Consider the following 57,671-nt stretch of genomic DNA (forward strand, 5'->3'; position numbering starts at 1 on the left):
TTTTTTAAACACCACATAGTTCTTATTGTGCAGTATTGTTTTTCTTCTCATGAATCCTTTGTCCATTTCATATATTGAAGTATGACCAATCAGGAGCCGAGGGTGCAAATTCTATTGGGGGGAACTGGGATGAGAGAAGAGGAACAGAAACAATTACAATATGCCATTGCAGAAATAACTGAAATTGCAAAAGGATTTGGACTGGATTTTTACCCAATGCGATATGAAGTCTGTCCTGCAGATATTATCTATACATTTGGTGCATATGGGATGCCGACTCGATTTTCCCATTGGAGTTTTGGAAAGCAGTACCACAAAATGAAGCTTCATTATGATCTTGGCTTAAGTAAAATTTACGAGCTTGTCATCAATTCGAACCCTTGCTATGCATTTCTGCTGGATTCCAACTCACTCATACAAAATAAATTGATTGTGGCACACGTGCTTGCTCACTGTGACTTTTTTAAAAATAATGTCAGATTTCAAAATACCAAGAGAGATATGGTTGAAAGCATGGCAGCAACCGCAGACAGAATCAGGCAGTATGAAATCGAATATGGAAAAAAAGAAGTGGAAACCTTCCTTGATGCTGTGCTGGCCATCGATGAGCACATCGATCCGTCCCTGATGCGTCCCAAGCTTTCATGGAGTATGGATGACGTTGAATGGGAGGAGGAAGAAATTTCAGCAGCAACTCCTTATGATGATCTATGGTCACTTGATGAAGGACCGAGGAAAGATAAGAAAGAGCGAAGAAAGGTCAAAAAAAAATTTCCGCCGCAGCCGGAAAAAGATATCCTGCTTTTCATTGAACAATTCAGCCGCGAGCTTGCGGACTGGCAGCGTGATATCCTGACAATGATGAGGGAAGAAATGCTCTACTTCTGGCCTCAGCTTGAAACGAAGATTATGAATGAAGGCTGGGCTTCCTACTGGCATCAAAGGATCATCAGGGAAATGGATTTGACGAGCGGTGAATCCATTGAATTTGCCAAGTTAAACGCTGGGGTCGTACAGCCTTCAAAAACAAGCATCAACCCTTATTATCTTGGCCTGAAAATATTTGAGGACATTGAAGAACGTTATGACAATCCGTCAGATGAGATGATTAAGCGAGGGGAAAAGCCAGGTTCAGGCAGGGAGAAAATGTTTGAGGTCAGGGAGATCGAGTCGGATATATCCTTCCTTCGCAATTACCTGACAAAGGATTTGGTGACCAGAGAGGATATGTACTTGTTCCAAAAACAAGGCAAGGATTATAAGATTGTTGACAAAGAATGGAAAGAGGTAAGGGATCAACTGGTAAGCATGCGTGTCAACGGAGGATTTCCATTCATCACTGTTAATGACGGCGACTATATGAAGAATGGGGAGCTGTACCTTAAGCACTGGTATGAGGGAATCGAGCTGGACATAAAATATTTGGAAAAGGTTCTTCCATATGTCCATCAGCTTTGGGGCCGTCCTGTCCATATTGAAACACAAGTGGAAAACCGGCAGGTCCTGTTTACTTATGAGGGACGAAGTGTGCAGCGGAAATATTTATAGAGTCAGGACATAAGCACTGCACCCGTCCGGGTGCAGTGCATTCCTGTTTTTCTGGAACTATGTGAACAAGCCAACAGGATTATAACAGGACCATATGGAATACATATAGTAGCTTGCCGGTCTACGGATGCGTATTAATTGAAAATGGGGTGAAACCTTGTACAAGAGAATTCTTCTGGCAGCAGATGGTTCTGAGCATTCAAAACGGGCTGCAGAGAATGCCGTAATTATCGCTCGGTGTTCTGAAGGTTCAGTCATTACAGTTGTTTATGTGGCAGATTCAAGTCGAGCAAAGGCAGATGTCCTTGAGAATTGGAATTCAACGGAAGTCAATGATTTCAGAAAAGCAAGGTTGAAAGATATAGAAGTACTTGCGAAGGAAGCAGGCGTCCGGTATGAAATCATGATCCTTCATGGAGAACCCGGCCCTGCTATTGTAGAGTTTGCAAATAAACATTCCTTTGATATTGCGGTGGTCGGCAGCAGGGGACTCAATGGTCTTCAGGAGTTTGTATTAGGAAGTGTCAGCCATAAAGTTGCGAAAAGGGCAAATTGCCCTGTGCTGATTGTGAAATGATTTTCATTCCTCCTCATATTGAGGAGGTTTTTTCTTCGAGTGCATCCTTTCATTAAGGAATAAAATGGGACAATCCCCTGCTCCGTTAACGCATTAACACAGCTGAGGACTGTCCCCCGTTGTGTTAAAGGGGGACAGCAGCCCTTTTTTCAATCGAAGTTTTGACAGATCCTTTCTTCTCTCATATACTAATATTCAAATGAACGTTTGAATGTAATGGGTAGGAGGACGGTCTGTGAAACAGCAGGATGTGTGCGAGGTCAATTGCCAAGAAGATGAGAAGGCTGCACTGATTCAAGAGGAACTTTCTTCAACAAATACAAATGGTGCTGCCAAAATATTTAAAGCGTTATCGGATGATACTAGAATGAAGATTGCTTATGCTCTCAGTCTTGAAGAGGAACTGTGCGTGTGCGATGTGGCCCATATTGTCGGAGCCACCACAGCGACAGCTTCCCATCACTTAAGGCTGCTTCGTAATATGGGGCTTGCGAAATATCGGAAGGAAGGGAAATTGGTGTATTACTCCCTGGATGATGAACATGTCAGAAGCCTGATCAAAATCGCAATCGCTCATCATAAGGAGGTGGAACAACGTGGCTGAAGAATTGCAGCAGTCTGCATCCAAAACGACATACCGTGTTCAGGGCTTTTCCTGAGCAGGCTGTGCCCAAAAGTTCGAAAAGAACGTGAAGCACCTGGATGGTGTTTCGGAAGCGAATGTAAATTTTGGAGCATCAAAACTCACAGTCTTTGGAGATGCAACAATACAAGAGCTTGAAAAAGCAGGAGCCTTTGAAGGGCTTAGGATCATACCGGAAAATCAAAAATTCACTGAAGAAGGACAGCCGTTCTTAAAGAAATATGCCAACGTACTGTTGTCCGCCATCCTCCTTGCTGTTGGATGGTCAGTTGGACAATTCTACGGAGAGGGAAGCATCCTTTTCATTCTCGCCTATATTGCCTCTATCCTGGCCGGGGGCTACAGGCTCTTCATCACCGGTTTGAAGAATCTGGCAAGGCTGGAGTTCGATATGAGGACACTGATGACAATCGCGATCATCGGAGCTGCTTTTATAGGAGAATGGGGAGAAGGAGCGACCGTAGTCATCCTTTTTGCGATAAGTGAGGTCTTGGAAGCTTATTCCATGGACAAAGCCAGGCAGTCGATCCGTTCGCTCATGGACATAGCTCCAAAGGAGGCGCTGATCAGGCGGAACGGCAGGGAATTGGTTGTGGATATTGAAGAAATCCAAGTAGGCGACACCATGATTGTTAAACCAGGCCAAAAATTAGCCATGGATGGAGTTGTTGAAAAAGGGGTATCGGCAGTCAACCAGGCTGCCATAACGGGAGAATCCATACCAGTTACCAAACAAAGGGATGATGAAGTTTTTGCAGGGACTTTGAATGAAGAAGGATTGCTGGAAGTGAAAGTCACCAAATTGGCAGAAGACACTACCATTGCAAAGATCATCCACCTGGTAGAGGAAGCTCAGGCAGAAAGGGCTCCTTCGCAGGCATTTGTGGACCGTTTTGCTAAATATTATACTCCTGCTGTCATTTTTGTGGCCATCCTCGTTGCCGTTGTGCCGCCGTTACTCTTCGCTGCCGACTGGAGCACATGGGTTTATCAGGGATTAGCGGTACTTGTTGTCGGTTGTCCATGTGCACTTGTTATTTCCACACCTGTTTCCATAGTCACGGCTATTGGCAATGCAGCAAGGAACGGTGTTTTGATCAAGGGCGGCATATATTTGGAAGAGGCAGGAGCTTTGAAGGCCATCGCCTTTGACAAAACCGGCACCCTTACTAAAGGAGTGCCCGAAGTCACAGATTTTATTTCGTTAACAGAGGATAGAGAGCTAAATCTCAGGCTGATTGCAGCCCTTGAAAATAGCTCCCAGCATCCATTGGCCTCTGCTATCATAAAAAAAGCAGAATCTCAAACCATTGATTACAAATCACTGGGGATTTCGGGATTTACTTCTGTGACAGGAAAAGGGATCAAAGGCATTATTAATAACACTGTCTATTATGCTGGAAGCCCTCCTTACCTGGAAGAAGTAATGGGGAAACCTCTGCAGGATGACTTGAGGTACAGGATATTGGAACTTCAAAAAGAAGGTAAAACCGTCATTGCACTAGGGACGGATACACGAATTCTGTCCTTGACAGCAGTTGCAGATGAAATAAGGGAGAGCAGTGCTGGTGTCATTGAAAAGCTTCATAAACTGGGGATCGAGAAAACCATCATGTTGACCGGCGATAACCAGGGAACAGCAGAAGCGATTGCCAAGCGTACAAACGTAACAGATATCGCATCAGAACTACTGCCTCAGGATAAATTGTCCTTTATTAAGACGCTTCGAAAGCGTTATGAAAAGGTTGCGATGGTAGGAGATGGAGTGAATGACGCACCTGCTCTGGCTGCATCATCGGTAGGGATAGCGATGGGAGGGGCAGGAACAGATACAGCATTGGAAACAGCTGATATCGCTCTGATGGGGGATGATTTGAGGAAACTTCCTTTCACAATAAAGTTAAGTAGGAAGGCCCTGATGATCATAAAGCAGAATATAGTTTTTTCATTAGGAATCAAGCTTCTAGCCCTCCTTCTGGTGATCCCCGGCTGGCTCACACTTTGGATTGCGATTTTTGCAGATATGGGTGCTACATTGATAGTCACCTTGAACGGCCTGCGTCTGCTCAGGGTAAAAGATAAATAAGGCTGTTATTGTATAAAAATCAGCCTGAATAAAAGAAGAAGCCGGCAGCGGCTTCTTCTTTCTTATCCTATGATGACTCTCTCTTTTGGATAATTATATAACGTTTCTTTTTGCTTAATCCCTAATATGACAAGGGTGGTAAGCAGCCCAATCCTTCCGATGAACATCAAGGCCATTATGATGATTTTTCCATAAACACTTAAATCAGGTGTGATCCCCATGGAAAGACCGACAGTTCCGAAAGCTGAACATACTTCAAAAAGAATCTCAATCATCGAGAATGACTCGGTGATCGAAAGAAATATCACCGAGCCGGCACACATGAAACTGGCTAATAACGTAACTGCAAGTGATTTAATCACATCAGAATTGTCGAGCTCTCTTCTGAAAACCTTGATTGTGGAACGTCCCCTGGCAAAGTTGATCAGAAATAATACGTTAATGGCGAAAGTGGTGGTCCTGATTCCGCCGCCTACAGAACTGGGGGATGCCCCGATGAACATCAACATACAGATGATAATAAGGGCAGGCTCTGAAAACTGGCTCACGTCCATTGTAGCCAATCCCCCGCTCCTGGTAGTGGTGGACTGGAAAAAGGCATAGAAAAATGACTTATGCCATGACATCCCATCAAAGAAGCGATTGAACTCAATAACGAGAATCAGGAGCGTTCCCGCCAGCAGCAGCCCGAAGAACGTCACGCTTGTTAACTTCGAATAGAGGGAAAAATGAAACCTGCCGCGCTGATTATTATGCAGCAGGAAATCCTTTAACTCAATCAAGACAGGAAATCCTATTGCGCCCAAGGTAATTAAGATGATGTTCACAATTTGAACAAAGTAATCATCCGCATATGGGATGAGTGACTGCCCTGTAATGTCAAATCCGCCGTTTGTGGTCGCACTGACACTTGCAAAGATGCCATGCAAGTAGGCATCCTGCCAAGTTGGGTAGTATTTCAGGAAGTATGTACCTAATATGAGGGCACCAACCAATTCAATCAAAAGAATGATATACATAATCTGTTTCATCAAGTTGACCAGACCTGAAAGATTGGATTGATTTTGGTCCGTCATGATGAGGCGCCGTTCTTTCAACCCGATTTTCTTTCCTAATACTAACCAAAGAAACGTCCCGAGTGTCATAATGCCGATACCGCCGATCTGCAGGATGAAAATCAAAATTAAAATCCCTGCAGTGCTGAAGGAATCAGCGAGTTGAATGACCGTCAATCCTGTAACACTGATCGCACTGACCGCAGTAAACATGATATCGAGAAAACTCAAATCAACACCAGGTTTGGCTGTAATTGGGAGACTTAATAAGAGTATAGAAAATCCAACTGCCGCAACATAGAAAGAAACGATAATCTGGGCAGGAGATAACTGGTCGATTCCTTTTTTGAAGCTGGACATAAAATAATCCCCTTTATGGATAATAGCTACTAAAACTATACCACACGGTGTACTTAGGTAACATGCAAAAAATGTTTTTCAAACTTGCAAATGGTAAGTAATTCCTACTCATGACCAGCATACTTATGGTACAATCTTAAAAGATGAAAGTCTCGTTATGTATTGAAAGGAGCATTGAAAATGGCAAATGTTTTCAACAACTCAACGATAGTTGCTATTATTATTGCTTTTTCCGCGTATTTTATCATCAGGGGAATTGCGATCTTCTTTGGAAAAGCCGGTAAAGGATATATGGAGCAAAGAAACTTGACGACAGAAAAACTTTTCTTCCATTTAATTGGAGGTTACTATATTTTAACCGGTATCCTGGGACTCTTTGTTCCAAAACTGGACTGGAAAACTGAAGATATCTACAACTCAATTGGAATTTATGCTCTGGTTTCTGTTTTCTTCTGGCTTGCAATCGACTTTTTAATGAAGCGGAACAGTAATATGGAGCAAGAATTAGCAGAAAAATGAAGGCCCTCACGAGGGTCTTTTTTATTTAGGTCTCATACTTGATTTCTTCTTAAAATCAGTACTTTAGACCCCTTTTGGTGCTTCTCGCCAAACTTTTCGAAATCCTGCCCGATATAAAGAAGAGTCCATCTAGCTATAACGATTTAAACATTGGCAGACATTCATATAGTCATTACTCTTCATGCGGAAGTAAAGACGATAAATCCAAAACTTCTTGTCAAATAAGGAAAATAAACTATTTTCTTGATAGGACTTTTGCTATAGAATTAGAAATGTCGAATGTTGGCAGATGAAGATTTTATAGTAGAAGAAGACAATTTCAGCAAGTGAGGGCAGCCATGTTAAAAAATATAAAAGATTCAACATTGATTCATGAAGAAAAACGGACATTAAAGTGGTTTTTAGTGCTGTTTTTTGCTATATCTATTTTGTATGAAGTATTCTATTACTTTATAATTCCCGGATTTGTCCAAGATAAGCAAGTAGGCATGCCTTCTAGTTTTGGGTATACCCTCTACATTCTTATATTTTTGCTGACAGGCCTCAGTTATTATATTTATAGTAAAAGAGATATTACTAAAATTAAATACATTGTAGTACTGGGATATATTGCTCTTATGTGTATAAATGAAATTATTGTTCATATTAAAAATCCCAGTTTAACTGGTGGAGGAAATATAGTAGAAATCTTCTTGATTGTATTTTCCCCAATCTTTGTAAGTGAATCGTTTTTTCTCGTTGTGAGCGGCAGCATTATTTTGAAATATGCCTTGGTTGGAATCATTATCCAAGATATTATTGTCCTGTTGATACCCTCACTAATGGTCATATTAATTGCATCTATAGCTTACCTTTTGCTGAAGCGTATTTTAGGCTACGTCGAGGGCATTAAAGGTTCATATAATAAACAGCTTGAAGGAATAGTAAAGGGAATTATCGCCACGCTGGAGCTTAAAGATCCTTATACAAGAGGGCATAGCGAACGTGTTGCTTATTATGCGCTATCGCTGGCAAAGGAACTTGATATCTATTCTGAAGATGAACTAGAAGCATTTTACTATGCTTGCTTATTACATGATATTGGGAAAATTCACATACCGGACAGGATTTTAATGAAACCGGATAAACTTACCAAGGAAGAGTTTGAAATCATTAAAACCCATCCTGCTGTTGGCGCAGAGGCTGTTGAAAAGGTAGAAGTACTCAGTGACAGCTTAAATGTCATTCTTTCTCATCATGAAAGATGGGATGGCAATGGGTATCCTCATGGTTTAAAAGGAAAAGACATCCCTCTTGCAGCAAGGATAACAGCAATTGCTGATGCGTTTGATGCAATGACTTCCACTCGTTCCTACAGGGAAGCCTTATCGACAGAAACCGCTTATCAACGAATTCTTGAAGGTCAAGGAACGCAGTTTGATCCGGATCTTATTCATAAATTTAAAGTTGTTTTTCCTGAATGGATTGAATTAAAGAAAAAATCAAACCGTTCAACATCTTATGAACCTGCCCCGCCTCAAGAAGAATATTTCCAATAGGGAGAAGGTGAAAAAATGAAAATCAAAAAGCTTAGCAAAATCAAAACGACTTGCTGGTGGTGTGAGTGGCTAAGGATATAAAATTTGGGATGCTAGCTGCTGCTTGCATCCCTTTTTTATAAGACTCTTTTCGTAAACTTTGTTGCTACTGCTACTCAATATAATTTTCATATAACATCCTCGTAAATCGTCGCAAAAACCCCGGTGAGCAGGAAAGAAAAGAGCTGCTCTTTTTTATCGAGAGTAAAACCTTCGAACAAGGGGGAAATCCGGCACCTGGGATTTTTCCGAAAGCAACAATTTATGAGACAACAGCCTTTTATAAAGAAAGGAAGAGAAAAGCATGTGGAATAATGATAGCAGGGTAGTATTTGTTGCTCATGAATTACACTTCGATAAAAAGAAAAGTATCTTTGAGGACAAAGTTTCGGGGGATTTTTATGAGATGCCTCCCCCAGCAATTGATGCCATAATAAATCTAACTAAAAGAAGGACAGTTAGTGAGACGGAAGAACTTCTGAATGAAAAGTATCCCGAAGAAGAAATAGATATGGGCGAATTTATGGAACAATTAATCGAGATGAAATTGTTAAGTCAAATCGATGACCAGGTTCTTCATGTTGTATCTGATAATAAGCCTAAAAAAGGGTTCCTATGGATAGAAAAAGCTTTTGCTGAAAAGTTTTTTGGCAGAGTGAGCAGGGGAATTTATTTAATTTCTTTTATCAGTGCAATTGTATTAATGATGACAAGCCCTTCCCTAATTCCACATTATCAGGATTTCTTTTTGTCTGAAATCATTCTGGTAAACGTATTGCTGTTTTCTTTTCTGAGTTTTGTCCTTGTAATGGTTCATGAGGGAGGTCATGTACTGGCTGCCCGTTCTCTGGGGATCCCAGTCAAAATAAGTTTTGGCCACAGACTATTTTTTCCGGTACTGGAATCTGATGTGAGTGAAGTGTGGAGGCTGCCAGCGAGAGATAGAAACAGGGTTTATCTTGCAGGGGTTAATTTTGATATTGTTATTTTATTTCTGAGCCTCTTGGTTCAAAGGTTTATATTGATTGAACCAGAAGGGTTGCTATATGGCGTTACTGCAATGATCAATTTCAATATTGTTTTGAGGTTAATCTATCAATGTTGTTTTTATATGAAAACTGATTTGTATTTTGTAGTGGAGAATTTAACCGGATGTTACAACCTTATGGAAGAAGCTAAAGAGTTTTTGAAAATGAAAGTAATAAGGAAAATCGAAAATGAATATGGAAAGGTCATTAAAGCTTACAGCCTTTTCTATATAATAGGTACTTTAATCTCTCTCGGTCTTTTTTTATTTTTCTACTTACCTCAATTATTTTACGCAATTGAGCAATCCATTCCAAATCTTCGAAATCCCATTAGTTCTATACATTTCTGGGACGGATCTATCTTCCTTTTGCAGCTTATGGTTATTGTTTCCCTGCTGTTTTATTCATGGATGAAAGGCTTGAACCAATTTTTAATAAAATCAAAAAAATAAACCCATTTTCGATTCTCACAAGAAAATACAACAATATTCTACAAAGTTTTACAAAATGAGTGTTTTTCAATTATTATTAAGTGAATAGTCCTATTTAAAAAGTTGATAAGATTTAAAAAGGAGCTGCAAATGGCTAATCTAAAACTTAATAATATCCAATTGAAAAAAGAAGAGATAAAAACCCTTAAATTATTTCTGTCATTATTTTATTTTTTATTGATAGCTTATGATGTATTTTATTATTATGTATTCAGGTATTATGAAGGTACAGAAATGGGGCTGCCTGATGGAGGGCTTGGATTCTGGTTTCATGTTTTCCTGATATTATTTCTCCCTGCATCAATCTATATAGCTAAAAAAGGAAAGGTTTATATTATTAAATATATTTACTTAATTGGCTATATTTTTTTAGATATTGTTAATAATCTCTTGATTTATCTAGGCAGCGATTTAGTATTTAATTCAGGAAACGCAGTAGAGATCTTCTTTATTTTGTTTTCCCCAATATTTATTAATAAACGATTCTTCTGGTTTTCTTTAACAGGCATGATTCTTAAATATGTTTTATTGGGAATTATTTTAAGTGCAGTTCAAGTACTCATACCTATTGTTCTTTATGTGGTCCTTTCGGCGGTAGCTTACATTTTCCTAAGTCGATTCAACTCAAATCTTGAAACTCGCCTTAGAATGAACGACGAGCTCCGCCATACAGAAAAATTGGCGGCAGTCGGAAGGTTCGCCACATCTATCAGCCATGAAGTAAGGAATCCTTTAGCTTCCCTGAAGGGATTTACACAGCTGCAGCATGAGAAGCATCCCGAGGATAGTGAATACTATACGATCATGATCAATGAAATAGAAAGGATTTCTTCTTTGCTGGACGATCTTTTAGTCATCGGAAAGCCTAAAGGAATGAATTTTGAAAGCCTGGACATCCAGGAAATAATAGAGTATGTGGCCAAAGTGATGGAAAATGATGCAAGGAACCTTAATGTTTCCATCAATTTGAAAATAGAAGATACTCTTTCCCTGATTGAATGCGATGGAAAGCATTTAAAGCAAGTGCTGATCAATTTGGTCAAAAATGGGATGGAGGCCATGCCTGAGGGTGGAGAAATTACCATTAAGGCAGAAATGGAAGGCAGTGACAGGATATTGCTTTCTGTAAGGGATGAGGGCTTGGGAATAGCTGAAAAAGACTTGGAAATGCTCGGAACTGCCTTCCATACGACCAAGTCAGATGGTACCGGACTTGGTTTGATGGTCAGCTTCAAGATCATTGAAGAACACCATGGAGCAATTCACTATGAGAGTGTTGAAGGGGATGGCACGACGGTTTCCATTCAGCTTCCGGTCACACAGCCTAATTTGTAGTTGGAGTGCTCCGGACTTAGGTTAGAAATCTTGAAAAGCGGGTATACTCTTTTCGGAGGGATAAACCGTGCAGCAAAGAAATAAAACAGTAACCGAAGATTTCTATATTAAACAGTTATTAAGAATAGGAATTTATAAAATTTCCGATAAACAGCTATATGAATTGAGTAAGGATGAACTTCAAAACGAGTACCTTGTCCATTATGTGGATAATTCACTGCCAAAAGTCTTCAAAACAACTGATATAAATGAAGAAAGGTATGTTTAGCAAAAAAAGAATCCTGGTTAGCGCAGGATTCTTTTTTTGTGATATATTATGGCACATCATGGCCCATGGAGCTTTGGAGTATTTCAAACCATTGGTCATGATCCAGTTTAATTTCAAGAGAATCAACAGCTGTGCGGATTCTTTCTATTTTTCCTGAACCGACAATGGGCATGATACGGGACGGGTGAGCCAATAACCAGGCATAGATGATCTGATCAATGCCGTCTGCATTCATTTCTTCACGGATTTTCTCTAATGTATGACGAAGGTGCACAGCTTTTTCATCCTCGCTGGAGAAGATTTTACCTCCTGCCAAAGGGGACCAGGCCATAGGCGGGATCCTGTTTTGAAGGGCGTGATTCAAAGTTCCGTCTTCAATGTTCTCCAGTTCATATGGTGACAGTTCTATTTGATTTGTGACCAGCGGGAGGTCCATATAGGATTGCAGCATGCTGAATTGGTGGTCCTTAAAGTTGGAAACACCAAAATGACGAACTTTGCCTTCCTTATAAAGCTGGTTGAAAGCTTCGGCTGTCTGCTCTGGATTCATGAAAGGGTCCGGACGGTGAATGAGCAGTACATCCACATAGTCTGTTTTCAAGTTTGATAGAGAGTGTTCGACCGATTTGATGATATGTTCTTTGCTTGTATTATAATGATGGGTTTTGTGTTCCGGGCGGTATTTGGAAGGCAGTACTATCCCGCATTTAGTGACGATCTCCATCTTTTCCCTCAAAGAGGGTTTCAGTGCCAATGCGTCGCCAAATAAAGCCTCGCACGTATAACTTCCATAGATGTCCGCATGATCAAAGGTAGTAATGCCGTTGTCCAGGACATCTTCTATTAAGTTCAACGTTTCCTCATTTGACTGGTTCCAGTCGCTCAATCGCCACAGGCCGTGAACCAACCTTGAGAATGTAAGGTCCTCTGCAAGCTGAATTCTTTCCATATGTATCCTCCTCATCGTTTCTCTTTCAACAATTATAGCCTGTATTTGCTTAACTTCAAAATGAGAGGCCTTCAAGTGAATTTTCTTGAAATACGAGGTTGTTTATGTCAAAGTAAAGAATGGAAATCAATTAAATAAGCGAGAATAGTGGGGGGACCAGTGAAGCTGGTTGAGATTGTATCCTTTTAGATACCGACCCTTGGAACCTGATCTGGATGAGACCAGCGTAGGGAACATATTCTAAACGGAAATTCTGTTTTCAATATGCGTCCCGGATTCACGCCGGGGCGCATTTATTTTGTGGTTAGGAAATGACAGAGTCAGGACGTATGCTCGCTGCTGTAATACGTACGTCCGGTTCCTTGCCATTTGGGAGGCCGGTTGCAGACTGATCGATCAGGAAGGTGAAGGCTGTCTCCCGGACGGCTTATATCGACTGGCTGAGGACGGGTGTTTGTTCTGATGGCGGAGTACAGCAAGGCTCATATGAACAGGTTCTAATATATACTCGCAGACTAATTGACAATCAGGGAGGAACCTAGGATGAAAAAATCACTTTTAGCATTATTTTCTGCTGTATTAATTACCGGCTGCAGCGGACAGAACAACAATGCCGGCCAGGACGAAGATGGCAAGGGAAATGAAACAAAGGAATTGAAAGAGGTTTCAGTTGTATTGGATTGGACTCCTAATACCAATCATACTGGTTTATATGCAGCCAAAGAAAAAGGCTATTTTGAGGAAGAAGGCCTTGATGTGGAAATTATCATGCCGGGGGAAGCAGGAGCTGATTCCATCGTTGCTGCCGGCAGGGCCGAATTCGGAGTCGGCTATCAGGAAGGAGTCACACAGGCGAGGGTCCAGGACGTTCCACTCGTTTCCATCGCAGCTGTCATTCAACATAATACTTCCGGATTTGCTTCGCCGGCAGGCAAGGATATCGAGTCCCCAAAGGATTTTGAAGGTAAGACATACGGAGGATGGGGGTCGCCAGTTGAAGAAGCTGTCATGGCATCGATCATGAAACAGGAAAATGCCGATGTATCAAAAGTGGACTTCGTCAATATGGGTGACAGTGATTTCTTCACCGCTGTCCAAAGAGATATCGATTTTGCCTGGATCTATTATGGTTGGACAGGCATAGAGGCAGAACTTAGAGACCAGGATATCGATATGATTTACCTTACTGATTATTCGGAGAAACTTGATTACTACACTCCTGTCTTAACTACAAACGAAGACATGATTGCTGATAACCCTGAAACTGTAGAGGCATTTGTGGCCGCTGCCTCCAAAGGTTACAATTTCACCATTGATAATCCAGAAGAAGCGGCACAGATCCTGATTGATGCAGCCCCTGATCTGGATCCTGAGCTGGTCAAGAAAAGCCAGGAATGGCTGGCTTCCAAGTATACCGATGATGCACCGAGATGGGGAGAGCAGAAACTTGAAGTCTGGAAAAACTATGCAGACTGGATGTTTGAAAACGAACTCTTAGAAGACGAATTGAATGCCGAGGAAGCGTTCACCAACGAATTTTTACCAGAATAACAATAGGGGGGACTCAGTATGGATAACAGTTTAGTCAGTATTCAAATATTGCCAAAGACCAAAAACGGAGAGGATGTCATTCCCTACGTTGATGCTGCGATTTCAGTGATTCAGGAGTCAGGGGTGAAGTATGAAGTACACCCTTTGGAAACAACAATGGAGGGTAACTTATCGCATTTGATGAAAGTGATTGAAGATATGAATAAGAAAATGATTGAAATGGGAAGCAGGAACGTCATTTCCCAAGTGAAAATCCTGTATCAGCCGAGCGGAATTTCGATGGATCAATTAACGGAGAAATATAAATGAGGAGTAGATTCCTTGCAAGGGGATGGCGGCCTGCCGTGGTCATCATCCTTTTGTTCATTATATGGGAGGCAGCCGTAAAGGTGGCTGATATTCCAGCATGGCTGCTGCCGGCCCCTTCCCGTATCGCCGGTGAAGCAGCTGCCGTGTGGCCCGCCTTTCAAGGTCACTTGGCTTCTACTGTTTCATTGACGCTGCTTGGTTTCCTGATTGGCTGCAGTATCGGTCTGCTGGTGGCAGTGGGACTGCATCTTATCCCGGTCTTGAGGGAGTCCGTGTATCCGCTTTTGATTCTGTCCCAAAATATCCCCATTATCGTCCTGGCCCCGCTTTTAGTGGTATGGTTCGGTTTTGGCTTGATGCCTAAGATGATTGTGATTACGCTGGTTTGTTTTTTTCCTGTTGCTGTGGCCGCATTGGACGGATTCAGGCAGACGGGAGATGAACTTAAGCACTATATGCAGATGGCGGGGGCGAGCAAGATGCAAATTTTTAGGAAGCTGGAATGGCCGCATTCCCTTCCATCCATTTTTTCCGGTGTGAAAATATCGGCGACATATAGTGTTATGGGTGCAGTCATTTCCGAATGGCTTGGAGCAAAGCAGGGCATCGGGGTATTCATGACATTGGCTTCCTCTTCCTTCCGGACAGACAGGGTGTTTGTGGCGATTTTTGCAATTATGTTATTAAGCTTGATCTTTTTTGCCCTGATCATCGGGCTGGAGAAGTTCCTCATTAAGTGGAGGCCGAAAGGAGATGAGAACAGTGGATAAATTGAAAATAGAGAATCTGAGCAAGTCCTTTGAAGATCAGCTCATCCTGGATAATCTCACTCTTTCAGTCGGGGATGGGGAATTCTTATCGGTCCTTGGTCCTTCGGGGAGCGGAAAGAGTACGTTGTTTCATTTAATCGGCGGCCTCTATGCCCCTGAAAAGGGAAGCATCCGAATAGATGGTGAAGACATCACCGGTCAGAGAGGCTATATAAGCTACATGCCCCAAGCCCCGTCACTTCTGCCTTGGCGGTCCGTCGAAGACAATGTTCTCCTCGGCCAGGAAATATCGGGGAAAAAAGACAGGGCCGGAGCACGCAAGATGATACAACGGGCAGGTCTGGCCGGGTATGAAAAAGCCTTTCCCCACGAATTGTCAGGCGGAATGAAACAGAGGGTGGCGTTTATTCGGGCATTACTTAGTCCGCAGCCGATCATTTGCCTTGATGAACCTTTTTCGGCTTTGGATGAATTCACCCGGCTTGAGATGCAGAAATGGCTTTTGTCCATTTGGGAGGAAAATAAAAAGAGTATCATTTTTGTTACACATAATATTGAAGAGGCTTTATTTCTCTCAGATAGATTGATTGTATTATCTCAAAGGCCGGCTGAAATCAAAAGTGAGTTCAAAGTTCCGTTTTCAAGGCCAAGGGATGAACAATTGGTTCTCAGCGAGGAATTCCTTCAATGTAAAAAAACGATCTATCAGGAGCTTGCTGACCATGAAAAATAGGGAAGAACGGCCCGTCATTGATTCTCATATCCATTTTGATCTTTATCCTCCTGATGAACAAGTGCAAATCCTGGCGGATCTCCAATACTATGAGGTCCAAGCATTGATATCGGTGTCCTTCCATTTAGAATCCTGTTTCAAAAATCTGCGGCTGTCCCAAATGGATGGCAGGATCAGGCCGGCATACGGATACCATCCTGAACAGCCTCTTCCTGCCGATGAAGAAATTAACGGAATCCTGTCATTCCTGAAAGAACACAGGCAGTCCATGGCAGCTGTGGGAGAGGTAGGATTGCCTTATTATTTGAAACAGGGAAATCCTGATATGGATCTTGCTCCTTATCAAGAGTTGCTGCATCTGTTTGTGCAGGAAGCAAAATCACTGGATAAGCCGATCATTCTTCATGCAATATATGAAGATGCTGATACAGCCATTTCAATATTAGAGCGGACTTCTGTTCATAAGGCGCATTTTCATTGGTTCAAGGGTTCCACTAAAACCTTGAAAAGGATGAAGGACAACGGCTATTTTATTTCCTTTACCCCTGACCTTTTATATGATGAAGAAATTATGAAAGCGGCAGTGGAATATCCTCTTGAAAAGATCCTTGTCGAAACAGATGGTCCATGGAAGTTTCAAGGTCCTTTTGAAGGGAAAATCACCCATCCTTCAATGATACACCAGACAATGAAAAAGCTGGCGGAACTCAAGAAGGAACCTCTGGAGGACGTATATGAAATCATCCTTTATAATACGAAAACCCTATACAACATCTAATCCTTTTCCTGACAGGAAAGGGTTTTTTTGAATTCACCAAAAAAACCCACCTATAATAATTCCTCTCTTTAGGAAAAATGATTACATACTGTCTTTAGGAAAGGGTGTAAAAAATGGAACTGAATAATGAATTGACTCCATACAGCGCCGGGGATGTTGTGTATGTGATTTACCGCAATCCCCATACGCAGAGTGTAGCGAATGTCCAGGAAGCTGCAGTAGTACACAACCCGGAGGATCCCTCACAGCTTGCCTTATTTTTATATGAAACCTACTATCCCTTGAATGACGAAATAGCTGTATACCAGACAGCCGATCAGGCTGAACAGGCATACATGAGTTATTTTGGCGGAATATAGGCGGTGGAAGAATGATCAAACCATTTGTCCCTCAACTAGTCTACATTGAACCGGGAGCACTTGAATATCCGCTTGGGAAACAATTGAAAGAAAAGTTCGAGAAGATGGATATTGAAATCCGGGAGACGACCTCCCATAATCAAGTACGCAACCTTCCCGGGGATAATCATTTTCAGAAATACCGCGTCGCCAAATCCACATTGGTCGTAGGTGTAAGAAAAACACTTAAGTTTGATACTTCCAAGCCGTCTGCTGAGTATGCAATCCCATTTGCAACAGGGTGCATGGGCCACTGCCATTACTGTTATCTTCAGACGACGATGGGGAGCAAGCCCTACATAAGGACCTATGTGAATGTCGATGAGATCCTTGATGCGGCGGATAACTACATGAAGGAAAGGGCTCCTGAATTCACAAGATTCGAGGCCGCCTGTACCTCGGATATAGTAGGTGTGGATCATCTGACCCATACATTGAAAAGGGCAATTGAGCATTTTGGTGAATCTGAGTACGGAAAGCTTCGATTTGTCACGAAGTTTCACCATGTGGATCACCTTCTTGATGCAAAGCACAATGGAAAGACGCGTTTCCGCTTTAGTGTAAATGCGGATTATGTCATTAAGAATTTTGAGCCAGGGACGTCTCCATTGGAGAAAAGGATTGAAGCTGCTGGAAAAGTAGCGAGGGCAGGGTATCCACTTGGCTTCATTGTTGCTCCGATTTACTTGCACGAAGGCTGGGAAGAAGGGTATTATCACATGTTTGAGCGGTTGGATGCTGAACTCCCTGATTATGCAAAGAAGGATTTGACGTTTGAATTCATTCAGCACCGCTTTACCAAGCCGGCGAAACGTGTAATAGAAAAAAATTACCCGATGACGAAGCTGGAACTGGATGAGAACCAAAGAAGATATAAATGGGGGAAATACGGGATCGGGAAATATATTTATCAAAAAGATGAAGAGCAGGGGATCAAAGACCATTTATATCAGTACATGGAAAAATTCTTCCCAAATGCAAAACTGGAATACTTCACTTAAGAATAAAGCAGATAAACAGCAAAAAAAACCACCTGAGTCATTACACTGACCAGGTGGTTATTTATGTGATCGTATCTAATACGTCCTGCAGACTTTTTACTTTTATAGCGAGCGAATCACACAATTCCTGATAGATGACCCATTGTTCAATAGGCGTCTTCGCTCTCTTTTCGGGATTGGGCAGATTCCAATGAACGACTTTTTTCTGGCAATGATGAGGAATCTCGAATTCCAGGTCTTCTTCAAAATCATGGATGGCAATAATAACAGAAGCATTGTCAAGTTTATGAAACTCTGCTTTTTTCTTTTTCTTCTTTGAAATATCGATGCAAAGTTCTTTCATGGCTTCCACACTGAAGATGTTGGTTCTGGCATCAACCCATCCGCCGCTGTCGAACTTCCATCCGGAGATTCCGGTTTTCTGTGCCCAACCTTCTGCCATTAGGCTTCTTTGATGACTTGGTGACAAGAAATATAACTCGTTTTGTGTCATTCTCATGAAGTCCTTTCTTATTAAGTTGGTTATTATTCATTACCCCGCTTCGGACCTTAATACTCATAAAATTTAATAAATATAGTTGCTGTGTGCTACTATTGGGACATAGAAAAAAATGGATGGAGCGATAGTGGTGAGCTGGAAATTACTAGAGGGAAAAAACTATAGTACTTTAGAATGGGATGCCATTGATCAACATGCAGGAGAGAAGGACATGGAGGCATTAAGAGAAATCTATCTTGGCATCCCCTCATCTCATAAGGTAACCGTTGTCATGCCAGCAGGGTACGGCCATTCAGGATCTGTGGAAGAGCTGGGGTTAACCAAGATAAAAGAGAGGGATGTCTTCCAAAAGGATATAAGAGGAATAACAGCATTTCCTGATAATTCCCTTGATATTATTGCTGAGCCTTCTATTGAAGAGGGATTGGAATGCATGAGCCGGGTGCTTGGCGGGTTGAACGAAGCAAAAAGACTCCGCGAATCACTGATGTCAGAGGTTGATGTAAATAAGTTCCGTATTTATCTGGTGAGAGAATAAAGGAAGGATGCAGGCTTCTTTATCCCTCACATCGAGGCATATACAGCCTCGGAAGGGAGGATTTTTTATATAGGCCTTTCACCTTCATTCAGAGGACAGGGTCTGGCAGCAGCGGTCCATCAGTATGCTGCAGCTTCGCTGAGACTTGAGCTTAATGCGGATATTTATATTGGAGTCACCGACAAGGACAACTTGCCGATGAAAAGGGTTTTTGTGAAAAACGGCTGCAGGAAGGTCCAGACGTTGGAGATATACTCCTCCAATAAATGAAAGTTTTCTGCTGGCTGCTTCCCATGAGCGCAGACCTACTATTATTCATGTAAGGTAATGACAAATGAGGTGTACTCATCAGTTGAAAGACATACTAACTTTCCATCATGTTTTTCCACAATTTCTTTACAGATAAAGAGTCCAAGGCCAGTGCCATGCTTCTTCGAAGTGACGAAAGGTTCAAAGATACTGTTCAGAATGTCATCAGGGATTTTTTCCCCATTGTTGCTGATGCTCAAGGTGAAGACGTCTTCCTGCAGTGTTGATTCAATCCAGATTCTTGGTTTGTCTGAACTCATACTGAGAACATCTATTGCATTGAAAATGATATTGATGATGACCTGACGGAACTCTTCTTTCCATCCTTGTATTTCCACATCCTTATCAAGCTGCTTATCAATCGTCACATTGACTTCCAGAATTCTTGGATACAAGAAAGTCAGTGCTTCCTCAATCAATTCATTCATGGAAAAAACGGTCTTCTCCATACTTACAGCTGATTTCTTGGATAAAAGCAGAAACTGTGAAATCCTGAAATTCAGCTGATCAAGTTCTGAAGAAATGATATCCAAATAGGATAAATCAGGGTTTTCCGCTTTTAAAAGCTGAATGAATCCATTAATTGATGTCAGAGGATTCCTGAATTCGTGGACAAAACTTGAGGTCATTTTACCAAGAAGGGAGAGTCTGTCTTCGTGATGTGAGTCAATATACTCTTCTTTTTCCTTGATGATTTGATCTTTCATGTGGGTGTAATGTAAAACTGTATAGTATGTAAATTTATCAAAGAAATAATTGATTTGATTGACGAAGAGCTGGAGTTCACCCCATTCACATTCCAGTCCATCCAGGTGCTTGAGGGCTTCTGAGCGGCCAAGGTTTAAATTATATACAAATTCACCTATATTGGTTTCCGATTCAAACCGCTGTTTGGCAACGCGGTATGCTTCAGTTTGGATAAAGTGATCGAGCTCGGGACTGGAAAAATGCAGACCCTGGATGAACATGTCAAATACTTGGTTTCCATTCTCGATAATGAGATTTCTTGAGAATTTTAAGTCAGCAGGCGATAGTTGATTGATCCAGCCTTTTATGATCTCTTCCTTATTGCTGTTGAAGAAATTAATAACTTTTTGCTTGACAGTAGACATCGTTTCACCTCTAATAACTATATTTATTTTTAGCAGGGGCTTGACATCTTATCTTTGAAGAAGGGTTTTACAAAGGCTCTTTTCGTAATCTTTGTTGCTATTCACTATAAATTTCAAATGAATTCCCGGTAAATTTCTGTAAAAAAAACAGGTGAGCAGGAAAGATAAGAGCGGCTATTCTTTTTCGATAGTAAAACCTTTGAATACAAGGGAAAAATTCTGCACCTTGGATTTTTCCGAAAGTAACAATATATGCGAAAACAGCCTTTACAAATACCTCTACTCTTAATATATCTTTAATAAAGGACTTTTTATAGGGGGAATTGGAAAAAACACCAAATTAAGTTGGAAATTAACTATAAAATACTAGAGCCCTTGGTAGATAAACCAGATTAACATATTAGTAAAAGGGCTATTAGTAAAGATATAGCCAAGATTAGTTCTTGCGTGAAATCACGTTTCTACTTTTTATTATATGAATAAAGTAAAATTGACGAAAAAATTAAACTAGGTGTAAAATTACACTATTAACATAAACGGAAGGTGTGTGCCATGACCAAAGAGGAAATGATTCTGCTGGTGTCAGAGAAACTAAAGGTGACCCGCGCAGAAGCTGGCTATACTCAAGACAGAATGGCATCAGTCATTGGGGTTTCAAAAAAGACACTAGTACAAATTGAAAAAGGCCGCATGGAGGCAGGATGGACAACCGTAGTGGCAGTATGCGCACTTTTTCGAAGCAGTGAAACACTGATGAACTCATTCGGAGGTGATCCTCTTGAAGTAATTGAAGTTGTTGCCAGAGAAGATATCGATTACCGTAAAGAGAAAACCCTCGGCGGCAAGGTATGGTGGAAGGAAGTCAACAAGGATGGGGGATATATCCTGCAGCAAAATATAATCAGCCACCATTTCCGCATCCTTGATGAAGACTATTACCGCATTTACAGCACTTTTGATGAAAAACATGCGAAGAAACGCATGAATGAATTGCTTGCTCAACAGGATATGGGACGATAAAGAGGCTGCCATAGGGATGAACAGCCGCTGTTAAAGCATTCAGCTTTGCCTGCCGGTGGTTTTTATCCTTAAGTGACAGCCTCTTTGCATGTATGTTTATTTAACGATCAATATACTGCTTGAACAATTGTGGGAGATCTTTTCACTGACGCTTCCCAGGAACCATTTCTTGATGCCTGTTTTGCTGCTGTTGCCGGCGACAATTATGTCGATATCATTATCACTGGCATAGCTGCAAATACTGTCAGCTTCAGATCCTGACAGCAATTCATAGTTTGCATGAATGCCTCTTGATTCAAGGTCCTCCCGGACGGACTGGAATTGGTCTGAGTTTGTACCCTTCCTGATTGGATGGCGTTCCTCGATTTTATTATCGTAACTGTGAGGAAGGTTCTGTGCCTCGAGTGAGCTTAATCCGGTATTCGTTACATCAAGTGAACGTGTGAACTGCTCCTGTCCATGCTCGTCAGTATACTCGCTGTCTTTGGTTACATGTACGACCGTTAACCGTGCCTCCCGGTTATGGGCAAGTAATTCCACGGTTTTTTCAAGGGCCTTTTTGCTTCCATCACTGTTATCATAAGCCAGTAAGATATTATTGAACATTTAATTCACCTCTGAATTTTTTTGTATTTGATAGTGACTGCGATATCTGATTTCTAAGTTGAAGGGATTGGTTTTAAAAAAGGAATGACGGGCAGTGCAATGCTGTCCATCATTCCTTGTGGAGATTAGATTATTGCGAGAATCGCTCCGATTACAACGATAGCCCCGATGATCATTAGAATTGTACGAATCATGAAAACTCACCTCTGCTTTAGTTTAATAAAATCATAATTTCAATATTTTAATTAGGTATTTAATAAAGTAGTACCCCGTCAAAAAATTCTCTAAACATTGTAAATCCCTGTAAAATCAACATCCTTTAGCCCTTTAAAGCGGTCGGGGACTGTCCCCGACCGCTTTAAAGGGCTAAAGTTCCTCATGGAAAGAGGAGGATTAATACAAATTCAGGCGAATATTCTTTAGGGTGTGCGTGAAGGAGGAATATGTATGAAATTGATTTTGGTTGAAGGGATTCCCGGGTCCGGGAAAACCTCTGCATGCGAGTCTATATTGAGAAAGCTGAAAAGTAAGGACTTGGATTCCAGGATATTTATGGAGGGAGACCCTGATCATCCTGCTGACTACGAATCTACAGCATTCATTCACAGCGGAAAACTGCAAGTCCTGGAGAAGGATTTTCCAGAATTGAATGACCTAAGATATCCAGAGCGATATAACGGCACTGTGGAAGGTGTGCTGATTCCATATGGAAAACTGCTTCAAGAAGGGAAGATCACCGAAAGCTGTGCTGCTGAACTCTCAAAATATGATGTTTATGAAATGCCTGTAGGATTATATAAAGAACTGATAGTAACCAAATTGAAAGCATTCGTGAAGGAGTCGGAATCTTCAGAGACAATCGTCATCACGGACTGCTGCTTTCTTCAGAACCCCCTGACAATGCTGATGGCAAAATATAATGAGCCGACTGAATCCATTATCGAGTTTGTTAAGAGCATTGAAGAAATCCTCCTGCAAATGGATCCGGTGTTGATCTACCTTGCTACCTTATCTGTCAGGGAAACCATTGAAGATGTAAGAAAAGCACGCCCTGCAGAATGGTTTCAGCACGTGGCCAGTTACTATACAGAACAGGAATATGGTAAATATCATGAGTTGCCGCAAGGACTGGAAGGAGTGATCCATCTACTTGAGGAACGGATGAAAATTGAAAAACATATCATCTCGCTCCTCGCTATGCCCTCACATATAATCCAGGTTTCAGCCGGGAACAGGGACAGGGCAGGAAAAACATTGGCTGAAATCATTGAAATAACGTTCAGAGGTAAAGGTGCGAAGCAGGAGGTGGATTGACAGAGGGACAAGACGGTCCTAAAGACAATCCGCCTTCAGACGGAGGCAGAAACCATCACAAGACTCTGACCATAATCCCGCCATTTTCTTACAATTAGGATAGATTAAATAATTGGATGGGAGTAATAAACAATGAAAAAATTCAAGGAGATTTTCCGGAATCCCACATTCACAAAATTGTTCTTTGCTAATTTCACCTCTCATTTGGGGAGTGTCATCGGACTTACTGCTTTCATGTTCTACCTGTTGGATCGTTTTTCAGAGCAGCCGGTTTATGCAACAATAACGGAAATGATGTACTCTATTCCAACATTAGCCGTATTCTTCCTTGTCGGGGTGCTGGCCGACCGGATGGACAGGAAGAATATTGCTTATTACTGTGACACCATCAGTGCATTTTTGTCAGTTATTCTCTTGGGAGCCATTGTCCTTGGCTGGATGCCTTTCATCTTCTTTGTCCTATTCTTGAGAAGTGCGGTACAGAAATTCTTTTTTCCTGCAGAACAAGGGATATTGCAGGGAGTTTTAGATAAAGAAGATTATTCCACAGCTGCAGGGTTGAACCAAATGGTAATGAGCTTGTTTATGCTCTTTGGAAACGGACTTGCGATCCTTATTTACTGGCTTGCAGGTATTTATGGAGCAGTCCTTGTCGATACAATCACATTTATCATCAGCGCGGTTTTGATCAAAAAGTGTCATGTGCCCGTTGAAGCAAGACTGCCGAATGGTCCGCATAAATTAAAAGATCTGAGCTTTTCTTTCATCATGAAGGACTTCAAACTGGGAATGCTGTACATTTTTAAACATAAGCTGTTGATGAGCCTTATTGGCGGATTCTTTGTCTTCGGTGTGGTAAACGGAGGATTTTCGGTCATGCCGATCTTTATTTTAAAATACAAACTGGCCCCTCAAACATATGAGGAATACTCCATCCTTCTGGGTGTAGCATTCGGTGCTGGGGTTCTCATAGGCAGTGTCATAGCATCAATGCTTACCCAGAAATTCAAGTTCCATCAGTTGATTGTAGCAGGGTTGATGATATCAGGAAGTTTCATTATATTATCTTCCTTTGCAACAACAACCTGGATGTTCCTGGGAGTGATTTTCTTTGCGGCACTGGGGCTTCCGCTGGTTAATATAGCCATCGGCGGTTGGATGCCTAGTATCATAGAACCGAAAATGATGGGGCGTGTCCAAGGCTGGATCAGCCCGCTCATGATGTTGTCTCAATCTTTAACATTGGGATTCATCGCGTTAAGCTTTCCGGCTATTCTCAGCATTGAAATGCTTTATTGGATTGTAGGAGGATGTCTGCTGTTTGTAGGGATTTTCTACACGTTCATCCTGCCGAAGTTCATGAAAGATACTGAGGGAATCGAGGCGGCTGCAGTTTCCTGATAGAAAGAGGATTTCTTTTGCGGAAGTCCTCTTTTTAATTGGCTCTTTTCGTAAACTTTGTTGCTATTCAATATAAATTTCAACTAATATCCTGGTATATCGTCGTAAATACCCCGGTGAGCAGAAAAGAGCTGCTCGTTCTTTTTCAAGAGTAAAACCTTTGAATACAGGGGGAAAATCCGGCACCTGGGATTTTTCCGAAAGCAACAATATATGCGAAAACAGCCTTTTAGTTTCATACATCGAACTTCAGCGAGGCAGGATACTAAGGAAGAAGCCGTGGTTGGCTAAGCTGATGATAATTTCTTACATAAAGAATGAACGAAATGGCTGTTAAATCGTCATATAGTTGAATCGGCTAAAGGTTGACCAAAAAGTGAGGAATTTAGCAATGGAAGAAAAAGAGTTGATAAATAAAGCAAAAAAAGGAGATCACAAAGCTTTTGCGGTTCTCTTTAAAGAGAATTATCCATTCCTTGTAAAATACCTGATCAAAGTTACAATGAATCAGGATTTGGCGGAAGAACTCGCTCAGGACACCATGGCGAGATGTGTGGAAAAGATTCATCTATATAACGGAAAATCAAAATTTTCTTCTTGGCTCATCACGATTGCAACAAACCGCTTGATCGATCTGAAAAGGAAGCGGAAGAGAGAACGGGACTGGCAGCAGGAAGAAGTCAACCTGCGAAAAATGAAGTGGGAAATGCAGTCGAGGAATGAGGAATGGAATGACCTTTTGGAAGCATTGTCCAAGCTTAAGGAAGAGGTAAGGCTGCCGATCGTATTGAAACACTATTACGGATTCTCCCATGAGGAGATAGCAGCAATGGCAAGCCTCCCGGAGGGGACAGTGAAATCACGCATACATCATGGAATAAAAACATTGAGAAAGGAGTTGAAAATCGATGAAACAAGAAAAGCATGAACCGCAAACTGAGTGGGAGGACCTTCACACCCTTTTCGATAAAAGCTTTGAAACCATAGATAAGGATATAGAAGAACAAACCCCTTCACTTGAATGGTTTGAACAATTCACAATGAACCAGCAAGAGGCATTAAAACAGAAATATCGAAAAGAACTCGCTGTTTTTTTGATTATTGCAGTCCTTGTTATCAGTGCTATTCTTTTTGCGTTGAACCAGAGCATCCTAATATTTGCTGTAATTCAGATCACTGCATTTGCCGCAGCTGTTGGGTATGGGGGAGTTTCCTATTTGAAGCGGGTGAGAAGAACATGACCGAAGATGAAATTTTGATGCTTCTCCTATTAGCACCTATACTGCTGACGCAAAGTCTGTTCTTGTTTACAGATGCCAGAAAACGTGGCCACAAGTATTGGTTCTGGGGAATCTGGGGGTTGATCCAAAGTCCGTTACCGATCATTTTCTACTTTATATTTGCCAGAAAAATCTTTAGAAAGAAGGAGGAACCAAGATGAGGATTGTAACAACGGGGACAGTACCAGAAAAAAATCAGGAGTTGAAAGATTTGTCAGGGGAAGTACGGTCCAGGCGAAGCATATCGGCAAGGATATCATCTAGGGGTTAAACAAATGCAGATGGGAAAATCATTGGCTGATGTAACAGGCAGCAGGCCATCGACCGGATGTGTAGGGGTGCTGAACAAAAAGGAGTGATGCGGTTGTGAAAGTTCGCTTTGAAACATCGGAAGTGATGCTGATGCTTCTGAAATAATTGCATATGGTGCTGCTGTAGTAGAGGCATAACAGGAAATTTATTGAATATATATAATAGCCCAGCCAAAATGACAGTTGAAAGAATACCATGAATAATCGGAAAATGACATTGACACTGTCTGCTCCCCATGGTAATGTTATTTTGAATTAAAAAGTTAATGAAAAAGGAGGGTTTCGTGATGAAGGAAATTGTTAAAGCCATTAGAATTCGTTATTCAACTTTAAAACAATATAATCACGTAACCTGTCTGGAGCTGCATCCAGCCTTTTAATGCCCTTTTTATCACTAAATGTGATACCTAAGGCACCGGTTACGTATGTAATCGGTGCCTTTTTATGTCCAAAGACATAACTGCCTGGCGCGGTGTGTCTTTTTTTTTTAGGCTCGTTTCGTAAACTTTGTTGCTATTCAAAATAAATTTCAAATAATATCCTGGTAGATCGCCGTAAAACCCCGGTGAGCAGGAAAGAAAAGAGCTGCTCGTTCTTTTTCGAGAGTTAAACCTTTGTATACAGGGGAAAAATGCGGTACTTGGGATTTTTCGGAAAGCAACATTACATGCGAAAAAAGCCTTTTTTATTTCTATATATGGAATAATATTTCAAGGTGTTAACAGGAATAACCTGTTCACATATACCAATATTTCAAGGAGGAATGAAAAATGCAGAAAGTGAGAGTTGAAATGCTTATGCCTATTGTGGAGAAAGAAGGCGGATAGCAAGCGGATAGTAAAGAAGGAGTGATGAATGATGTTTAGCGTTTTAGCGAAATTAAGCTGGTTTTTTAAAGAAAATTGGAAGAGGTATGTCGTTGCCATCGGCCTGTTGACATTTGTCGGCATCCTTGATGTCCTGCCGCCGAAACTGGTCGGCATGGCTATCGATGATATACAAATCGGCAGGATGACAATGAATAATTTAAGTCAATATATCATTTGGCTTTTGGTCATACTGGCTGTTTCATATGGACTGACATATATTTGGATGTACCAGCTGTTTGGCGGAGCCTTCCTTGTGGAAAGAAAACTTCGCTCAAGATTTATGGGGCATTTGCTGAAAATGACTCCCACATTTTTTGAAAAGAATAGAACAGGGGACTTGATGGCAAGGGCGACGAATGATTTGAAAGCCATCTCTGTTACGGCAGGATTCGGAATCCTCACATTGATCGATTCCAGTGTCTTTATGCTGACCATCCTCTTTACAATGGCCTTTTTCGTGAGTTGGAAATTGACTCTTGCTGCTGTATTGCCTTTGCCTTTCATGGCTTGGCTGATGAAGATATATGGAGCCAGAATTCACAAACGGTTCATGGAAGCTCAGGATGCTTTTGGTGATTTAAATGATAAGGTGCTTGAATCAATTGCTGGTGTCCGTGTAATCAGGGCGTATGTCCAGGAAAGAGCAGATGAGGGGAAGTTCTCAAGGATGACAGAGGATGTCTACAACAAGAACATCGAAGTGGCCAAGATCGATTCTCTATTTGAACCGACCATCAAGGTGCTTGTTGGGCTGAGTTACTTGATTGGACTAGGATACGGAGCCTATCTTGTGTTTCATCAAAGAATCACTCTCGGTGAGCTTGTCTCCTTCAATGTATACCTGGGAATGTTAATTTGGCCCATGTTCGCCATAGGAGAGCTTATCAATGTGATGCAAAGAGGAAATGCATCTCTCGACCGGGTGCAGGAAACATTGGATTATAAAGAAGATGTCCCTAATCCGCTCAATCCTGAGTTCGTCCGGAGCCCTGACACCATCCGTTTCGATGATGTGACCTTCAGATACCCTTCCTCAAAAGTGGAAAATCTGAGCCGTATCAATTTGAAGCTGCAAAAAGGAGAAACACTGGGGATTGTCGGAAAAACCGGCAGCGGAAAAACGACAATGATCAAACAGCTTCTCAGGGAATACCCTCTTGGGGAAGGAACACTATCTGTAAATGATATCCCCATTGAAGCTCAGAACCTTCAGGAGGTGCGGGGATGGATCGGTTATGTTCCTCAGGACCACGTGTTATTCTCAAGAACTGTCAGGGAGAACATCCTTTTTGGAAAGCCTGATGCTGATGAAGCAGATTTACAGAAATCGATTGACTTGGCCGATTTTCAAAAGGATTTGGAAATGCTGCCTGACGGACTCTCAACCCTGGTTGGTGAAAAGGGGGTTGCCTTGTCGGGAGGACAGAAGCAGCGTATTTCCATCGCCCGTGCATTGATTAAGAATCCTGACGTTCTCATCCTTGATGACTCCTTGTCAGCTGTAGATGCAAAAACGGAAGCGAAAATCATAGAAAATATCCGCAGGGAGAGAAGCGGGAAAACAACCATCATTACAACCCACCGGTTATCGGCTGTAGAGCATGCAGACTGGATTATCGTCATCGATAATGGTGCAGTTACCGAAGAAGGGGTACATGAATCTTTATTGAAAAATGAGGGCTGGTACAGGAAACAGTATGACCGCCAGCAGATTGAGGAATCCTCGCTTGAGGAGGTAAATATATGACTGTAGGAAAACGATTATTGAATTACGCACTCTTGTACAAAAAGACCATCGTGGCAGCCCTGCTGATGCTCACCGTATCAGTGGCAGCCGATTTGGCAGGACCGTTCATTGCCAAGAAGATGATTGATGATCATATTCTGGGTATAGAAGCCGCCTGGTATCAAACTGCTGAAGGGAAAGATGCTGTCCAATACAAAGGGGACTGGTATAAGAGGGAAAAGTACTTCTCTGAAGGAGAGGCAAAAGGCGAAGAGGCTCGTATCCTTTCAATAGGCAGGGAATTTTATTTTATTGATGAACCTGTCAAGGAAACGGGTGAACGCAGAATTGATAATGGACAAATGGTCATCACGAACGGAGACGCAGTTTCATCTTATGAAGCTGAAAAGATTTCGGCTTCGGAATTGATCAGCTTTTACAATCCTGAAATCCCGCGCATCATTAGACTGCTTGCCCTGTACTTCGGCTTGCTGGTTGCCGCCTCGTTCTTTCAGTACGGCCAGGGGTTCTATTTAAAGAAAGCCGCAAACCGTGTCATCCAAAAAATGCGGTCTGATGTATTTGGGCAAATCCAAAGGCTCCCTATCAGATACTTTGATAACCTGCCTGCAGGAAAAGTGGTGGCGAGGATCACTAATGATACAGAGGCTATAAGGGAGCTTTATGTAACGGTGCTGTCCACCTTCTTTACAAGTGCGATTTATATCACAGGAATTTATATTGCGTTATTCATCCTTGATGTGAAGTTGGCCGCCATCTGTCTTTTGCTTGTTCCGATCATTGCGATTTGGACGGTATTATATAGAAGATATGCATCCAAGTACAACCATGTCATCCGAACCAAAGTCAGCGACATCAATGCCATGATCAATGAATCCATTCAAGGGATGAATATCATACAGGCATTCCGCCGTGAGCAGAAATCACAGGATGAATTTGAAGAACTCAACGAAACACACTTTAGATATCAAAACAAAATGCTCAGTTTGAATTCTCTGACGTCCCATAACCTTGTCGGTGTTCTGAGGAATATAACCTTTGTGGCATTCATCTGGTACTTTGGCGGAAGTGCAGTTGGTACTGATGCAGTGGTTTCACTGGGGGTCCTATATGCATTCGTCGATTATATCAATCGCCTTTTCCAGCCGGTGACCGGGATTGTCAACCAGCTTGCAAACCTGGAACAGGCACTTGTAGCAGGAGAGAGGGTCTTTGAACTGCTGGACGAAGAAGGTACTTCTGTAGAAGATGAAAGGATGCAGCGTTATAAAGGCGACGTTTCTTTCAACAATGTCTTCTTTGGTTATAAGGAAAATGAGTGTGTGCTGAAGGATATCTCCTTCTCAGCCAAACAGGGAGAAACTGTTGCATTGGTGGGCCATACAGGTTCCGGGAAAAGCTCGATCATGAATCTGCTCTTTCGCTTCTATGATTGCAAGGAGGGGGAAATCCTTATAGATGGAAAGAACATCAAGGACATCCCTTATCAAACGATCCGGGAACATATGGGTATCGTCCTTCAGGATCCATATTTGTTTACTGGGACGATCGCTTCGAATGTCAGCCTCGATGACCCCAGGATTCCACGGGGAAAGGTCGAGGCAGCATTGAATGCTGTAGGAGCCAGGAAGGTGTTCCATAACCTTGAAAATGGATATGATGAGCCGGTTATAGAAAAGGGAAGTACATTATCATCCGGTCAGCGGCAGTTGATTTCATTTGCGAGAGCATTGGCTTTCGATCCCGCAATCCTAATTCTTGATGAAGCGACATCCAGCATTGATACGGAAACCGAAGCTATGATCCAGGAAGCGATGGAGGTCTTGAAAAAGGGCAGGACTACATTCATCATCGCACACCGTCTGTCGACCATTAAAAACGCCGACCAGATCATTGTGCTTGATAAAGGGAAGATCGCTGAACAGGGCTCGCACGATGAACTTATGGAGCAGAAAGGCCGTTACTATCAAATGTATGAATTGCAGCAGGGCAAGCAGATTGGGCAGGCCGGGTAAAGTGTCTGTACTTTGAACAGCAATCATACTTGAGGGTGCAGAAAGCGGGATTCGTTTTAAAAAAGTGTAATAGATACAGGATTTTTCCGGAGTGAAGGAGTTATGTATGAAAAGAAGCTTCATTTATACCTGAAGCAGTGATACCCCAAAATCATGCATAAATCAATCACTTCAGCATAATAGAGATGATTTCCCTGTCAAAAGAGAGTGTGTCCAAGGGGCATGCTCTCTTTTTTCGTGCTTTAGGGATGTGCCGTTATAGCATTACGTGCAGGGAGCGGCCAGAAATGCATCTGGTAAACAGCGCCAAAAATACACGAAAGGAGTTCTTGAAAAATAGCGGGGTTCAACCATTTTCTCCAAAATAATTAGCCCCTATGTAGCACCGTGATTTCGGTATCCTGTCATAAAAACGGGACAAAAGGGGTATTTTGTCGATTTTGAACCCATTCCGGTTGGTATCAAGGTATAATCTATTTTGTACTATAGAATGTAAAGTAAGGGAGGACACCATGATGGGATGGGTATTAGCCATTTTGTTTGGTTCAGCCGCAGTGCTGCTCATTTTATCGTTTATTAAAACGACGCAATCCAAATCACAACTTGAACAGCAAATTGAACACTCTTCAATTTCATTGATGAATGAAGTTCACGAACTGCAAAAACAAATCCGGAATATTGAATTGGATGCTGAAATCACAGCGAAACAGTCAGGCTCCATGGAACAGAATTCGCAGGAACGACTGATGCTCCGGGAGGTCCTTGATATGCATAAACGGGGATACTCTGCAGACAGCATTGCTTCCAAAACCGGCCATATGGCACATGAAATAGAAAAAATGCTTGCTCCATATAAGGCGAAGAAGATGGAAAGGAGCATGGCGGTACAATGATGAAGAATTCATTGCGCAGTTTTGCCTCCGGTCTGCTGATTGCAACAACTTTGATAGGGGCTGTCTATTTATTCGGTCCATCAAAAGCTGAAAGCTCGGATCATCGGGAGAAGAAACCTGACACAAAACAAATTAGTGAAAAAGAAATGATTGACCAGCTTGCTTCAAAGGGTTATGTCATACATACTGAAGATGAATGGAACAAGAAAACAGCCGCTGCTGCTGATAAAGAAAAAGCCGACGAAGAATCCGAACAGAAACAAGAAGGAACGAGCGGTGAAAAAATCGTATACAGAGCCATCCTGTCTGTTTCAGATGGGATGACAAGTATCGATGTGGGGAATGCCTTGGAGAATGCAAAAATCCTGGAAAATGGTATTGACTTTTATAAAGAGGTTGAAAAGCGCGGTCTGGAGAATGACTTAAGACCCGGCACCTTTGAAATCGAAAGCGGAATGTCGATGGACAAAATCATTTCCATCATTTTTGAATAAGGCTCTTTTCGTAAACTTTGTTGCTACTCGATATAAATTTCAAATAACAATAAATACAGCCTTGAATAAAAAGCTAAAGCTCCTTTGGATCAGCAAAGGAGCTTTTTGTATTTCGCTCTTCCCGCAAACTTGGCTGTTATTAATAGATCTTTTCATCAGGCTCTTTTTGTAAACTTTTAATAACATGGTGAGCAGGATAGAAAAGAGCTGCTCGTTCTTTTTCAGGAGTAAAACCTTTGAATGCAAGGGGAAAATCCGGTACTTGTGATTATTCCGAAAGTTAATATAAAAACACAGCCTTGTACTAAGCCATACTGATTTCAGACCTCAGTAGGAAATCCCAATCCTGCAGTAATAGCTTTCATTATCAGAAATCAAGCTGTATGCGAAATCAGCGGTGTCGGATACTGAAATGCTTATTCCTCCCTCCGGAAGAACTTCTTTCTCAGTCCGGAATACCCCGGTCCTTTTCCCTTCAGGGAGATAAGTAGGACAAACAATGGTCCAATTCATTTTAGAATTTTTTAACATTAGGTAAGTTCTTAGATGATCTTCGGCTGCTGTTGAGGATTTTCTTTTTGATTCACTTGTCTGGAACCTGTAAAGGGATGGGTTTACCCTGGATTGAAGGATACCTGCTGTCCCAATTGTAATGATCCGGTCAATTCTGTGTTTTCTCATCGTTTGCAGGATGAGTGGCGCGCTTTTTGAAAGTACATCATTCTTATCGGTACCCAAAGCACTGATAACTGCGTCACAATTATGGAAGCAGAGTTCAATATCTTCTTCATTCAATACATCCCCCTCAATTATTGAAAGGTTTGGATGGTCATCATTGATGGCAGAAACATTTCTGCTCAAGGCTCTTACATAGTGCCCATCCTTGAGTGCATTGTCCAATATAAGCTGTCCCGTCCTGCCGGATGCACCTAATAATGCAATATTCATGTATGAACTCTCCTTTTCTCGTTCTGAAATCATTATAACAATTTTAATGAATTCAGTACTTATTGAGAAAACTAAGAAGAGCAAACATTATTGTTGACAGAATGGGTATAACAATCTATGATAGCTAACGTTGATAAAATAATTCCGATAAGAATAGTGAGGTTTTAAAATGAAAAAGATAACAATTAGCATTTTGTTCTTTTTAAGTGCAGTGTTCCTGCTAGCAGCTTGCGGTAACAATGCCGATAATGAAGAGTCAGCAGGAAACGGATCGGATAAGGGAGAACAATCTTTATACGACCAAGTCCAGGATAACGGGGAACTGCTGGTCGGTACGGAAGGGACTTACCCTCCATTCACATTCCATGATGAATCAGGTGAACTTACAGGTTTCGATGTTGAGATTGCAAGGGAAGTGGCAAGCCGCCTTGGCGTAGAGGCCGTATTCAAAGAAACTCAGTGGGACGCCATGTTCGAAGGGCTGAATTCCAACCGCTTTGATATGATTGCCAACCAGGTCGGCATCAGGGAAGACCGCCAGGAAAAATATGATTTTTCAATTCCTTACATTGAATCTTCTGCTGTATTGGTTGCAAGTAATGATAATGAAGAAGTCGCTTCCTTCGAAGATATTAAGGGACTGACTTCTGCTCAATCATTGACGAGCAATTACAAGGACATTGCAGAAGGTTATGGTGCCGAGATTCAAGGAGTAGAAGGGCTTGCACAGGCTATTCAATTGCTTGAGCAAGGACGGGTGGATGTAACAGTCAACGATAAGCTGTCGATTCTGGATTATCTGCAAAAGCAAAAGAACGCAAACGTTGAAATCGTTGCTGAAGAAGAGAATGCTTCCCAAAGCGGGTTGATGTTCCGAAAAGGAAATGAAGAATTAGTCGAAGAAGTAAACAAAGCGTTAGAGGAAATGATGGAAGACGGTACGTACGCCGAAATCTCTGAAAAATGGTTTGGCGAAGATGTATCTCCTAGGTAGCATTTTCCAAGATCCCGAACGCATGCTGGATATCCTGCAAAGCTCCCTGCTTCCTATGGTGAAGGGAGCTTTGTACTATTCTATTCCTCTAACGTTGATATCCTTCATATGCGGAATGGTCTTGGCAATATTGACAGCACTGGCCAGATTGTCAGGAAGTAAAATCCTCAGGGGGATTGCCCGTGTGTATGTATCGGCAATCAGGGGAACGCCATTACTTGTGCAATTATTCATTATCTTTTTCGGACTGGGGAATCTGGGTATCGAAGCATTGAAATTCGATCCGTTCCCTTCAGCAGTCCTAGCCTTTTCATTAAATGTGGGTGCCTATGCATCCGAGATTGTACGGGCAGCCATTCAATCGATTCCCAAAGGGCAGTGGGAAGCTGGTTACTCAATAGGGATGACGTATGGACAGAACCTGAAGCGTGTCATCCTTCCGCAGGCAGCAAGAGTTTCCGTCCCGCCGTTATCAAATTCTTTTATCAGCTTAGTCAAGGATACATCATTGGCTTCCTTGATCCTGGTGACCGAATTATTCAGGAAAGCCCAGGAAATAGCGGCTACAACATATGAATTTCTACTTTTATATATAGAAGCCGCAATCCTGTACTGGATCATGTGTTTCATACTGACGCTTATTCAGGACAGGCTCGAAACAAGGCTTGACCGGTATATTGCCAAGTAAAGAAAGGAGGGAGCATGGTGATCAGCATCAAAGGATTGAAAAAACGATTTGGAGAGCTTGAAGTCCTGAAAGGCTTCGATGTCGAAGTTGGCAAGGGTCAGGTAATCGTACTGATTGGACCCTCAGGATCGGGGAAAACAACTTTCCTCCGCTGTCTTAATCTCTTGGAAGTACCTGATGAGGGAAAGCTGAATATTAGCGGCACAAAAATGGATTTCAACAAAAAACTGACAAAAAAAGAACTTCTTGAGATGCGTAGAAAGACGGGGATGGTCTTTCAAAACTATAACCTGTTTCCGCACCGCACCGCTCTTGAAAATGTCATGGAAGGACCGGTGATCGTCCAGGGAAAATCTAAAGAAGAAGTGAGAAAGAGGGCCGTTTCCCTTTTGGAAAAGGTCGGTTTGGGTGACAAAATAGACTATTATCCCTACCAGCTTTCTGGTGGCCAGCAGCAGCGCGTAGGCATCGCACGTGCCTTGGCGATAGACCCTGAGGTCATGCTGTTTGATGAACCGACTTCGGCCTTGGATCCGGAATTGATCGGTGAAGTATTGAAGGTGATGAAGGATCTGGCAGAGGAAGGCATGACGATGGTGGTTGTCACGCATGAAATGAAGTTTGCCAAGGAAGTGGCTGATGAAGTCATCTTCATGGACGGCGGCTATATCGTCGAACGCGGGAATCCTGCAGAAATCTTTGAAAACCCAAAGCAAGAAAGAACCCGCCAGTTCCTGAATTTAATACAATAAGACAAACAGCTCAGCCATTTTGGTTGAGCTTTTTTGTTTGTGCTCTTTTCGTTAACTTTGCTGCTAACCTGGTAAATCGCCTAAATCCCTCTGTAAGCAGGAAAGAAAAGGGCTATTCTTTCTTTTTTAAGAGTAAAACCTTGGAGTACAGTGGGGAAATACTGCACTAGGGATTTTTTCTAATGAACTATATATACGAAAAACAGCCTATTTAATAGAGCATATCCATCGAAACGGCCTAAAGGACTTTGCGTTTCGATACCGGTGGAAGGGGTGTGTCAGTATTTTATCCGGCGGCCGGTTAAATCAGTCAGCTGTTAAGCAAAATGGCTGAAATGTATCAGTATCCTCTCGTCTATACAGCGCTCATGGCGGAGGATGCATCCTCTTCATGGTATTTACATACGCTTTAAATAGGACTCTTTTTGTAAAGGTTGCTGCTATTAATATAAATTTTAGTATCCTTTTAAAACAGCCGTAAAAACCCCAGTGAGCAGGAAAGAGAAGAACTGCCCTTTCTTTTTCAATAATAAAACCTTGAAATGGCACAGGGGATTCCCAAAAGCAACAATATATCCAACAACAACCTGAACTAAATAACAATAATCCTACATTATTTTGCCATTGATGTTATTTATTGATTATAAGTGGAAAAATAATAGAGAGAAAAGCAAAGGAGGAGATGGAATGGAGTATAGAACAGAGCGTGACACGATTGGTGAGATCCAGGTGCCTGCTGATAATTTCTGGGGAGCCCAGACACAGCGGAGCAAGGAAAATTTCAAGATAAGCCATGAAAGGATGCCGCTTGAGGTTACATACGGGTTTGCACAGTTAAAGAAGGCAGCAGCCATAGTCAACCATGAGCTTGGAAAACTGTCCGATGTAAAAAAAGATGCGATTGTAAAAGCATGTGACGAAATCATTTCCGGGATGCTGGATGAACACTTTCCACTGGTTGTATGGCAGACGGGAAGCGGTACCCAGTCCAATATGAATGTCAATGAGGTAGTTGCATTCAGGGCAAATCAGATGATCCTGGAGAGCGATGAAAGGGTCCATCCCAATGATGATGTGAATATGTCACAAAGTTCAAATGATACCTTTCCGACTGCCATGCATGTTGCGGCTTACAAGGAACTTCATGAAAGGCTGAAGCCTGCCATAGAACAATTTCATAAAACGTTAAAGGCAAAAGAAACAGAATTCATGGAAGTCATCAAAATTGGTCGGACACACCTTCAGGATGCGACTCCCTTGACACTCGGACAGGAAATCAGCGGGTGGAGGACGATGGTGGAGAGGTCGCAGCAGATGATTGAGGAAAGCAGCAAGCATCTGTTGAATCTGGCCATCGGCGGTACTGCAGTGGGCACAGGAATCAATGCCGATCCGAAATTCGGCGATATGGTGGCTGCCCAGTTAAAAGAACAAACAGGCTTTCCTTTCGTGTCGTCCGATAATAAATTTCACGCATTGACGTCACACGATGAGGTGGTTCATGTACATGGTGCATTAAAGGCATTGGCTGCCGATGTCATGAAGATTGCCAATGATGTGCGCTGGCTTGCAAGCGGCCCAAGAAGCGGCATCGGGGAAATTTCCATACCAGCAAATGAACCGGGCAGTTCAATCATGCCTGGGAAAGTGAACCCGACCCAAAGCGAAGCACTGACAATGGTGTCTGCGCAGGTGTTCGGAAATGATGCGGTCATCGGTTTTGCAGCAAGTCAGGGGAATTTTGAATTGAACGTGTTCAAACCGGTCATCATTCACAACCTGCTGCAGTCCGTAAGGCTGTTGGCAGACGGCATCCGCTCATTTGATGAGAATTGCGCACAGGGAATAGAGGCAAACAATGAGGTGATTGAGGAATTTGTAAACCGGTCATTGATGCTCGTTACCGCCCTCAACCCGCATATCGGGTACGAAAAAGCAGCAGAGATTGCCAAAACAGCTCATAAGGAAGGGCTGACACTGAAAGAAGCGGCAGTCCGGTCCGGCTACCTTACAGGAGACCAATTCGATGAATGGATCGATCCTATGAAGATGGTGAATTTAGATAAAGCGTAATTAAACGATTTGGAACGGAGATTGATTACCTCAATTGGAAAGAAAAGCCCCTGACTCAAAGGTCAGGGGCTTTAGCCATATTATTAAATTAAGTTAAATTATTGTTGCGGGTAACCGCTGATTTGCTGTTCAGCCATCTGTACAAGGCGTTTAGTGATTTCTCCACCTACAGAACCGTTAGCACGTGCAGTTGTATCTGCACCAAGTTGTACACCAAATTCAGAAGCGATTTCCAATTTCATTTGATCGATAGCTTGTTGAGCTCCTGGAGCTACTAGTTGGTTAGAGTTGTTGCTGCGTGATTGTTGGTTTTGCATGATTTGTCATCTCCTTGATGTTTTTATGGTTGGGCCAACTGGACTCGCACCAGTTCCGCACACTATCTGCGGCCATCTAATTTGGTGAACCCAGCGTTGTAAGAAGTTGTTTTCTTGCTGCTGTTACTCTGTATTATGGAACTTTTAAAAGATTATATACCAGATTGTAAGAGGGAATTTATTCCTGAAACTGAGTCATCTGATTAACACATAAAATCCGGGGGAAAACAAAGCATAATAGTATTAAATTCTGCAAAAGAAACGGTGATTTTAATGAAAGTATGCCCTTTATGCAATGGCGTTACCCGAATGTCGATCGACTGCTCTGCATGTGGTGATGAGCTGACGGACAAGGGAAGGATTTATGACTATTTCGATGACTATAGTGCTTATATGGATATTGATGAAATCAAGCTGGCTGACGGAATTCCAGACAGCTCAGGTTCAGAAGATTGTGTGCATGTATTTGCCGGTGGCTGCGGCCATGAAGAAACGAGGGTAATCAGATTCACAGAAATTTGATTGTGAAATTGGAAACGGCCGTTCCAGATTGGAACGGCCGTTTTATAATAATTTAATTATCGGATGCGCACTTCTGTTTCTGCATCAAAGAAGTGTGTTTTATTCATATCGAATGCAAGGTCGATAGTTTCACCTGCTTGAACATCAGAACGGGAATCTACACGTGCAACGAAGTCCTGGTCGCCAAGACGGGAATAAAGCATTGTTTCTGCACCAGTCAGTTCGGAAACTTCAATCTTCGCTTTAATTTTTGATCCCTGGGAGGAATCAATGAATACTGGTTCATCATGGATATCTTCAGGGCGTACACCAAGGATGATATCCTTTCCAATGTAACCTTGCTCACGCAAAGCTTTCATTTTGCCTTCTGGAACGTCAACAACTACTTCTCCAAAAGTGAATTTGCCTTCCTGTAGGGTTCCGCGGAAGAAGTTCATCGCAGGGGATCCGATGAATCCGCCGACAAAGACATTTTCAGGTTTATCATATACTTCTTTAGGAGACCCCACCTGCTGGATCAAACCATCTTTCATGACAACAATCCGGGAAGCCATAGTCATCGCTTCTGTCTGGTCATGTGTTACATAGATCGTTGTTGTTTGAAGACGCTGATGAAGCTTGGCAATTTCAGCTCTCATTTGTACACGCAATTTAGCATCAAGGTTGGAAAGAGGCTCATCCATCAAGAATACCTTTGCATCGCGGACAATCGCACGTCCAAGGGCAACACGCTGGCGCTGTCCACCGGACAATGCTTTTGGTTTACGATCGAGCAGTGATTCAAGGCCAAGGATTTTTGCAGCGTCCTGTACGCGGCGGTCGATTTCCTGTTTATCGAATTTACGCAGCTTCAGTCCGAATGCCATGTTATCATACACACTCATATGCGGATATAGAGCGTAGTTTTGGAATACCATTGCAATGTCACGGTCTTTCGGAGCCACATCATTAACACGCTTTCCGTCGATGTAGAAATCACCTTTGGAAATTTCTTCAAGACCTGCTACCATTCTCAATGTCGTTGATTTACCGCAGCCTGAAGGGCCAACGAAAACGATGAACTCTTTATCTTGGATATCAAGGTTGAAATCTTTTACTGCCGTTACGTTTTTATCATAAATTTTATAAATGTTTTTCATTTGCAATTCTGCCACTTTGTATTCCTCCTGTTATCTTCTTTTACTCTGTAAATCCATTGTAGTAGAAAACGCTTTCCTTATGAAATGGTTAATGTGCATAAAAAAACATGGAGGGTTTGGGCACATTGCTCATTCCTCCATGTTGTCATCCTCATCAAACTCCAGGCAGGCAAGGTAGACGGTCAAGGCACCTTGAAACGTTTTGATGTCAATGCCGATCTTTTCAATGAATTTATCAATCCGGTATTGAACGCTGTTTCGGTGCATGAATAAAACTTTTGCAGTCTGGCTTGTGTTTGACTGGTTTTCCAGGTAAGTCTTGATTGTTTTCTTCAATTCTTCATCTTCAGCAAACAACTGAAGTATATCGGCGAACATGCTTGTCTTTGTCTGCTTTGGGACATGTTGAAGGACGAAGGATGGAAAAGTGGAAGGAAATGTGAAAACCCTCCCTTTGGCAAAATTCTTTTCGGCGAAGGAAAATAGGTTTTGTTCCTGTTTGAAAGAAGAATGGAATTGGTCATTGAGTGAATAAAACCGGCCGATGAAAAACGCCGGCGACACGAAAAAATCTCCCTCGATGACAGCCGCAGCAGAAAGAAGTTCTTCATCTGGAAGGGACCACTCCGTTTTCTTCTCGACAATTGCCCCAGTTCCTGACGAGGTGAAAACAATGATTGCCTGCTCGGCAAAAATACTGCGGAATGCCTCTTTCAGCAAGTCATTGTCGACTTTCTCCCTAATGGAGAATTGGATGATCCGGAACTGTTCCTTCGGCGGAATATCCAATTCTAGAGAACTGCCGTCAAAAAGGAAGTCATGCCAGCTCCGGCTATCGGCTGTGTCGTTTTGCCAGCTTTGCAGAGGTGCTGCTTCAGAAAAAAGGGTGCAAAGAAGTTCAGCCTCTGATTGGGTCAGCAGGTGTTTAGGGATGGCGAGAAATTCTTCATTTGTTTCTGTTGTCAGCCAAAGAGTATCGGGATCTTCTTTGGCGGGAGGTACTGTATACAGTTTGGATTCCGGGTATTTCAGTTGAAGTTTGGCAAGCATGGATTTTCCCTCATTTACTTATTTCTTAAGGCTGATTCTGGATGAATTGCTCTTTGTGAATAACAAAAAGAGCTGGTCGTCTGCCCTTTATCTTGGAGTTTTTCACACTAAGGATGCACACCACTTTGGTTTCTTGTTTGCACAGGTTTATAAGACGATTCTTTGGATGGATGTGGTGAACTGTGTATGAAACAGCAATTTCTGCAAGGTAAGTCCTACTTAAAGATATTGTTTTGATAGCGGTACAGGTGGATTTCAATATTATCCATATTCGGGCAGATGAGGATCATCAAGATTGGTGATTCTGATTTGCCTTCATTTGCATCTGAAGAAGATTACTCATATACATGGTACAGCATAAGTTCATGTATTTGTTTTTTTATCATCTCTTCATCAGAAACGGGCGGATGTTCTTCTTTCCACTCGATTGTACCGTCTTTGTGGTAGCTTCCGTTATATTTTGTCCCTTTATAAAAAAAAGAGAATGTCCAGCCTGGTAATTTCTTGTTTTCATACATACTTTGGAATTGAAAGTGTTGAATCATTCATTAGCCCCCTTATTCACTTTAGCCGTCATCGGCTTTTTCTTCTTCTTATTCTAAACGTTTAAGCACTATTTTTACAGAGGGTACAAAAATCAACATGCCTTGCGGAAAAAACCTGAAATGAGACATAAGGTGGTATGAACCGTCATAAAGTTTAAGAAAGCTGCCAATCTCAGCTATTTCCTTTAATGCGTTAAAGCGGCGGGGGACTGTCCCCGGGCGCGGTGACGCGTTAAAGCACTGGGGGACTGTCCCCCAGTGCGGTGATTTGCTGAAACTGCTGTATATTTAGTGAAGGGTGCTGTTGTAATGTTTATTCGTGACTTGCAAACCGGGATCAGTCATTCATGGACTTCCGGCAATTTTTATAAAGAGCTGAAAGCCAATGCCAATAATACTGTCTATGAGAAATTAATTGCGAAGGCAGAAAATGATAAATATAAGCATTATGAACTTCTCCAGTATGCTTACTTCCTTCAGGTAGGTGAATACCATTCATTTAAAAAAGAAGAGAGGACCGCCGCCACATTCAGGGAGGGTGTCCTCGGAGCATTGAAAGAGGAGTTGAAATCTGCTGTATTTTATCGGGATCTCCTGATGGATTTTCCCGGCTGGCAGATCTACAAGCCGCTCTTCACCGTCATGGCGGATGCCCCGGTCAATGCAGTCAGATTCTCTTATATCTATAAGGAGATTAAGTAGATAACTGTCTGGATGCTTTTGAGAAATGGAAGAACGAATCAGCAAGGCACCCCAGTCGTTTTTCCTCAATTTCTTCTTCATCGAATTTCATTGGTTTTGAATTGATTTCGAAGACAACAAGCAGGCCATCGCTTTCTCTCAGTCCCAGATCCATTGAAAATTCACCGATCAGCCCGAAAGAGGCAGTAAGTTGTTTTCCGCATTCCTCAGCGAGGGCTTCAATCTTTTCAAGCAGTTCCTCTGTTTCAACAAAATGGAAGGGGAGGATTTTGCCTCCTTGAGGAACATGAGTCGTCACTTCCTGCCGTTCCGAAACACGGATGCCGATTCCAGTCACAAGGAATGAGGTTCCTGTAAAATGGACAAGGACCCTTAAGTCATATCGATGGTTATTTAATTTTTGGCAGGGTATGGCCTCTTGATAAATATATTGATCGGTTTCATACCATTCTGGATACCTGAGCATCAATCGATCATATCGAAGGAACCTTTCGATCTTCTTTGTACTTTTACATACGATCTGACCATCTTCACTTTGTTCAAGCAGCCTGATCCCTTTTCCTTTAGAAGACAAAACAGGCTTGATATAAATCTTCTGCTTGGTTCTTAGATCATTTTCCAATGCTTCTTTGCTTTGAAGTAATTTGGTTTCCGGCAAGTGCGGTTTCAGTGATTCATTTTCGGAAAGGCATTGATAGATCTCCCACTTATTAAAAAAATGAGGATTGAAAAAATGAATCTGTTTTTCCTCAACCCACTGAAGGAACCCGGTGAACTCTTCTGTTTTCTCCATTGAAGGGGAAGGGACTCTGTTATAAATGAAATGTGGTATGGGAAATTTACATGATATCCACGTGTTTTTTTCCTCATTAAAGCACAGCCCTTCTATTCTTTCGCCTCCAATGTCGCTCAAAGAGAATACAAAGGATATTCCGCCTCTTGTTGTGATGACTTTTTGAAGCTCTTGAAACAAAGGGAAGTTACCCAGGTAACTTCCCTTTTCATTGGCAGTCAATATCCCAATCACCGGGCCGCAGGCATTGTTCACTGCCGATACATTGAACCCGTGTTTATAGGGTTCATCCTCTCTATAGAGAATATATGAATTCCTGCCGAACATCAGTGATTGAAGCGAAGGATCTGAGTGAAAGAAAATCTTCTTCTGTGGCTGGTAATAAATTTTCATGTCAGGGTCTCCTGAGGCTGCCTGATCGATTGCTGTGTAAGGTAAAGTCCAAAGGATAAGGAGAGTCTCCGGGTCAGCAATTCAAAGGGTTTCATATCGGGGTGTGTGAAAATGGACCTTCCCGGTTTTGAATTAGCTTCGAACAACCATACACGTCCAATCGTATCTATTCCAAAATCAAATCCGATTTCCCCGATGAACCCTTCCATATTCCGTTCAATTGCAGAGGATAGAATGAGTGCGGCTGTTCTTAGTTTTTCTTCCGTGCGCAGAAATTGGTTTTCATCTGTGAAAATCTCCTGCAAGCTCAACACCTTGCCGCCATTATGAAGGTGAGTTGTAACGCTTCCTTCTCCGGCAGCCTTTCCAGCAATAGCACTTACCTGCCATATTCCGTTTTCATCCTTGTTGGTATGGACCCGGAAATCAACAGGATGCTCTTCCGATTTTATTAAATGTATTCCTTGTTGGATAACCATCCTGTTCAATATCTTGGCTGGAATCAATCTTTGGACTAATTTTTCAAGCGAACCAGATCTGACCAATCTGTTACCGCCATTCTTATCCTGGAACCGGCAGTAATATTCTTCCGTCAACCGGTTATAAGTGAATTGGTGGACACCCATCCCGAGACTACCGTTTTTGGGCTTAATGAACACATGGCCGTATTTGGACATCATTCTCTCTATTTGTGAGAATGATTGAAACGCATGTGTCTCTGGAAGGTATCTTATTGCCTCATCGTCATTTTCCAACCGCTCGAAAACCTCAAGCTTATTAAAGAAACCGGGATTATACCACGGGATGCCATATTCAGTTTGAAGCCGCGACTTTAGTTCCTGATACCCCGGCTTTTTTTCGCTCCTGCGATTGGGGAGGCGATCATAGATGACGTTTGGAAGAGGAACGATATGTGTTTTCCATTCGTTACGGATGTAGAACCAGCCTTTGACAAGTCCATTTTCCCAATCGATATGCTTTTCGCCGAAGACGAAAGGGATGACGCCCATGGAGGACTGAAGAGATAGGAGCTTTGAAAAAAAAGCTGAGCGTTCGCCTATCGGTTTCATTAAGAATGAGGTGAACCCGGATGTGAATATACCAATAAGAGGGCCAAGAATGATTGTATTTTCATTGCGGAACAAATAAATTGTTGTGATGAAAGGAGGGAGGGACAATTCCTCTGCCAGGCTTGAACTAATTGATACTACATTCCGGCCGTTGGGATGTTTTTGGCATTCGGCCGCGGTTTGTAAAGATCCAAGGGAGATGGTCTGGATGTTTTCCAGGTCCAGGCTGACGGGAAGATAGAGGATTTTCTCTTTTGATTCGAATCGTTCCAGCTTATAGGACTTAATCAAGTTGATTCGCCTCCTGCAGCGGGCATTTTTCGTTGAAGAGCTTTGCAATAGCGTAATGGCAATGAATAAATCTGCTTTATTTCTTCATGTGTTAGAAGCTGAAGCATCTTATGGCCAGGCTTGGAGTTCATGTCTAGAATCCATACTGAACTGTCTTTCCCTATGACGATATCTAGACCGATTTCAAATAATGGAGCAAATTCCTCTTCCAGGATGACTGGAAGTGTACTCAGGATTTCACTTAATTCACTTTCAATATACTTCCAATTATACTGTTTCTGGTTCTTCTTCCACTCTTCATAAGGAATGGCTGCAGCACCGGCACTTAAGTTAGTAAGCAGGCTGTTCTGATTTCCTGCCCTGAATCCTTTGCAAGTCACTATCCATTTCTCATGTTCGCTTTTTTGGAGCAGGATCCTCAAATCGAATGGCCGATTTTGGTCATCTGTGTTTTCAAGTCTCCTTTGCATGATGAAGCTTTTCTTTCGTGTGACGCCTTCCAGCCATCTGGCCAGAGTGTCATCATCCATCTTTTTCTCGATCATCTCCAATTTTTTCGTTGTACGGATGGTCATTTCTTTCTGGTCAGCCTCAATTTCATAAACAGCATTCCCATGGGCACCATCATAAGGTTTAATGATGACGAGCTTATCTTTTTTGATTCTGGCAATAGATTCGGGAATGGACTCTATCAGTGTAGTTTCAGGAAGATAGGGAGAAACTTTATCTTGTTTCTTCAAGTGTTGATAAATAGTCCACTTATTTGGCAGACCATAACCCAGGAAGCATAGATCATCCCGGTTTTTCAGCCACTGAGCAATTGCCTTGGCCTGTTTCGATGCGAAGTCATCCTGGTAAAAAGTCCTATCATAAATGAATTCAGGTATCGTAAAGATATCTTTTTCCCAGCTTCCAATTTCATTGGAATAGCGGTATCCTTGAACCCATTCAGTATGGGGGTGGATTTGGAGCGGTGAAAATAACACCACTTCAATGTTATGGTTTTCGCCGGCTTCTGCCATTCCAGTGTAAAATGAATGGAACAAATCAGGTTCCAGCATCATGATTCCAAGTCTGTTCAATTTATATTCTCCTTTCTTCCCATATGGTACCTGCCAACGACTGAAGTGCTTTGACAGACGGCCGGATGGTATTGTTATCAGTATAGGTCTGCTTGGATGGCTTTGAATTCACTTCGATCAACCACGGTTTTCCTGATTCATCCACTCCAAGGTCAATCCCCAATTCACCTAAGGTCAAGGAACTATTCTTAGCGAGACTGCTGCAGACTGACAGGGCCAATTCTTCCATCAACAGGAATATTCTCCGTGCCTCTTCAAGGCTGAAGAATTCATTCAGGATGTTCAGCGGTTTGGCCAATTCCCCGCCTTTTGCTATATTCGATACGAATTGACCTTCTCCTGAAATCCTTGCAACTGCTGAAATCAACTTCCACTCTTTTCTATGAACCAAGTGGCAAAGGAAACGGAAATCCAGTGCCCTTGTTCCGGCTTTCAGGAGGGGAATTGTTTCCTGAAGGATATAATTTGAAGATACCTTCTGTTTCGAGAATTCATCAGCAGCCTCACTGAACGAGTAAAACGTTTTGCTCACCGTTTCATCCAGCAGATTCTGAGATAAGCGGTATTCATCATCCAGTAAGGTGAGTCTCATCAGTTTTTTTCCCTGACTGCCGGCAACATGCTTGATGAAAAGATCCCTATGCTGTTCAATCATGCTGCGCAGGCGTGATGTGGAAAAGGTTTCGGTACTCGGCAAATACTCAAGAAGGTGATCTTCCTGTGAAAGCAGGCTGTGAACATACTCCTTTGTTAAGTATGAAGTGTTGAAGACAAAGACAGATTCATTCTTCAAACTGGAGATCAGGTTTTTAATCCGTTCATCCCGGTCCGATTTTCGTGAATGGATCCGGTTATAGAGAATATCAGGCAGCGGGGTGAAAGTTTGGATCCAATTACCCTTTTCTTCGTTGAATAAGTATCCCTGGGACCGCTTTAATTCAGCAGATCCTGTAAGGAAGAACAGTCCTCCCTGCAATTGAGTGAAACGGTGAAGTTCACTGTAATATCCATCCAGTCTTCCAAGAAGCGGTTTTCCCGTCTTATCAATATCAGTAAGGATTCCTATGACAGGGCCTAGTGAGAGGGTTTTCCCTTCACTGGAAAAATAATATTGGAATCTGCCCTCCCATTCAAGTTTATTAGCATGCTCCCCGGGAAAAAGAAGTTCACAGCATTCTTGTTTGCTGGAAGAAACAGCTAACTTTATTTGGAAACGGGAGAGTCCGATTCTTAGGGAAATGCGTTCACCGAAAAATGCATTTAATTCAGGAATGGAGCTGTTGGAAAGGTATAAAATGGGCTCGTTGATTGAGCTGGAGGCTTTAAATTTAAATCGCATGACAAAACTCCCCGTTTGCGCTGCCGCAGGACAAAATTTATAATATTATAATGGGCGGATGCTGATATAGCATATTATGTCTGACTGATGAAAATGTTCAGGGACGATGAGAAATATTTGATGCAGCTGCAGCATTCTTATGAGTAAGCCCCCAAAGGAAGGATGAAATCATGGAAATTATTGTTACCTTTATCATAATGGTCCTGATTGGAGCGGCAATCGGCGGGTTTACCAACTCCCTTGCCATCAAGATGCTTTTCAGGCCGTATAATCCGGTATATATAGGGAAATGGAGGGTTCCGTTCACACCTGGCCTGATACCAAAGAGAAGGAGTGAAATGGCCGTCCAGCTTGGAGAAATGGTCGTTCATCATTTGATCACACCAGAAAGCATCCAGAAAAAATTATCCAACGGACAGTTCAGGACAGATGCCGTCAGCTGGATAGGCGAGAGTATTGAGCCGGTCATTGAATCGGATGAAAATATTGAGGCATGGCTGAAGAAACTTCGTATTCCATTGACAACAGAGAATATTGAAAGCGGTATAGAGAATTGGATCGACCAGAAATATCATGGTTATAAAGAAGAGTACCGTTCCAGGACAATTGAGGCCACAGTCCCGCTCAAATGGCAGGAAAAAGTGGAGGCGGGCATCCCGATGGCCGCAGAGTTCATTGCTGAAAAAGGGGAGGCATACTTCAACAGTCCGGAAGGCAGGCGCAAAGTTAAAATCATGATCGATGACTTCCTGGAAGGGCGGGGGATGCTCGGAAACATGCTTGGTATGTTCCTTGGCAATTCTTCTTTATCTGAAAAAATCCAGCCGGAAATCATTAAATTCATAAAGCATGATGGCACAAAGGAAATTCTGAGAAATCTCCTGAAAAAAGAATGGGAGAAATTAAAGGAATCGAAATGGGAGGATGTCCTTAAAAATGTTAAAAATGAAGAAGTCCTCCCGGCATTGAAAAGCTCGGTGCTGGATATGGTTTCAGTGGAAAACCTGATGTCAACCGACCTGAAAGAGGTCTTGTCACCTTTCAAACAGAGAATCACAGGGATCATTGTGCCTCATATTTTTGAAATGAGTGTAATGGCTGTCTCGCAAAAAATCGAAATCATCATGGAAAAGCTGCATCTGCAGGAAGTGGTCAGGGAGCAGGTGGAAACCTTCTCCGTTCAGCGCCTGGAAGAACTCGTCCTCGGAATCACCTCCAAAGAGCTGAAAATGATTACCTACCTGGGGGCCTTGCTGGGAGGAATCATCGGATTGGTCCAGGGTGCCATTGTACTGTTTATTGCATAGAAATAGTAGAAAGCATAAGTATCCTCGCATTCTCCTTTCACTTTTGTTATAGTGGTAGGGAATTGGCTAGAGATTATTAGGAGGTATTTATTTTGGCAGTAAACTTATACGATTACGCAAATGAACTTGAAAGTGCACTTAGAAAAAGTGACGAATTCAATAACCTGAAAAAAATGTACGATGAAGTAAACAGTGATGAACAGGCTAACAAAATGTTCGAAAACTTCCGCAATATTCAAATGAACCTGCAGCAAAAGCAGATGAACGGTGAAGAACTTACACAGGAAGAAGTAGAACATGCACAGAAGACAGCCATGCTTGTCCAGCAGCATGAAAAGATTTCACAGCTGATGGAAGCCGAGCAAAGAATGAGCATGCTGATCAACGAACTTAACAAAGTCATCATGAAGCCACTTGAAGAACTATACGGTTCCATGCAGAAGTAATATTTGAATGATGCCCCTGGCTGCTCAGCCGGGGGCAGTTTTTTTGTTTAAGGCTGTTTTCGCATATATTGTTGCTACCGGAAAAATTCCAGTGCCGGATTTTTCTCCTGTATTCAAAGGGTTTACTATCGAAAAAGAATGAGCAGCTCTTTTCTTTCCTGGTCACCGGGGTTTTTACGGCGATTTACCAGAACTTTATATGAAGAATATAGTGAATAGCAACAAAGTTTACGAAAAGAGCATTGTTTAAAGGAAACCCTCTGAATCTTGTCATATATTTCTATGCCCTGACATATCAGTATACAAAGGACTAGAGTGGACATGATTACCATTCCATTCCAAAATCATATATTCCAGCAGGTTAAAATAGACAACGAATGAGGAGGTCGCATCCATGATTTATCGTATGTTAGCTTTAAATATTGACGGCACTCTGCTTAACAATGGCCGTTTAAACAAGGACACAAAAGAGGCAATAGATTATGTCCAAAGCAAAGGAATCCACGTAACTCTGATTACAGGAAGAACATTTCCTTCTGCGAAACGGGTTGCCAAAGCCTTGAAAATTGATAATCCACTGGTTACTCATCAGGGGGCGTATATTGGAAAACAGATGGGTAAACCATTGTATGTCAATAAAATCCACGAAGATATTACCTATGAGCTGGTGAAATTCCTTGAAGAGCTGAACTGCCAGCTGAGGGTCGTGCAGGACAAGATGGCCATCATGAACAGGATCAAGCTGACAGGTTCACTCCGTGAAAAAGTCTTATATAATAGAGAATCGAGTTTCATTTACAGTACCCACTACACAGATTCTTTGAGCGAGTACCTTTTCGAAGACCCTTCATCTGCTCTTAAGATCGAAGCTAAGTTTAATTCTGAGTCAGAGATGAGTGATGCCATCAAAGCAATCAAAGGAATGTATCATGAAGTGGACTGCATCGTTACAGGTGCGGGCAGGATGGATATTGTCAAAAGAGGTGTTTCTAAATTAAGGGGCCTCCTATACGTATGTGAAAGAGCGGGAATCACCAGGGACCAGGTGGTAATGGTAGGAGCGAACCATGATGACAAGGATCTTCTCGATTGCTGCGGGCTGGGAATTGCCATGGGGAATGCACCCCTGGAGGTTAAACATGCAGCCGACTGGATCACACGCTCAGATAAACAAAATGGTGTTGCTTATGCTGTGAAAGAGCTATTCCGAAAACAGCAGCCGATTGAATTCCTGAGAAAAATGAATGTCATTAAATCATAGAGGAAGAAAGCTGGCCTGGCAGGGGTCAGTTTTTTTGTTGTGGAATGTATCCCGATTCAGCTGGAGCACCAGGCATGAGGAGCTTCAAAGTGAAGGGCCGCTAATAAAGTATGGAACACCCAATGAGGAAAACTATCGGAAGTGGATGCCTGGATTCATAGCCACTGCATCTCGGAGCATTCCATGTCAAGGAGCCGCCTTCGTGCCGGCTCGTCTTATGCCTGTCGGGGCTGAACAAGGCGCTTCCGCTTTAGTATCATCCAGCTCCAGCGCCAAGCCCCTCGGGGTCATAAGCCAATCCGTCAAGAAGGTTAAAGAACAACCTTCCCGCCGGCTCGTCTTATGCCTGTCGGGGCTGAACAAGGCGCTTCCGCTTTCGTATCATCCAGCTCCAGCGCCAAGCCCCTCGGGGTCATAAGCCAATCCGTCAAGAAGGTTAAAGAACAACCTTCCCGCCGGCTCGTCTTATGCCTGCCGGGGCTGAACAAGGCGCTTCCGCTTTCGTATCATCCAGCTCCAGCGCCAAGCCCCTCGGGGTCATAAGCCAATCCGTCAAGAAGGTTAAAGAACAACCTTCCCGCCGGCTCGTCTTATGCCTGTCGGGGCTGAACAAGGCGCTTCCGCTTTAGTATCATCCAGCTCCAGCGCCAAGCCCCTCGGGGTCATAAGCCAATCCGTCAAGAAGGTTAAAGAACAACCTTTCCGCCGGCTCGTCTTATGCCTGTCGGGGCTGAACAAGGCGCTTCCGCTTTAGTATTGACCATACGTCATTCCTTCTGTACACTTAAACAAGTTGAAATTCGATTTTTGAAAGGTGATTTCATTGAACATTACATTCAGCGGTTTGCATGATGAACGATTCAATCGTCCGTTGCAGCTTATCGCCAATTTATTTTTTGAAGATCCGGCAGTTGCCCCGTTTGAACAAGTCAAAGGTGATCTCCATATAGAGTTCGATATAGAAAAGGACCAGGGATTTGTCAGGGCAGAGGCTGCTCTTGAGTCTGGGGAACAGAAGCAAACTTCTCAATTCGAAAAGAAAGTCCCGGTGGACCAGACAGATAAAGAACAGTTTCGCAGCTTCAAGAATGCCCTGTCCCATGTCTATTTGAATGTACTGCAGGATCACACAGGAATTGTGCAGCCTTGGGGTATCCTGACTGGGATCCGTCCGACTAAACTGTTTCATAAGGGCGTACGCGAAGGATTGCCGAGAGAAGAAATCCGCCGTAAGCTGAAAGAGGATTATCTCATTACGGATGAAAAGATCGACCTGATGGAACGGATTGTCGACCGGCAGCTGTCTGTGGTCCCGGACTTATACTCTCTTCAAAAAGAAGTCAGCATCTATATAGGCATTCCATTCTGCCCGACAAAATGTGCTTATTGCACCTTCCCTGCCTATGCAATCCTCGGGAAACAAGGGAGAGTCGATTCGTTTCTTACAGGCCTGCATTATGAAATCCAGGAAACAGGGCGCTGGCTGAAAGAAAACGATGTTAAAATCACCACCGTCTATTATGGGGGCGGAACACCTACTTCCATTACAGCAGAACAAATGGATCTGCTGTATGAGGAAATGTACCGGTCATTCCCGGATGTGGACAAAGTAAGGGAAGTGACGGTGGAAGCAGGCAGGCCTGATACTATTTCTCCTGAAAAATTAGAGGTTTTGAATAAATGGAACATCGACAGGATATCCATCAATCCTCAGTCCTACACGAACGAGACTTTGAAGGCAATTGGCAGGCATCATTCAGTGGAAGAGACAATTGAAAAGTTCCATCTTGCAAGGGAAATGGGCATGAGGAACATCAATATGGATTTAATCATCGGTTTGCCAGGTGAAGGGGTGGAGGAGTTCAGCCATTCTTTGAATGAAACTGAAAAACTGATGCCGGAATCATTAACAGTTCACACGTTGTCTTTTAAAAGAGCATCCGAAATGACGAGAAATAAAGAGAAGTATAAGGTGGCGGACAGGCAAGAAATCGAAAGAATGATGGCTCTAGCTGATAAATGGACAGAAGAGCATGATTATGCACCATATTATTTATACCGTCAGAAAAACATCCTTGGAAACCTGGAAAATGTAGGTTATGCACTTCCTGAACAGGACAGCATCTATAACATCATGATAATGGAAGAAATGCAGACCATCATCGGAATAGGCTGCGGTGCAGCAAGCAAATTCATCGATCCTGAAACCGGGAAGATTACTCATTTTGCAAATCCGAAAGAACCAAAAGCATATAATGAAGGATTCAAAAACTATACCGACAAGAAACTGCAGATTCTCGATGAGCTTTTGAATTAAATAACCAGCGGTCCTCATAAGGAGGGCCGTTTTTTGTATGGATTTTTATATTCGGAAAATTCACTAAATTAAAAGGGATTGGCATGCAAAATAGCGAATGAGATTAGTATAGGAATGCATATATTCAACTGTTGGTAATTGAAAGCGATTTCATTAATGATAGGAGAGATGCCAAATGATGAACACTCCTTTGCTGCTTACACAAATGATTGAACGCGCTGAAAGATATTACCCGAAGAAAGAGATAGTCTCACGGACAGAGAGTGGTATAAGCAGGTTTACCTATAAGGAGATGGCTTCCCGGGCGAGGAGGCTGGCCAGCGCCCTTGAAAAACTTGGCGTGGAAGAAGGCGATAAAGTCGGCACACTTGCCTGGAACCATCACAGGCACCTGGAAGCGTACTTTGCCATACCTTGCAGCGGTGCGGTGCTGCACACAATCAATATCAGGCTGGCACCTCAGCATATCATTTACATAATCAATCATGCTGAAGATAAGGTCCTTTTGATTGATTCGGATATCCTGCCGCTGATTGAAAGGGTGAAAGACCAGCTGACAACTGTGAAAGCCTTCGTCATTATGACGGATAGCGATACCCTGCCGGAAACGAGCCTTTCACCTGCCTATCACTATGAAACAATCCTTGCAGAAGGGGATCCCCATCACCCATTCCGCGATGATTTGGATGAGAATGCGCCAGCAGGAATGTGCTATACGAGCGCAACCACTGGAAATCCTAAAGGAGTTGTATACTCTCACAGAGGAATCGTTCTTCACAGCATGGCGCTTGGTCTTGCGGATACTACAGGTGTTTCAGAAAAGGACATTGCCCTTCCGGTGGTGCCGATGTTCCATGTGAATGCTTGGGGGCTTCCGTTTGCCGCCACATGGTTCGGCACTTCCCAAGTCCTGCCAGGTCCTTACTTTACCCCTAAGCTGCTGGCAGAATTGATGCAGGAGGAAAAAGTCACAATTACTGCGGGGGTGCCGACCATCTGGCTGGGACTTCTGAAAGAACTGGATGAGAATCAATATGATCTTTCCAGTCTCCGTTCCATTCTTTGCGGAGGTTCAGCAGCACCGCTGGGTATGATCAAAGCTTTTGAAGAAAAGCATGGGATTCCATTCATGCATGCATACGGAATGACTGAAACAAGCCCTCTTGCCACTGTAACCGGAGAGAAAAGCTATATGGAAGAATGGGGGAAAGAAGAGAAATATAATGTAAAAGCAAAACAGGGTATCCTCGTTCCCGGCCTGGAAATGAGAATCATCGGAAAGGATGGGGAAGTTTCCTGGGATGGGAAAGAAATGGGGGAGTTAACGTTAAGGGGGCCGTGGATTGCCTCTGAATATTATAAAGATGAAAGAACAGATGAAGCCTTCAAAGACGGGTGGCTTTATACAGGGGATGTTGTCACGGTCGATGAGGAAGGGTTCGTAAAGATCGTAGACAGGACGAAGGACCTCGTTAAATCTGGCGGAGAGTGGATTTCATCCGTCGATTTGGAGAATGCCCTTATGGCACATGAGAGCATCTTTGAGGCAGCGGTAGTGGCAGTTCCTCACCCTGAATGGCAGGAGCGTCCTGTTGCCTGTGTTGTTTTAAAAGAAGGGGACCATCAGAACACCACGAAAGAAGAAATTTATGAATTTCTCAAACCGCAATTTGCCAAGTGGTGGCTGCCGGATGAAATCCTGTTCTTCGAGGAAATTCCGAAAACCTCTGTCGGCAAATTCCTGAAGAGGGCTTTACGGGACCAGGTGAAAGAAAGAGTCGGCCAATAGATGAGAAAGAAAGCCGGGAGTTCCCCGGCTTTCTTCGGTTACTCTTGTGGCCGGGGTTTTTACGTTCAATTACAAGGGTATTGATTTAAATTAATATTGAATAGCAGCAAAGTTTTCGAAAATGGCTTTTTTTATAAACTATTGATATATAATTGTTTATAGAATATTTTAAAAATTATGAATGAAAGTACATAAGGGGTGTAACACATGAATGCAAATGCACTGTATGATACCATCAAACTTGAAATGAACGGCAAGACAGCGACAGTCACTTTGAACCGTCCGCAATCATTAAATGCAATGAATCCTAAGATGATGCGTGAGCTGTTGAACTGTCTGAAAGAAATCGAAAAGGATGAGGATATCCTTATCCTTGTCCTCAAAGGAGAAGGAAGGGGTTTTTCCTCAGGCGGGGATATCAAGGAAATGCTGGATCTTGGGGGCAAAGAGGAATTCTCAGAGATCATGGATGTGATCAATGACTTATCCATGACACTCTATACAATGAACAAACTGACAATCGCGGGCATTCATGGGGCGGCTGCTGGCCTGGGGCTGAGCCTCGCCCTGGCAGCCGATTACATCATCTGTGAAGAAGACAGTAAGCTGGCAATGAATTTCATCGGAATTGGTTTGATCCCCGATGGCGGCGGACATTTCTTCCTACAGGAACGGCTTGGTGCTTGCAGGGCTAAAAAGCTGATGTGGACAGGAAAGGTAATCCAGGGGCAGGAGGCACTTATGAAAAAACTTGTGGACGAAGCCATCCCTTCCGGCAAGTTGGATAGGGCGGTTGAAAAATATATCACTGAATGCTTGCAGAAGCCTTTGCAGTCGATTATTGAATCCAAAGCGATATTTGCTGAGCTCAATAAAGACAGATTGGAAAAGGCATTGCAGCTTGAGAAAGCCGGCCAGTGGAAGATGCGCCAGACACAGGACCACCAAGAAGGCATTAGGGCGTTTGTAGAAAAAAGAATGCCGCAATTCAAGGGGCAGTAAAAAAACGGGATGAACTTAAGGGTTCATCCCGTTTTTCTGTCATCAAGGGTGAAAAAGTATCAGCTTTCCAAGAGGTGAAGCACAGCGGTGAGTGTGGTCTTCATACCCCTTTTCTTCCAATATGCCTTTGCCGATTTTTTTCGCTTCCTCATCAGAAGGTGCTTCAAAAGAATCCTCAAAGAGGCTTTCCCCGGTTTGTTCAAAGACCGTCAATTTGTAAACTTTCATCATTTTTATCCCCTTTTGAAAAAAATTCTGCCAGTTACTATTATTCTTGCATAATTTCAAAAATTAATAAAGTTTTTATATTTTAACAGAATATCAGATTTTCTATGGAAATAGGGAACTAATTTCCTATACAATCGTATAGATAGATGGAATAACTACTCAAAAAGGAAAGGCATTGGGCTTGTGCCCGGTTATTTTTTGGGTTGAATAGGAGGATGAAAGAATGGTTCTGTCACTGAACAATGTAACCAAAAGGTTTGGTAACTTTACTGCAGTGGACAATTTATCAATCAGTATACCTGAAAAAGAGATGTTCGGTTTCCTTGGTGGAAACGGTGCAGGCAAGACGACCACCTTCAGGATGATACTAGGCCTGCTCGACCCGAGTGGAGGGACTATAACATGGAATGGAAAAAAGATTGATTATTCCACAAGTCCTGAGGTAGGTTACCTTCCTGAAGAACGAGGGCTGTATCCGAAGATGAAGGTGAATGATCAAATCATTTACCTGGCCCGTTTACGGGGGATGGATAAAATAGAAGCTGAACGAGAATTGGAATACTGGCTCAAGAGATTCAATGTGCCAGAATATAAGAATAAGAAAGTGGAGGAATTATCCAAGGGAAATCAGCAAAAGATTCAGTTAATCGCCTCCATTATACATAAGCCGAAACTGCTTATTCTCGATGAGCCTTTCAGCGGACTTGATCCGGTTAACGTTGAACTGCTGAAGGATGCGGTAGGCGAGATCAAAGAAGGTGGAACGACTATCGTCTTTTCAAGCCATAGGATGGAACATGTTGAGGAACTTTGTGAAAATTTATGCATCATGCATAAAGGCACCCCGGTCGTTCATGGGGGGTTAAAAGAAATCAAGCGGTCATTTGGAAAGAAAAACGTTACAATCCATGCTGACTTTGATTTGAGCTTTTTGGAAGCCGTGTCCGGAGTGACAAAGGCGAAAAAAACAACCGAAGGGGTCCAGCTGCAGGTTGAGTCGGAAGATATAGCGAAGGACGTTTTCAATGAAGTGGTCAGAAAAGGATTTGTCCGCAAATTTGAATTGGAAGAACCGTCCTTGAATGATATTTTCATTGAGAAAGTGGGTACGTCATATGAATAACTTTTTCCTGATCCTTGTCCATTCCTACTTGAATAAAATAAAGGCAAAGTCTTTTATCATCACGACTCTGATAGTGGCAGCCGGAATCTTTCTCCTCGTGAACTTGCAGGATATCATAGAAAGCTTCAGCGGAGATGAGCAGGATACTGTAGCTGTTGTGGATGAATCGGGTGAATTATATGACCAGTTCGAATTACAGTTAAGTTCACTGAATGAAGAATTAGAGCTGGAAAAATCCAATGAAAACGAAAAAAGTTTGGAAGAGAGTGTAGAAGAAGGGGACTACAGTGGTTACCTGATTCTTTCAAAGGATGAGAATGGCCTTCCGCAGGGAGTCTATAAAGCAGAGTCGATTGCAGAATCTGCAATTGCCAATGACCTTCAGGCTGCATTGCAGGGAATGAAATCTGCCATGGCAGCTGAAAACCTGGAATTATCACCGGATGAGCTGGCTTCATTGAGTTCTCCCGTCTCATTCGAGAGAGAAGCTCTTGTAGAAGGAGCAAAGTCCGAGGAAGAATTGAATCAGGCACGAGGAATCGTGTATATTCTATTGTTTTTCATCTACTTTTCAGTAATTGTTTATGCAAACATGATTGCTATGGATGTTGCTACTGAGAAATCTTCAAGGGTCATGGAAATCCTGATCTCAAGTGTCTCACCGGTGAAACAAATGTTTGCCAAAATCATCGGAATTGGACTTGTGGGCCTCACCCAGCTCTCAGTATTGATAGCTATCGGGTATTTTGCTCTCAGCAGTAAAGGCGATTCCGAGATGGGAGGCATACTGGAGTTTTTCGGCTTCTCTGACATTCCAGCGGGCATAATCGTTTACGCCGTTGTATTTTTCCTTTTAGGCTATTTCCTTTTTGCTACATTGGCGGCGCTGCTCGGCTCACTGGTGAGCAGAATCGAGGATGTTCAACAAATGATCATGCCGATGACTTTCCTGATTATGATCGGGTTCTTCATTGCTGTGTTCGGGCTGGGTAATCCGGAAGCAGGTTTTGTCACTGCAGCCTCTTACATTCCGTTCTTTACCCCCATGGTTATGTTCCTGCGGGTAGGGATGCTGAATATCGCTGCTTGGGAACCGATCCTCGGCATCGTGATTCT

Annotated in this window: 59 protein-coding genes and 1 riboswitch (1 of these 60 running past the window's edge); of the genes, 44 read left to right on the forward strand and 15 right to left on the reverse strand. The window is 42.6% G+C overall.

All coding sequences use genetic code 11. The features are described 5' to 3' along the window. Positions 1 to 129 precede the first annotated feature (129 nt). The 4 genes from D3H55_RS15930 (at position 130) to D3H55_RS15945 (ending at position 4,854) form a co-directional block, all read left to right on the forward strand. Entirely contained in the window at positions 130 to 1,548 is a 1,419-nt protein-coding gene (locus D3H55_RS15930) for a SpoVR family protein (protein WP_119548316.1), read from the forward strand. Between the two features lie 157 nt (positions 1,549 to 1,705). Beyond that, the gene (locus D3H55_RS15935; RefSeq protein ID WP_119548317.1) at positions 1,706 to 2,125 is read left to right on the forward strand and encodes a universal stress protein; all 420 of its coding nucleotides are present in this window, start codon (positions 1,706 to 1,708) and stop codon (positions 2,123 to 2,125) included. A 235-nt stretch (positions 2,126 to 2,360) separates the two neighbouring features. Then, on the forward strand, positions 2,361 to 2,729 hold the full coding sequence (locus D3H55_RS15940) for an ArsR/SmtB family transcription factor (protein WP_119548318.1): 369 nt from the start codon (positions 2,361 to 2,363) through the stop codon (positions 2,727 to 2,729). Beyond that, positions 2,722 to 4,854: a heavy metal translocating P-type ATPase gene (locus D3H55_RS15945; protein WP_119548319.1), complete on the forward strand. Its 2,133-nt coding sequence runs from the start codon at positions 2,722 to 2,724 to the stop codon at positions 4,852 to 4,854. The genes D3H55_RS15940 and D3H55_RS15945 overlap by 8 nt, the downstream gene beginning before the upstream one ends. A 62-nt stretch (positions 4,855 to 4,916) precedes the next feature. Here D3H55_RS15945 and D3H55_RS15950 read toward each other — a convergent pair whose 3' ends face one another. Then, the gene (locus D3H55_RS15950) at positions 4,917 to 6,269 is read right to left on the reverse strand and encodes a TrkH family potassium uptake protein (protein ID WP_119548320.1); all 1,353 of its coding nucleotides are present in this window, start codon (positions 6,267 to 6,269) and stop codon (positions 4,917 to 4,919) included. A gap of 174 nt (positions 6,270 to 6,443) precedes the next feature. Between D3H55_RS15950 and D3H55_RS15955 the strand changes: the two genes are divergently transcribed. The 5 genes from D3H55_RS15955 (at position 6,444) to D3H55_RS15975 (ending at position 11,487) form a co-directional block, all read left to right on the forward strand. Then, a complete protein-coding gene (locus D3H55_RS15955) occupies positions 6,444 to 6,788 on the forward strand; it encodes a hypothetical protein (protein WP_136035722.1) in 345 nt (114 codons plus the stop codon). 338 nt (positions 6,789 to 7,126) lie between these two features. Continuing rightward, the gene (locus D3H55_RS15960) at positions 7,127 to 8,326 is read left to right on the forward strand and encodes an HD-GYP domain-containing protein (protein WP_119548322.1); all 1,200 of its coding nucleotides are present in this window, start codon (positions 7,127 to 7,129) and stop codon (positions 8,324 to 8,326) included. 343 nt (positions 8,327 to 8,669) lie between these two features. Continuing rightward, positions 8,670 to 9,845, forward strand: coding sequence for a zinc metalloprotease (locus tag D3H55_RS15965; protein ID WP_119548323.1), 1,176 nt, complete (start codon positions 8,670 to 8,672; stop codon positions 9,843 to 9,845). A gap of 129 nt (positions 9,846 to 9,974) precedes the next feature. Then, positions 9,975 to 11,219: an ATP-binding protein gene (locus D3H55_RS15970; protein WP_119548324.1), complete on the forward strand. Its 1,245-nt coding sequence runs from the start codon at positions 9,975 to 9,977 to the stop codon at positions 11,217 to 11,219. A 67-nt stretch (positions 11,220 to 11,286) separates the two neighbouring features. Further along, a complete protein-coding gene (locus D3H55_RS15975; RefSeq protein WP_119548325.1) occupies positions 11,287 to 11,487 on the forward strand; it encodes a Fur-regulated basic protein FbpA in 201 nt (66 codons plus the stop codon). A gap of 46 nt (positions 11,488 to 11,533) precedes the next feature. Here the strand turns inward: D3H55_RS15975 and D3H55_RS15980 are convergent, their stop codons facing one another. After that, a complete protein-coding gene (locus D3H55_RS15980; protein ID WP_119548326.1) occupies positions 11,534 to 12,436 on the reverse strand; it encodes an aldo/keto reductase in 903 nt (300 codons plus the stop codon). 139 nt (positions 12,437 to 12,575) lie between these two features. Next, positions 12,576 to 12,686, forward strand: a riboswitch (TPP riboswitch). A gap of 293 nt (positions 12,687 to 12,979) precedes the next feature. Here D3H55_RS15980 and D3H55_RS15985 point away from each other — a divergent pair. From D3H55_RS15985 to splB, 7 genes are all read left to right on the forward strand, one after another. Then, complete coding sequence (locus D3H55_RS15985; RefSeq protein WP_119548327.1) at positions 12,980 to 13,987, forward strand: ABC transporter substrate-binding protein; 1,008 nt, start codon at positions 12,980 to 12,982, stop codon at positions 13,985 to 13,987. 18 nt (positions 13,988 to 14,005) lie between these two features. Then, complete coding sequence (locus D3H55_RS15990) at positions 14,006 to 14,296, forward strand: thiamine-binding protein (RefSeq protein WP_119548328.1); 291 nt, start codon at positions 14,006 to 14,008, stop codon at positions 14,294 to 14,296. Beyond that, entirely contained in the window at positions 14,293 to 15,066 is a 774-nt protein-coding gene (locus D3H55_RS15995) for an ABC transporter permease (protein ID WP_119548329.1), read from the forward strand. Before D3H55_RS15990 ends, D3H55_RS15995 begins: the two co-directional genes overlap by 4 nt. Next, on the forward strand, positions 15,059 to 15,799 hold the full coding sequence (locus D3H55_RS16000; RefSeq protein WP_168413131.1) for an ABC transporter ATP-binding protein: 741 nt from the start codon (positions 15,059 to 15,061) through the stop codon (positions 15,797 to 15,799). Before D3H55_RS15995 ends, D3H55_RS16000 begins: the two co-directional genes overlap by 8 nt. Beyond that, a complete protein-coding gene (locus D3H55_RS16005; protein ID WP_119548331.1) occupies positions 15,789 to 16,577 on the forward strand; it encodes a TatD family hydrolase in 789 nt (262 codons plus the stop codon). The genes D3H55_RS16000 and D3H55_RS16005 overlap by 11 nt, the downstream gene beginning before the upstream one ends. A 113-nt stretch (positions 16,578 to 16,690) precedes the next feature. Beyond that, positions 16,691 to 16,936, forward strand: coding sequence for a transcriptional regulator SplA domain-containing protein (locus D3H55_RS16010; RefSeq protein WP_119548332.1), 246 nt, complete (start codon positions 16,691 to 16,693; stop codon positions 16,934 to 16,936). An 11-nt stretch (positions 16,937 to 16,947) separates the two neighbouring features. Then, positions 16,948 to 17,976: a spore photoproduct lyase gene (gene splB, locus D3H55_RS16015; RefSeq protein ID WP_119548333.1), complete on the forward strand. Its 1,029-nt coding sequence runs from the start codon at positions 16,948 to 16,950 to the stop codon at positions 17,974 to 17,976. Between the two features lie 61 nt (positions 17,977 to 18,037). Here splB and D3H55_RS16020 read toward each other — a convergent pair whose 3' ends face one another. Further along, complete coding sequence (locus tag D3H55_RS16020) at positions 18,038 to 18,469, reverse strand: low molecular weight phosphatase family protein (RefSeq protein WP_168413132.1); 432 nt, start codon at positions 18,467 to 18,469, stop codon at positions 18,038 to 18,040. Positions 18,470 to 18,605: 136 nt separating this feature from the next. Between D3H55_RS16020 and D3H55_RS16025 the strand changes: the two genes are divergently transcribed. Continuing rightward, a complete protein-coding gene (locus D3H55_RS16025) occupies positions 18,606 to 19,013 on the forward strand; it encodes a hypothetical protein (RefSeq protein ID WP_136035724.1) in 408 nt (135 codons plus the stop codon). A gap of 30 nt (positions 19,014 to 19,043) precedes the next feature. Next, positions 19,044 to 19,283, forward strand: a complete 240-nt coding sequence (locus tag D3H55_RS25495) for a GNAT family N-acetyltransferase (RefSeq protein ID WP_420808761.1) — start codon at positions 19,044 to 19,046, stop codon at positions 19,281 to 19,283. 41 nt (positions 19,284 to 19,324) lie between these two features. Here the strand turns inward: D3H55_RS25495 and D3H55_RS16035 are convergent, their stop codons facing one another. Further along, a complete protein-coding gene (locus D3H55_RS16035) occupies positions 19,325 to 20,434 on the reverse strand; it encodes a histidine kinase N-terminal domain-containing protein (RefSeq protein WP_119548336.1) in 1,110 nt (369 codons plus the stop codon). A 552-nt stretch (positions 20,435 to 20,986) separates the two neighbouring features. Between D3H55_RS16035 and D3H55_RS16040 the strand changes: the two genes are divergently transcribed. After that, positions 20,987 to 21,454, forward strand: coding sequence for a helix-turn-helix transcriptional regulator (locus D3H55_RS16040; protein WP_119548337.1), 468 nt, complete (start codon positions 20,987 to 20,989; stop codon positions 21,452 to 21,454). A gap of 96 nt (positions 21,455 to 21,550) precedes the next feature. Here the strand turns inward: D3H55_RS16040 and D3H55_RS16045 are convergent, their stop codons facing one another. After that, on the reverse strand, positions 21,551 to 22,060 hold the full coding sequence (locus D3H55_RS16045) for a universal stress protein (protein WP_119548338.1): 510 nt from the start codon (positions 22,058 to 22,060) through the stop codon (positions 21,551 to 21,553). A gap of 447 nt (positions 22,061 to 22,507) precedes the next feature. Here D3H55_RS16045 and D3H55_RS16050 point away from each other — a divergent pair, with 447 nt between their 5' ends. From D3H55_RS16050 to D3H55_RS16090, 9 genes are all read left to right on the forward strand, one after another. Beyond that, a complete protein-coding gene (locus D3H55_RS16050) occupies positions 22,508 to 23,374 on the forward strand; it encodes a P-loop NTPase family protein (RefSeq protein WP_119548339.1) in 867 nt (288 codons plus the stop codon). 132 nt (positions 23,375 to 23,506) lie between these two features. Then, positions 23,507 to 24,775, forward strand: a complete 1,269-nt coding sequence (locus D3H55_RS16055) for an MFS transporter (RefSeq protein WP_119548340.1) — start codon at positions 23,507 to 23,509, stop codon at positions 24,773 to 24,775. Between the two features lie 391 nt (positions 24,776 to 25,166). Continuing rightward, a complete protein-coding gene (gene sigY, locus D3H55_RS16060) occupies positions 25,167 to 25,703 on the forward strand; it encodes an RNA polymerase sigma factor SigY (protein WP_119548341.1) in 537 nt (178 codons plus the stop codon). Beyond that, positions 25,684 to 26,016: a YxlC family protein gene (locus tag D3H55_RS16065; RefSeq protein WP_119548342.1), complete on the forward strand. Its 333-nt coding sequence runs from the start codon at positions 25,684 to 25,686 to the stop codon at positions 26,014 to 26,016. The genes sigY and D3H55_RS16065 overlap by 20 nt, the downstream gene beginning before the upstream one ends. Beyond that, positions 26,013 to 26,216, forward strand: a complete 204-nt coding sequence (locus tag D3H55_RS16070; protein WP_119548343.1) for a sigmaY antisigma factor component — start codon at positions 26,013 to 26,015, stop codon at positions 26,214 to 26,216. Before D3H55_RS16065 ends, D3H55_RS16070 begins: the two co-directional genes overlap by 4 nt. Before the next feature lie 1,008 nt (positions 26,217 to 27,224). After that, positions 27,225 to 28,982, forward strand: coding sequence for an ABC transporter ATP-binding protein (locus tag D3H55_RS16075; protein WP_119548344.1), 1,758 nt, complete (start codon positions 27,225 to 27,227; stop codon positions 28,980 to 28,982). Next, positions 28,979 to 30,997: an ABC transporter ATP-binding protein gene (locus D3H55_RS16080; RefSeq protein WP_119548345.1), complete on the forward strand. Its 2,019-nt coding sequence runs from the start codon at positions 28,979 to 28,981 to the stop codon at positions 30,995 to 30,997. Before D3H55_RS16075 ends, D3H55_RS16080 begins: the two co-directional genes overlap by 4 nt. A gap of 515 nt (positions 30,998 to 31,512) precedes the next feature. Continuing rightward, on the forward strand, positions 31,513 to 31,890 hold the full coding sequence (locus tag D3H55_RS16085; RefSeq protein ID WP_119548346.1) for a hypothetical protein: 378 nt from the start codon (positions 31,513 to 31,515) through the stop codon (positions 31,888 to 31,890). Further along, positions 31,890 to 32,384 carry an MltG/YceG/YrrL family protein gene (locus D3H55_RS16090; RefSeq protein ID WP_240628607.1) on the forward strand — a complete coding sequence of 165 codons (495 nt, stop codon included), beginning with the start codon at positions 31,890 to 31,892 and terminating at the stop codon, positions 32,382 to 32,384. Before D3H55_RS16085 ends, D3H55_RS16090 begins: the two co-directional genes overlap by 1 nt. 327 nt (positions 32,385 to 32,711) lie before the next feature. Here D3H55_RS16090 and D3H55_RS16095 read toward each other — a convergent pair whose 3' ends face one another. Beyond that, complete coding sequence (locus tag D3H55_RS16095) at positions 32,712 to 33,332, reverse strand: NAD(P)-dependent oxidoreductase (protein ID WP_119548348.1); 621 nt, start codon at positions 33,330 to 33,332, stop codon at positions 32,712 to 32,714. A gap of 169 nt (positions 33,333 to 33,501) precedes the next feature. Here D3H55_RS16095 and D3H55_RS16100 point away from each other — a divergent pair, with 169 nt between their 5' ends. The 4 genes from D3H55_RS16100 (at position 33,502) to fumC (ending at position 37,839) form a co-directional block, all read left to right on the forward strand. Further along, positions 33,502 to 34,326: an amino acid ABC transporter substrate-binding protein gene (locus tag D3H55_RS16100; protein ID WP_119548349.1), complete on the forward strand. Its 825-nt coding sequence runs from the start codon at positions 33,502 to 33,504 to the stop codon at positions 34,324 to 34,326. Continuing rightward, positions 34,310 to 35,014, forward strand: coding sequence for an amino acid ABC transporter permease (locus D3H55_RS16105; protein ID WP_119548350.1), 705 nt, complete (start codon positions 34,310 to 34,312; stop codon positions 35,012 to 35,014). The genes D3H55_RS16100 and D3H55_RS16105 overlap by 17 nt, the downstream gene beginning before the upstream one ends. A gap of 17 nt (positions 35,015 to 35,031) precedes the next feature. Beyond that, complete coding sequence (locus D3H55_RS16110) at positions 35,032 to 35,766, forward strand: amino acid ABC transporter ATP-binding protein (protein ID WP_119548382.1); 735 nt, start codon at positions 35,032 to 35,034, stop codon at positions 35,764 to 35,766. Positions 35,767 to 36,453: 687 nt separating this feature from the next. Then, positions 36,454 to 37,839 carry a class II fumarate hydratase gene (gene fumC, locus D3H55_RS16115; protein WP_119548351.1) on the forward strand — a complete coding sequence of 462 codons (1,386 nt, stop codon included), beginning with the start codon at positions 36,454 to 36,456 and terminating at the stop codon, positions 37,837 to 37,839. Between the two features lie 98 nt (positions 37,840 to 37,937). On the opposite strand, the gene D3H55_RS16120 is transcribed toward fumC, so the two are convergent. Beyond that, positions 37,938 to 38,156, reverse strand: coding sequence for an alpha/beta-type small acid-soluble spore protein (locus D3H55_RS16120; RefSeq protein WP_119548352.1), 219 nt, complete (start codon positions 38,154 to 38,156; stop codon positions 37,938 to 37,940). Positions 38,157 to 38,465: 309 nt separating this feature from the next. Here D3H55_RS16120 and D3H55_RS16125 point away from each other — a divergent pair, with 309 nt between their 5' ends. Further along, entirely contained in the window at positions 38,466 to 38,678 is a 213-nt protein-coding gene (locus D3H55_RS16125; RefSeq protein ID WP_240628608.1) for a hypothetical protein, read from the forward strand. 56 nt (positions 38,679 to 38,734) lie between these two features. Here D3H55_RS16125 and D3H55_RS16130 read toward each other — a convergent pair whose 3' ends face one another. After that, positions 38,735 to 39,832, reverse strand: a complete 1,098-nt coding sequence (locus D3H55_RS16130; protein ID WP_119548354.1) for an ABC transporter ATP-binding protein — start codon at positions 39,830 to 39,832, stop codon at positions 38,735 to 38,737. 114 nt (positions 39,833 to 39,946) lie between these two features. Next, complete coding sequence (locus D3H55_RS16135; RefSeq protein WP_119548355.1) at positions 39,947 to 40,867, reverse strand: PucR family transcriptional regulator; 921 nt, start codon at positions 40,865 to 40,867, stop codon at positions 39,947 to 39,949. Between the two features lie 55 nt (positions 40,868 to 40,922). On the opposite strand from D3H55_RS16135, the gene D3H55_RS25275 reads away from it, so the two are divergent. Then, positions 40,923 to 41,057, forward strand: coding sequence for a hypothetical protein (locus tag D3H55_RS25275; protein WP_276310246.1), 135 nt, complete (start codon positions 40,923 to 40,925; stop codon positions 41,055 to 41,057). A gap of 145 nt (positions 41,058 to 41,202) precedes the next feature. Here the strand turns inward: D3H55_RS25275 and D3H55_RS16145 are convergent, their stop codons facing one another. Continuing rightward, on the reverse strand, positions 41,203 to 41,412 hold the full coding sequence (locus D3H55_RS16145; RefSeq protein WP_119548357.1) for a YheE family protein: 210 nt from the start codon (positions 41,410 to 41,412) through the stop codon (positions 41,203 to 41,205). A 309-nt stretch (positions 41,413 to 41,721) separates the two neighbouring features. On the opposite strand from D3H55_RS16145, the gene D3H55_RS16150 reads away from it, so the two are divergent. After that, positions 41,722 to 42,114, forward strand: coding sequence for a hypothetical protein (locus D3H55_RS16150; protein ID WP_119548358.1), 393 nt, complete (start codon positions 41,722 to 41,724; stop codon positions 42,112 to 42,114). Here D3H55_RS16150 and D3H55_RS16155 read toward each other — a convergent pair. The 4 genes from D3H55_RS16155 to D3H55_RS16170 are packed head-to-tail and all read right to left on the reverse strand — an operon-like array spanning position 42,107 to position 47,082. Next, complete coding sequence (locus D3H55_RS16155; protein WP_119548359.1) at positions 42,107 to 43,300, reverse strand: YheC/YheD family endospore coat-associated protein; 1,194 nt, start codon at positions 43,298 to 43,300, stop codon at positions 42,107 to 42,109. The two genes, D3H55_RS16150 and D3H55_RS16155, sit on opposite strands and share 8 nt — an antisense overlap. Continuing rightward, positions 43,297 to 44,661: a YheC/YheD family endospore coat-associated protein gene (locus D3H55_RS16160; protein WP_119548360.1), complete on the reverse strand. Its 1,365-nt coding sequence runs from the start codon at positions 44,659 to 44,661 to the stop codon at positions 43,297 to 43,299. Before D3H55_RS16160 ends, D3H55_RS16155 begins: the two co-directional genes overlap by 4 nt. Beyond that, positions 44,658 to 45,743 carry a YheC/YheD family endospore coat-associated protein gene (locus tag D3H55_RS16165; RefSeq protein WP_119548361.1) on the reverse strand — a complete coding sequence of 362 codons (1,086 nt, stop codon included), beginning with the start codon at positions 45,741 to 45,743 and terminating at the stop codon, positions 44,658 to 44,660. The genes D3H55_RS16160 and D3H55_RS16165 overlap by 4 nt, the downstream gene beginning before the upstream one ends. A 1-nt stretch (position 45,744) precedes the next feature. Next, complete coding sequence (locus D3H55_RS16170) at positions 45,745 to 47,082, reverse strand: YheC/YheD family endospore coat-associated protein (RefSeq protein ID WP_119548362.1); 1,338 nt, start codon at positions 47,080 to 47,082, stop codon at positions 45,745 to 45,747. Between the two features lie 170 nt (positions 47,083 to 47,252). Here D3H55_RS16170 and D3H55_RS16175 point away from each other — a divergent pair, with 170 nt between their 5' ends. The 7 genes from D3H55_RS16175 to D3H55_RS16200 all read left to right on the forward strand — a co-directional run bounded on the left by D3H55_RS16175 (position 47,253) and on the right by D3H55_RS16200 (position 55,204). Then, positions 47,253 to 48,389: a DUF445 domain-containing protein gene (locus tag D3H55_RS16175; RefSeq protein ID WP_119548363.1), complete on the forward strand. Its 1,137-nt coding sequence runs from the start codon at positions 47,253 to 47,255 to the stop codon at positions 48,387 to 48,389. 92 nt (positions 48,390 to 48,481) lie between these two features. Beyond that, positions 48,482 to 48,835: a YlbF/YmcA family competence regulator gene (locus tag D3H55_RS16180; protein ID WP_119548364.1), complete on the forward strand. Its 354-nt coding sequence runs from the start codon at positions 48,482 to 48,484 to the stop codon at positions 48,833 to 48,835. Positions 48,836 to 49,229: 394 nt separating this feature from the next. Next, positions 49,230 to 50,096 carry a Cof-type HAD-IIB family hydrolase gene (locus tag D3H55_RS16185; RefSeq protein WP_119548365.1) on the forward strand — a complete coding sequence of 289 codons (867 nt, stop codon included), beginning with the start codon at positions 49,230 to 49,232 and terminating at the stop codon, positions 50,094 to 50,096. A gap of 34 nt (positions 50,097 to 50,130) precedes the next feature. After that, positions 50,131 to 50,514 carry a hypothetical protein gene (locus D3H55_RS23850; RefSeq protein ID WP_136035726.1) on the forward strand — a complete coding sequence of 128 codons (384 nt, stop codon included), beginning with the start codon at positions 50,131 to 50,133 and terminating at the stop codon, positions 50,512 to 50,514. A 405-nt stretch (positions 50,515 to 50,919) separates the two neighbouring features. After that, complete coding sequence (locus tag D3H55_RS16190) at positions 50,920 to 52,413, forward strand: coproporphyrinogen III oxidase (protein ID WP_119548366.1); 1,494 nt, start codon at positions 50,920 to 50,922, stop codon at positions 52,411 to 52,413. Positions 52,414 to 52,588: 175 nt separating this feature from the next. After that, the gene (locus tag D3H55_RS16195) at positions 52,589 to 54,202 is read left to right on the forward strand and encodes a long-chain fatty acid--CoA ligase (RefSeq protein WP_119548367.1); all 1,614 of its coding nucleotides are present in this window, start codon (positions 52,589 to 52,591) and stop codon (positions 54,200 to 54,202) included. Between the two features lie 207 nt (positions 54,203 to 54,409). Then, on the forward strand, positions 54,410 to 55,204 hold the full coding sequence (locus D3H55_RS16200) for an enoyl-CoA hydratase (protein WP_119548368.1): 795 nt from the start codon (positions 54,410 to 54,412) through the stop codon (positions 55,202 to 55,204). A 42-nt stretch (positions 55,205 to 55,246) separates the two neighbouring features. On the opposite strand, the gene D3H55_RS16205 is transcribed toward D3H55_RS16200, so the two are convergent. Next, complete coding sequence (locus D3H55_RS16205; RefSeq protein WP_119548369.1) at positions 55,247 to 55,432, reverse strand: YhzD family protein; 186 nt, start codon at positions 55,430 to 55,432, stop codon at positions 55,247 to 55,249. 223 nt (positions 55,433 to 55,655) lie between these two features. Between D3H55_RS16205 and D3H55_RS16210 the strand changes: the two genes are divergently transcribed. After that, the gene (locus tag D3H55_RS16210; RefSeq protein ID WP_119548370.1) at positions 55,656 to 56,555 is read left to right on the forward strand and encodes an ABC transporter ATP-binding protein; all 900 of its coding nucleotides are present in this window, start codon (positions 55,656 to 55,658) and stop codon (positions 56,553 to 56,555) included. Beyond that, on the forward strand, positions 56,548 to 57,671 hold the 5' portion of the coding sequence (locus tag D3H55_RS16215; RefSeq protein ID WP_119548371.1) for an ABC transporter permease. The gene runs 127 nt beyond the window's last position; only the first 1,124 of its 1,251 coding nucleotides appear in the window; its start codon is at positions 56,548 to 56,550; its stop codon lies beyond the right edge, outside the window. The genes D3H55_RS16210 and D3H55_RS16215 overlap by 8 nt, the downstream gene beginning before the upstream one ends.

This window comes from Bacillus salacetis (assembly GCF_003581585.1).
GTDB classification, from domain to species: Bacteria; Bacillota; Bacilli; order Bacillales; family Bacillaceae_B; genus Rossellomorea; species Rossellomorea salacetis.

Coding starts and splice junctions, on each gene's coding strand:
- D3H55_RS16205 (WP_119548369.1), bottom strand. CDS start 55,432: ATGAAAGTTTACAAATTGACGGTCTTTGAACAAACCGGGGAAAGCCTC.
- D3H55_RS16080 (WP_119548345.1), top strand. CDS start 28,979: ATGACTGTAGGAAAACGATTATTGAATTACGCACTCTTGTACAAAAAG.
- D3H55_RS16005 (WP_119548331.1), top strand. CDS start 15,789: ATGAAAAATAGGGAAGAACGGCCCGTCATTGATTCTCATATCCATTTT.
- D3H55_RS16075 (WP_119548344.1), top strand. CDS start 27,225: ATGTTTAGCGTTTTAGCGAAATTAAGCTGGTTTTTTAAAGAAAATTGG.
- D3H55_RS16175 (WP_119548363.1), top strand. CDS start 47,253: ATGGAAATTATTGTTACCTTTATCATAATGGTCCTGATTGGAGCGGCA.
- D3H55_RS16020 (WP_168413132.1), bottom strand. CDS start 18,469: ATGACACAAAACGAGTTATATTTCTTGTCACCAAGTCATCAAAGAAGC.
- D3H55_RS16090 (WP_240628607.1), top strand. CDS start 31,890: ATGAAGAATTCATTGCGCAGTTTTGCCTCCGGTCTGCTGATTGCAACA.
- D3H55_RS16135 (WP_119548355.1), bottom strand. CDS start 40,867: ATGCTTGCCAAACTTCAACTGAAATACCCGGAATCCAAACTGTATACA.
- D3H55_RS16170 (WP_119548362.1), bottom strand. CDS start 47,082: ATGCGATTTAAATTTAAAGCCTCCAGCTCAATCAACGAGCCCATTTTA.
- D3H55_RS16145 (WP_119548357.1), bottom strand. CDS start 41,412: ATGATTCAACACTTTCAATTCCAAAGTATGTATGAAAACAAGAAATTA.
- D3H55_RS16150 (WP_119548358.1), top strand. CDS start 41,722: ATGTTTATTCGTGACTTGCAAACCGGGATCAGTCATTCATGGACTTCC.
- D3H55_RS16210 (WP_119548370.1), top strand. CDS start 55,656: ATGGTTCTGTCACTGAACAATGTAACCAAAAGGTTTGGTAACTTTACT.
- sigY (WP_119548341.1), top strand. CDS start 25,167: ATGGAAGAAAAAGAGTTGATAAATAAAGCAAAAAAAGGAGATCACAAA.
- D3H55_RS15980 (WP_119548326.1), bottom strand. CDS start 12,436: ATGGAAAGAATTCAGCTTGCAGAGGACCTTACATTCTCAAGGTTGGTT.
- D3H55_RS16040 (WP_119548337.1), top strand. CDS start 20,987: ATGACCAAAGAGGAAATGATTCTGCTGGTGTCAGAGAAACTAAAGGTG.
- D3H55_RS16155 (WP_119548359.1), bottom strand. CDS start 43,300: ATGAAAATTTATTACCAGCCACAGAAGAAGATTTTCTTTCACTCAGAT.
- D3H55_RS16050 (WP_119548339.1), top strand. CDS start 22,508: ATGAAATTGATTTTGGTTGAAGGGATTCCCGGGTCCGGGAAAACCTCT.
- D3H55_RS16105 (WP_119548350.1), top strand. CDS start 34,310: ATGTATCTCCTAGGTAGCATTTTCCAAGATCCCGAACGCATGCTGGAT.
- D3H55_RS16085 (WP_119548346.1), top strand. CDS start 31,513: ATGGGATGGGTATTAGCCATTTTGTTTGGTTCAGCCGCAGTGCTGCTC.
- D3H55_RS15985 (WP_119548327.1), top strand. CDS start 12,980: ATGAAAAAATCACTTTTAGCATTATTTTCTGCTGTATTAATTACCGGC.
- D3H55_RS16010 (WP_119548332.1), top strand. CDS start 16,691: ATGGAACTGAATAATGAATTGACTCCATACAGCGCCGGGGATGTTGTG.
- D3H55_RS15970 (WP_119548324.1), top strand. CDS start 9,975: ATGGCTAATCTAAAACTTAATAATATCCAATTGAAAAAAGAAGAGATA.
- D3H55_RS16185 (WP_119548365.1), top strand. CDS start 49,230: ATGATTTATCGTATGTTAGCTTTAAATATTGACGGCACTCTGCTTAAC.
- splB (WP_119548333.1), top strand. CDS start 16,948: ATGATCAAACCATTTGTCCCTCAACTAGTCTACATTGAACCGGGAGCA.
- D3H55_RS16045 (WP_119548338.1), bottom strand. CDS start 22,060: ATGTTCAATAATATCTTACTGGCTTATGATAACAGTGATGGAAGCAAA.
- D3H55_RS16200 (WP_119548368.1), top strand. CDS start 54,410: ATGAATGCAAATGCACTGTATGATACCATCAAACTTGAAATGAACGGC.
- D3H55_RS16070 (WP_119548343.1), top strand. CDS start 26,013: ATGACCGAAGATGAAATTTTGATGCTTCTCCTATTAGCACCTATACTG.
- fumC (WP_119548351.1), top strand. CDS start 36,454: ATGGAGTATAGAACAGAGCGTGACACGATTGGTGAGATCCAGGTGCCT.
- D3H55_RS16100 (WP_119548349.1), top strand. CDS start 33,502: ATGAAAAAGATAACAATTAGCATTTTGTTCTTTTTAAGTGCAGTGTTC.
- D3H55_RS15960 (WP_119548322.1), top strand. CDS start 7,127: ATGTTAAAAAATATAAAAGATTCAACATTGATTCATGAAGAAAAACGG.
- D3H55_RS16035 (WP_119548336.1), bottom strand. CDS start 20,434: ATGTCTACTGTCAAGCAAAAAGTTATTAATTTCTTCAACAGCAATAAG.
- D3H55_RS15930 (WP_119548316.1), top strand. CDS start 130: ATGAGAGAAGAGGAACAGAAACAATTACAATATGCCATTGCAGAAATA.
- D3H55_RS16055 (WP_119548340.1), top strand. CDS start 23,507: ATGAAAAAATTCAAGGAGATTTTCCGGAATCCCACATTCACAAAATTG.
- D3H55_RS16065 (WP_119548342.1), top strand. CDS start 25,684: ATGAAACAAGAAAAGCATGAACCGCAAACTGAGTGGGAGGACCTTCAC.
- D3H55_RS16120 (WP_119548352.1), bottom strand. CDS start 38,156: ATGCAAAACCAACAATCACGCAGCAACAACTCTAACCAACTAGTAGCT.
- D3H55_RS15965 (WP_119548323.1), top strand. CDS start 8,670: ATGTGGAATAATGATAGCAGGGTAGTATTTGTTGCTCATGAATTACAC.
- D3H55_RS16125 (WP_240628608.1), top strand. CDS start 38,466: ATGTCGATCGACTGCTCTGCATGTGGTGATGAGCTGACGGACAAGGGA.
- D3H55_RS15990 (WP_119548328.1), top strand. CDS start 14,006: ATGGATAACAGTTTAGTCAGTATTCAAATATTGCCAAAGACCAAAAAC.
- D3H55_RS15950 (WP_119548320.1), bottom strand. CDS start 6,269: ATGTCCAGCTTCAAAAAAGGAATCGACCAGTTATCTCCTGCCCAGATT.
- D3H55_RS15995 (WP_119548329.1), top strand. CDS start 14,293: ATGAGGAGTAGATTCCTTGCAAGGGGATGGCGGCCTGCCGTGGTCATC.
- D3H55_RS16195 (WP_119548367.1), top strand. CDS start 52,589: ATGATGAACACTCCTTTGCTGCTTACACAAATGATTGAACGCGCTGAA.
- D3H55_RS16095 (WP_119548348.1), bottom strand. CDS start 33,332: ATGAATATTGCATTATTAGGTGCATCCGGCAGGACGGGACAGCTTATA.